This is a genomic window from Aquamicrobium zhengzhouense (assembly GCF_016124105.1).
Classification (GTDB): domain Bacteria; phylum Pseudomonadota; class Alphaproteobacteria; order Rhizobiales; family Rhizobiaceae; genus Aerobium; species Aerobium zhengzhouense.
Genome location: NZ_JADGMQ010000013.1, coordinates 1 through 55,482 on the forward strand (window position 1 = coordinate 1; position 55,482 = coordinate 55,482).

Below are 55,482 nucleotides of genomic sequence, written 5' to 3' on the forward strand. Positions count from 1 at the left end.
GCTCCCCCACGGGCTTGGTGTCCCCAGGTGGCTGCGGCCTCGCATCCGCCACCGCACCAACAATGATAGCAGATGCGGCGGGATTTAACTTACAAGGTGTCGCGGAGCGACGGAGGGGGCTACCAGGCCCCCACGCTCCTAGTGGCGGAAGTGGCGGGTGCCCGTGAAGACCATGGCGATGCCGTGTTCGTCGGCAGCGGCGATGACGTCATCGTCGCGCATCGAGCCGCCCGGCTGGATGACGGCGGTTGCGCCAGCTTCAACGGCAGCCAGAAGACCATCCGCAAACGGGAAGAAGGCGTCGGAGGCGACGACCGAACCCTTCGCGAGCGATTCGCTCAGGCCGGCAGCCTCGGTCGCGTCGAGCGCCTTGCGGGCAGCAATGCGCGAGGAGTCGACGCGGCTCATCTGGCCTGCACCGATGCCGACGGTGGCAAGGTTCTTGGCATAGACGATGGCGTTCGACTTGACGTGCTTGGCAACCCGGAAGGCAAAGCGAAGGTCTGCCATTTCGGTTTCGGTCGGTGCGCGCTTGGTGACGACCTTGAGATCGAGATCATCGACAACCGCGTTGTCGCGCGACTGGACCAGCATGCCGCCGGCAACAGACTTCGCGATAAGGCCGGCCGCGCGCGGGTCTGGCAGACCGTCGGTAACGAGCAGGCGCAGGTTCTTCTTGGCTGCTACGATCTCGACAGCCTCTAGTGATGCTTCAGGCGCGATGATCACTTCCGTGAAGGTCTTGACGATCTCTTCGGCAGCTTCCGCGTCAAGCAGGCGGTTGAGCGCGACGATCCCGCCGAAGGCAGACGTCGGATCGCAGGCGAGCGCCGAGAGATACGCTTCCTTCAGCGTTGCCCCTTCAGCGACACCGCATGGATTGGCGTGCTTGATGATGGCTACGGCTGCCGTACGCTTGGGATCGAACTCGGCAACCAGCTCGAAGGCTGCATCGGTGTCGTTGACATTGTTGTAGGAGAGCTGCTTGCCCTGCAGCTGACGAGCTGTCGCAACGCCCGGGCGCTTGTCGCCATTGACGTAGAAGCCAGCCTGCTGGTGCGGGTTCTCGCCATAGCGCATGACGTTATCGAGCTTGCCACCAAAGGCCCGCCAGGTCGGCGCTTCGATGGCGAGCGCGTCGGCGAACCAGCCGGAGATGGCGGCATCATAGGCTGCGGTGCGCGAATAGGCCTTTGCCGCAAGTTCCTGGCGGAAACGGTATGGCGTTGCACCGTCATTTTCGCCAAGGGTCTCAAGCAGCCGCGTATAATCGGCGGGGTCGGTGGCGATGGCGACATAGGCATGGTTCTTGGCCGAAGCGCGCACCATGGCCGGGCCACCAATGTCGATATTCTCGACGACCGAAGCGTAGTCGCCGCCAGCGGCGCGGACCTCTTCGAATGGGTAGAGATTGATGACCGCGAGGTCGATCGCGCCGATATTGTGCGCTTCCATCGCTTCGCGGTGCTCGGCATCGTCACGGATGGCGAGGAGGCCGCCATGCACCGACGGATGCAGCGTCTTGACCCGGCCGTCCATGATTTCCGGGAAGCCGGTAATGTCGGAAACGTCCTTGACCGGGATGCCTGCCGCGGCAATCGCCTTCGACGTTCCGCCGGTCGAGACCAGTTCGACACCGCGCTCATGCAGCGCCTTGGCGAGGTCGATCAGACCCGTCTTGTCGGACACCGACAAAAGCGCGCGGCGCAGCGGGACAAGATCGGGAGCGGGAATTTTCTTCGAGACGACGGCCATGGCTGTGGCTCCGGCTGGTTGCAGGCAGAAGGGTTTGCGCGGGCCTACCACAGCCGGTTGAGTTTTTAAACGCCGTCGGCCCGCCAGGGGACGAGCCGCAACGGAAGCATCCTGTGCACCACGGCTGCTCGCGCAAGGTCAGAGGCGGCGCAGGCGCCAGTGGATTTCCGGATGATCCGAAGCTGCGTAGGTAAGAACGATCTGGTGGCTGCGGCGCGGGCCTCCCAGTCCGGCAAAAAACAGGGTTTCTTCCGCCTGTGGCGCAAGCTCCTCGCAGGAAAATTCCCAGCGCTCATCGTCTGCGCCCTGCAGCACCAGATGCCCTCGACCGTTTTCGAACAGCGCAACATCCGGATAGAGGTGGAAGCGCACACTTACCCGGTCGCGTCCGTTGGACCTGGCCACTTCGCCATCCTTACGCACCACCCGATCAATCCCCTCCAGAAGTTCCCCATTGGCTGAAAGCGCAAGTTCGCGTTCATGGTAGAGGCCGAACCGGGGCGCATAACCATCATGACGCGCGACAAAGCTTTGGATGCCTTCGGAATCCAGACGACGGCAGGGCACGTTTTTCGGCCCGTCGACCAGCGGCGCTCCCACAATGCGCGCAAGTTCCTTGCCAAGGATAAACCGCGCCGACGAGGTGTCATTCAGCGTTGCGGTTGAATGAGCAGCAGTCGAGCGGGCGAGTGGGCGGAAATCTTCGGCGCCGTAAGTATCGACACCGCAATTGACGATGAAGTGACTGCGGCCGGAAGAAAGTTCGAACGACAGGCAACCTGCCTGAGCGGTCTGTGAAAGCTCTGGCGGTGGGGCAACGCCCGTATCGGCAATGACGGTCGTGTTTCCCATCGCAAGCCGCTCATAGCCGGAATGCGGGGCGTGCAGCAGAGGCGCTCCTGCCGTGTCATCATGATGGAGAATGGACGCGATGCGATCATGGCTCGTTGCGCCCATCCCGTTGAAACGCGCCAGGGTACCGTCTCTGTGGCGGAAGAAGCGCAGAGCGGGCAGCATGCGCTCGACAGCTCCGATCAAGGCATCCGGCGGTGCTTCTGCCTGATTGAAATAGGTCTGGCGAAGTGGCAGCAGATCCGCCAGCAATTCCAAGATGGCCTCAGGATTGCGCGACACATGGCCACCATCAGGCAGGATTTGCGCGTCGAGCTCCAGTGCAAGCTGCTTCGATGCAGCCCGCATTGCCGAGGGCGGCGTCGGTAAAGAAAGGGCGGCAAACGCCAGCGCAATGCGCGCCCTCAGCTTCTCCTCGCCCGGCGACATCTCCTGCACCATCGCCCGCAAGTAGCGCATCTGGATCGCCAGGGATTTCAGGAAGAGGCGATAGAACTGATAATCCGCGCCCTGGAGTACCACGGCGGAGTGCTGCAGCCAGGCAATGATGCGGCGCGCGGTGATCGCAGGGTTCCAGGCGAGGCCGTCAATCTTGCGCCCGTTGATGGAAATCCAGTCGCGTACAAGGGCACGTGCATTTGCGGCCGCAAGCTCGGTCTCTGCCGCGCGCATGTGACGGAGCCACCGAAAACCATGCAGCGCAGAAAGCCAGGCGCTGTCAGTCACCCTCATCGAAAATGGCGATTGGCCATGTGTGTCGACCAGCCTGCCGGCAAACGGGAAGCGGCCATGGTAGATCTCCATGGCGATCTGGGCATCGGCGAGCCGCAGATCTGGCGGTGCGATAAGGACGCGCTCGGGGGTGCGCCCGGTGAAGCGCCAGCGGTACACCGGTCCCACGCGCAGACGACCACGCAGTCTTCGCCATAGAGTCGAGGCCAGGAATCCCCAGATCTGCGGGGAACTGCCCCTGATGAGCGTCAAGGTGGACATCCTCCGAATCGCCGCGCTCCGCCAAGGATCGACGAGCACAGCTTAGATGAGCGATTGGTCCCTGCGAAGGCGAAAATGCCGTGCTTCGGCCTATCTCAGCCGCATCCGGGCAGCGTAAAAGCCATCGAGACCGGATCGCGCAGGGGCCCCGAGATCGAGGCCTGCCGGAGTGGTACGAAGCGCGCCGTCCGGCGTCAAGAATGACGCTACGAAACTCAGCTCATCCACGCTGACCGGGTCGTTCTCCACCTGGGGATTGGCGGCAAGAAACGCCTGGTAGAGCGTCTCGCCCTCCAAAGGATCAAGCGAACAGTTGGAAAAAACGATTCGCCCGCCGGGTTTGACCAGCGTCACCGCCTTTTCCAGCATGCGGGCCTGCAGCGTCGCCAGCTTTTCGATATCCTCCACCCCCTTCGCCCAAAGGACATCGGGGTGACGTCTGACAGTGCCCGTCGAAGAACACGGCGCATCCAGCAGCACCGCATCGAACTTTTCCGTCGGCTCGTAAGCAAAGAGATCCGTGACGATCACCTCCGCCTCGAGCTTGAGGCGTTCCAGGTTGGCCTTGAGACGCTTGGCGCGGTTGGGTGACAGCTCAAGCGCAGTCACCTGCGCGCCCGCTGCCGCAAGCTGAGCAGTCTTCCCGCCGGGAGCCGCACACAGGTCCGCTACGCGCAAGCCCGAAATATCGCCGAGCAACTGGGCAGGTATTGAGGCCGCAGCATCCTGAACCCACCATTCCCCGTCTGAAAAGCCGGGAAGCTGGGTGACCGGCCCCTCCAGAGCCTCAAGACGGACGCCCCCGGTTGGCAAGGCAATTCCGCCGAGCCGCTCTGCCCATCCTTCCGCGTCGGATTTCACCGTCAGGTCGATAGGCGCCTCGGTTCGATACGCGTCCGCAATCGCGCGGGCGGCTTCATCTCCATAGGCGGCAACGAGGCGCTCGTAAAACCAGGCTGGCGTATCGATGGTCTGGGCCAAAGCTGCGGGCAGAGCCCGCTCCTTGCGACGCGCAATCTCGCGCAGCACACCGTTGACGAGCGCCGCAAATCGCGCCGTCCTTGGATCCGCTTTCGCATGTGTCACCGCAAGATCGACAGCCGCAGAATCCGGAACATCGAGAAACAGCATCTGTGCTGCCGCCACATGCAATATGTGCGACAACGATCGGGCATTTGTCGGCAAAGGCCGCTCAAGACGCGCCGAGATGAGCGCTTCGATCGTGTTTCGATAGCGCAGCGCTGTCGTCAGGATCGCCCGCACAAGTGCACGATCGCGCATGTCAAGCGCGAGGAATTGCGGGTGGCCATGATCATGGTCCGTCAGGCCATCCAGAGAGGTCTTTGCGTCGACGACCGCAGCAAGAAGACGGGCAGCAGCACGCCGGGCGGCAAGGCCCGGCGCATCGGCTGCAGGTTTTTGCAGGGACTTCTTCGCGCCGCCGCGCGCGCGGCGAACGCCGTCATTCATTGTCATTATCTCCGGGGACCCGTGGGATTACGTCCCCATGGATTGGTCTGAGGTTGGCTTGGCCGGGGCTGAGGCTGCTCCGGACGGGGAGCAGTTCCCCATGGTCCGGTTTGCGGCGATCTTGGCGGGGCACTTGGTGCGGGACGAGGATCTACCGGGCGCGCAGGCGCGCCGCCACCCCCACCGAACTCCTGCGCCATCCTTTGCAGTGCTGCGATGCGGTTCGCCGTATCCGGATGGGTGGAAAACAGATTGTCCATCTTCTCGCCCGAGAGCGGGTTGATGATGAACATGTGCGCGGTGGCAGGGCTGCGCTCTGCATTATCATTGCGGATCGCCTGCGCGCCGCGTGCAATCTTGTCGAGGGCTGAGGCAAGCCACATCGGCTGACCGCAAATCTCGGCGCCACGACGATCAGCGGCATATTCGCGGGTACGGCTGATTGCCATCTGCACGATCATCGCCGCGAGCGGTGCAACGATGATCGCAACTAGCACGCCGATGGCGCCAAGCGGATTGTTGTTTTCACGGTTCGAGCCCCCCATGAAGAAGGCGAAATTGCCGAGCATGGAAATCGCGCCAGCAATTGACGCCGTAATCGTCATGGTGAGCGTGTCGCGGTTCTGCACATGGGCCAGTTCATGCGCCATCACACCGGCGACTTCTTCGCGCGACAGGCGCTGCAGCAGCCCGGTCGTCGCCGCAACCGCCGCGTTTTGCGGGTTGCGACCTGTGGCGAACGCGTTGGGCTGTGGGTTGTCGATGAGATAGACCCGCGGCATCGGCAGGTTGGCACGCTCTGCCAGCGCCTTGACGATCCCGTAATATTCGGGTGCGTTGCGCTCGTCGACCTCGACCGCGTTGTGCATGCGCAGGACCATCTTGTCAGAGTTCCAGTAGCTGAAGAGGTTCATGCCCGCTGCGATCAGGAATGCGATCATCATGCCGCCCTCGCCACCAATCAGGTAGCCAACGCCCATGAACAGAGCGGTCATCAGGGCCAACAGCATTGCCGTACGGATGACGTTCATCCAGACAGTCTCCGAAAATCTAGCACTCTAAGCGGTCGCCGGGGTCGATCCCGTCACGCTGACTGCCTATATGATGGGAGGATCACACGACAAGTTCAATGTTTGGCCATGCAGACTGAAGAAGAAAACCAGCCCCCTGTTCCCGCGCGGGAACTCCCACCAGCTGCCTTGCGAGCGCTTGCAGAAGCAGAAGAGCGACGCAGGCTTGCCAGGGACCAGGAAGCCAATCTCCCGAAAGAACTGGGCGGACGTGGCGGCAAGGATCCGGCGCGTTTCGGCGACTGGGAGATCAAGGGCGTCGCTTGCGACTTCTGACCCCTCAATGACTGAGAAGAAGAGAGTATTGATTGCCTCTGTTCTTTCCGCATCTTCACAATCCTTAAACCAGTTCTGGCAATCGGACTCCCCCATTAACAGTTGCTTCATCAGCTGCTCGGCACATTTGCTGCGCGGCGGGTAGTATTTCTACGCGCCAGCCGAATGACGTACAGCTTCGTCATTCTCGCTGGAGGCACACATGCTGGGACTAGCGCGAGTTTTTTCTGCTGCGTCGAGACTATGGCGCGACAGGCGTGGGAATTTTGCAATGATGACGGGCATCGTGATGCCCGTTCTGCTGGTTGGCACCGGTTTCGGCGTCAATATTGGTCAGGTAACGCTGACGCGGGCCAATCTCCTCGCGGCACTCGATGCCGCCGTCACTTCCACAGCAAGAGATCTGACAACAGGGGCCATTCAGGAAAAGGATGCGCGCCCCCTCGTCGAGGCGTTTTTGATCGCCAACGGCCTGCGGGCTTATGCCGAGGATGGAAGGCTAAAACTGGACTCCCTCACGATAGACCGCCAGGCGAGAACCGTTAGCGCTCAGGCGAGCGTCCTTCTCGACGTTGCGTTTCCCTTCTTCGCCAGTCAGAATCAGCAACTGATCACGACCAGGTCTGCCGCCCTTTACTCCGACAAGAGAGTAGAGGTCGCCATGATGCTCGACGTCACGGGCTCGATGAGTGGTAGCAAGATACGCGACCTGAAAGCAGCGGCCACCAACGCGATCGACGCGTTGATCGGCGCTCAGAACCCGCAAAACCCACGGGTTCGCATCGCGCTTATTCCCTACTCCGACGGCGTCAATGTTGGCAGCGCCCTCGCAAATGAGACCGTCTTCGTAGAGCGTGAGGGACGATGGGATCTGCCCCCGCCAATCGGCGCATCCCAGGCACAAATCACCGCCAATACGGGGGCACGAACCAACAATTGCGCAACCGAGCGGAGGACTGAGAACCTTGGCGTCGACTACTCTGATGACGGACCCGATGCCAGGCGCACCTGGTACTATGACAAATCGAAGAAATACTATGCCAAGGTCAATCGCGATGATCGCCTGAAAACCTGCGTCCGGGCGGTGCTTCGCCCGCTGACCGCGGATGCCGCACTTTTGAAACAGCAGATACAGGGCTTCTCCATCGACGGGTATACCGGTGGCGCGATCGGGATCCAATGGACCTACTACATGTTGTCGCCGAACTGGCGTGCCGCGATCAGGCGTGCAGATCTCGGTGACGGACCCGAAGATCACGATCCGCGCGAAGTCGCCAAGATCGCCATTCTCATGACCGATGGTGATTTCAACACCGCACATGCCGACGCGGTCGGCGATGTGCAAAACCAGAAATCCAAGTCGCGTGCCAACGCCGAAGCTCTCTGCAGACGCATGAAAGATGACGGGATCGAGATCTTCACCATCGGTTTTGGCTTGGGGAACAATCAGAACGCGCGGCGGATCATGCAGAACTGCGCCAGCAGCGACACAAACGCGCTCAAGCATTATTTCGAAACGTCCACAGGCTCGGAACTGAACGAAGCCTTCATGACCATCGCGCGCAATATTGAGGCGCTGGCACTGACGCAATAAGGCCTGCCCTCCGGAAATGGAAAGGGGCCGGTACAGCTACCGGCCCCTCGCGTTTTCTTCCGTGGTGCGGCCCGTGGGATGGAGACCCATCAAACCGCGCTTCACGCGCCTGTCAGGAAGACTGCTTCCCGAAAGGACGATCCGCCGGGGCCACGCTACGGTTGAAACCACTCGACATTGGATCACCTCCTTTCAGCTCGTTGAACATGCGGTAATTGTGGGGTCGCAAATCTGTCCTTACAAGGGCAATGCATTGAAGTATTTTTCAATGATCTGCTAAGCTCCTCCTCGGGAGCTTGGCGATGACTGTGAAGAGACGGAAATACCTTGAGGCGACGCTTGCGTCCTGGGTAGCGATACTCTCTCCATCCTACGCAGCGGCGCCGATATCCTTTGCCAATGATGAGATTTCATTGCCCAGGCTCGCAGCTGCAAGGTCGTACGCAGCTGCGAGGAAGCGGTCATATTGTGGCGCAGCGGCTACCGCCGAGCCGACGGCGACAATGACGGCATCCCCTGCGAAAACGTCTGTCGCAGCAAACGCGAAGTGGACGAAATCCGCAGGAGGATCGGATGCTGACGGAAAAGCGCCCTGCTTAAAGCCGCCCTTGCCAGCACCGGTCCATCGTCAGGCTAGATCAAAGGTAGCGACCGCCACGCTGGAGGACTTCGATCTCGTAGCCATCGGGATCAGCGATGAAGAAGAACCGAGCGATAACCTCACCCGCGGGCGCGAAATCGACCAGCTTTCGCGGCTCCAATCCTTCCGCGGTCATACGGGCATGCTCAGCGTTCACATCGTCGACCGACACAGCAAGGTGGCCATAGCCATCTCCGCGATCATACGGTTCTTCACGGCCCTTGTTGATCGTCAGTTCAAGCTCGAAACCGGTTTCCTTGTTGGACAGATAGACGAGCGTGAACTTCTCGAAATCAAGGCGCTCGGCAATCTCGAGGCCGAAGGCCTTGTTGTAGAACTCTACCGAACGCTGCTCATCGAGCACGCGGATCATCGAGTGGATCATCTTGGCCATGAAAAACTCCTGTCTTGAGATCGAAACGAAAACGGCGACCTCTCGGCCGCCGCTTCGATAACGGGTTCAGCGGTATCAGCCCGCGACCGCTGGCCGCCAGTCGTCTGGCGCCCTCGCGGAGGGCCAGCCGCCTAAGCGGCGTACGGCCCGCGAGCGGGTTTTAAGCCGCGCTCGCCTTCTGCTTTTCGAAGCGCTTGCGATCATTCGGATCGAGGTGCAGCTTGCGCAGGCGGATCGACTTTGGCGTCACTTCCACCAGCTCGTCGTCCTGGATCCAGGAGAGCGCCCGCTCCAGCGTCATGCGGATCGGTGGCGTCAGCTTCACCGCCTCGTCCTTGCCAGAAGCACGGATGTTGGTCAGCTTCTTGCCCTTCAGGACGTTCACCTCGAGATCATTGTCGCGAGAGTGAATGCCAATGATCATGCCCTGATAGACCTTGACGCCTGGCTCGATAACCATCGGCCCACGATCTTCAAGGTTGAACAGCGCATAGGCGACGGCCTCGCCCTGATCATTGGAGATCAGAACGCCATTCGTGCGGCCTGGCAGTTCGCCCTTGTACGGCTCATAGGCATGGAACAGCCGGTTCATCACCGCCGTGCCGCGCGTGTCGGTCAAAAGCTCCGACTGGTAGCCGATGAGGCCGCGGGTCGGCGCGTGGAAGACCAGGCGCTGACGATTGCCGCCTGACGGGCGCAATTCGATCATGTCAGCTTTGCGCTCGCTCAGCTTCTGAACGACGATACCGGCGTGCTCTTCATCAACGTCGATCACGACCTCTTCGACCGGCTCGAGCGTCTCGCCGTTCTCGCCCTTCTGCATCACGACGCGCGGACGCGACACGGCAAGCTCAAAGCCTTCGCGGCGCATCGTCTCGATCAGAACCGAGAGCTGCAATTCACCACGACCCGACACGTAGAACGAGTCCTTGTCCGGCGATTCCTCGATCTGCAGCGCGACGCTGCCTTCGGCTTCCTTCAGAAGACGATCGCGGATCACGCGGCTGGTAACCTTGTCGCCTTCAGTACCTGCCAGCGGCGAGTCGTTGACGATGAACGACATCGTGACCGTTGGTGGATCGATCGGCTGCGCCTGCATCGGCACATTGATAGAAGGGTCACAGAAGGTATCGGCGACAGTGCCTTTCGAAAGGCCGGCAATCGCGACGATATCACCAGCCTGCGCTTCTTCGATCGGCTGGCGCTCGATACCGCGGAATGCAAGGATCTTGGAAATGCGACCGTTCTCCAGAACCGTGCCGTCGTGGTGGAGAACTTTCACAGCCTGGTTCGGCTTCACTGAACCGGACTCGATACGCCCGGTGATGATGCGACCCAGAAACGGGTTGGCTTCGAGGATCGTTCCAATCATCCGGAACGGTCCCTCGTGGACCGTAGGCTCCGGAACATGGTTCAGAACCACCTCGAACAACGGCGCAAGGCCTTCGTCCTTTGGACCTTCGGGCGATGCAGCCATCCAGCCATCTCGGCCTGAACCGTAAAGGATCGGGAAGTCGAGCTGTTCGTCGGTGGCATCCAACGCTGCGAACAGGTCAAACACTTCGTTGATGACCTCGACGTGGCGTGCGTCCGGGCGGTCGATCTTGTTGATCGCCACGATCGGCTTGAGGCCGACTTTCAGCGCCTTGCCGACAACGAACTTGGTCTGAGGCATCGGGCCTTCAGCTGCGTCCACCAGCACGATGACGCCGTCAACCATGTTGAGGATACGCTCGACTTCACCGCCGAAGTCGGCGTGGCCAGGCGTGTCAACGATGTTGATGCGGGTGCCTTTCCACTCCACCGAAGTGGCCTTGGCAAGAATGGTAATTCCGCGTTCTTTTTCGATGTCGCCTGAATCCATAACGCGTTCGGCAACACGCTGGTTTTCACGGACGGTACCGGAGTGTTTCAGGAGCGCGTCGACAAGTGTGGTCTTTCCATGGTCGACATGCGCGATGATCGCGATGTTTCGAAGCTTCATATATCCTCGGAGGCATTGGTCGGCGCGATGGGGCACGCCAGCGTGTTCGATGCGTGCTCTTAGCGTTTTTCTCGCAATTGCGAAAGGGGGCGATATAGGTGGCCGAAAACGTCTTTGCCAGATTAACGGTCTGTCTTTTCGATCGAGGCTGTCACAATTGCGCGAGCGTATTACAATGGCGTGATGATCTACACTACAAATAGACGGTATCCCGCCCACGGATTCCGCCGCAAGACAGGAGACCATGATGCGGAAACTTCAATCCCAGGGCGTTCATCACATCACGTTGATGGGGGCCGACAGGCAGACATCGATCGATTTTTGGGAAGGCGTGCTGGGCATGCCCTTCGTCTTCGAACAGCCCAATCTCGATAATCCAGATGAAAGCCATCTTTATTTCGATCCAGGCGATGGACGCCTGATCACCATTTTCACCAATGAGAGCCGTGCGGCAGAACGTATGCGCGGCACGACGCCGACCGGTGGGGTGCATCACATCGCGTTTTCCGTCTCGCGCGTTACCTTCCTGCAGGCGGTCGAACGTCTGGACGAACGACGGATTGTCCATAGCGGCGTCAAGGATCGGGGGTTCATGGACTCGATCTATTTCAAGGATCCGCTCGGCCTGCTTATTGAACTGGCCTCATACAGGTTCGAGCCACCGCATGGCCTCACCCATGCCGACGTTCTGATGGAAGCGCATAAGCTTCGCGTCGCAGCTGACGATTACAACATTGCCGAAAAGCATCTCAGTGACGCCATCGAGAACCTCGTCACCCGCAACAGGCCGTCCCTGTCAAAGGATCGTTCACCACGCGACCCCTATCGACGGGGATAAATCGAACGCGGCGCAAGACGTTAAGCCTCTTGAAACTTTTTTAACGGTTGCAGGTTAGGTTTCCCGGAGGATCACGGGAAACTCACAATGCATAGCTGGCTCGTTAAGATCGCCGCGGTCACCACCATTCCCGCCCTCATCGGGATCGGCGCAGCTTTTTCTGCGCCAACTTTCAAGGAAGACACGCTGGTTTCACTCGACAGCTTCAAGCCCGGCGATCATGGCGTCGATTACACGATGATCACCGGCCCGCGCATGCAAGGCCAGGGCCTACCGGTTTGCGCGGACGCATCCCGCAGGGGCTCCCTGCGCCCCTGCCTCTAATTCCAGCAATCTTTGCGCGTCCTCAGACGAGGCCGCGTTTTTCCATCATGGCTTCCGGCGTTGGCATACGACCGCGGAACGCCGTGTAGAGAGCCTCCGGGTCCTTTGAACCACCGGCGGCGTAGATGTATGTCTTCAGCTTGTCCGCTACGTCCGCATTGAACGGATCGCCGGTTTCCTCAAACGCTGCGAAAGCGTCGGCATCAAGAACTTCCGACCACATGTAGGAATAATAGCCCGCCGAATAGCCGTCGCCTGAGAAGACGTGCAGGAAATGCGGCGTGCGGTGGCGCATCACGATCTCGGCAGGCATTTCGAGCTCCCGCAGCACCTTTTCTTCAAAGGCGAGCGGATCGACCGGTGCCTCCGGCTGGCTGTGATATTCCATGTCGACCAGCGCCGAGGAAGTAAACTCCACCGTCGCAAATCCGGCATTGAAAGTCTGCGCGGCGAGCATCTTGTCCAGCAGAGCCTTTGGCATCGGCTCGCCGCTTTCGTAATGGCGCGCGTGCTTTTCCAAAATCTGCGGCACCGTCAGCCAGTGCTCGTAAAGCTGCGATGGCAGTTCGACAAAGTCGCGTGACACCGCAGTGCCGGCAACGGAGGGCCAGGTCACTTCGGTCAGCATACCGTGCAAGGCGTGGCCGAATTCATGAAACAGCGTACGCGCATCATCCATCGACAAAAGCGCGGGCTCGCCCTTAGGCGGCTTCGCGAAGTTCATCACATTGTAGATGATAGGCGAGGCGCCCTCGCCCAGCGAATAACCGCTTTCAAGCGAACTCATCCACGCGCCGGAGCGCTTGGAAGGACGGTTGAAATAGTCGGCAAGGAATGTTGCCCGGTGGGTTCCGTCCGCGTTCTTGACCTCAAAGACGCGAACATCTTCATGCCAGGTCGCAACGCCGGTCTTTTCTTCAAAGCTGATGCCGAACAGGCGAGTTGCTACGTCGAAACAGGCATCGATGATGCGATCGAGCTGAAGATACGGCTTAAGCTCCGCTTCGTCGAAGTCGTATTTCTGAGCCCGCAGCTTTTCCTGCCAGTAGCGCCAGTCAGCAGCGGTGAGCTTCTCGTTGCTGCCGGCCTCTGCAGCCATCTTCTGCAACTCGTCACGGTCCGCCAGTGCCTTGGTCCGCGCCTTGTTCCAGACAGGCTGGAGAAGCTTCATCACCGCATCCGGCGTTTTTGCCATCGTGTCATCGAGCTTGAACGCAGCAAAGCTCTCATAGCCGAGAAGCTTTGCCTTTTCTGCGCGAAGGGCCAGCGTCTCGCGAACGATCTCACCATTGTCGGTATCGCCGCCGTTTTCTCCACGCTTGGTGAAGGCTTCAAACGCCTTGGCGCGCAGATCTGCGCGGGCAGAGAACGTGAGGAACGGTTCGATGATCGAGCGGGAGAGCGTGACTGCATAGCGCCCGTCCTGCCCGCGGGACGTTGCGGCCTCGGCCATCGCCGAATCGAGGAATGGCGGGAGCCCTGCCAGATCGTCACCGCCGTCGAGAAACAACGCCCACCCTGCTTCGTCCGCGAGAACGTTCTGCCCGAACTGCGCACCAAGCGAAGCGAGGCGCTCATTGATCGCGGCAAGTCGCTGCTTCTCCTCGGCACCGAGCTTTGCCCCCGCCTTGACGAAGCGCTTCCACGTCTTTTCGAGAACCCGATCCGTCTCGCTGTCGAGATCGAGACTTTCACGCCGCGCGTAAAGATCGTCGATGCGGGCAAACAGCGCTTCATTCATGAAGAGCGCCGAGAAATGCCGCGACATCTTCGGTGCGATGTCCCGCTCCAGCTTCTGGATGTCCGGATTGGTGTGCGCCCCGGCACGCAGCCAGAAGATCGCCGACACCTTGCCGAATGCATCGCCAGCCAGTTCCAGAGCAGCCAGCGTGTTCTCGATGCTCGGCTGATCCGGATTTCCGGCTATCGCTGCAATCTCCGCCTCGTGCGCCGCGAAAGCCGCCGCAAAGACAGCGGCGAACTGGTCGTCGGAAATCTGGTCGAAGGCGGGCAGGCCAAGCGGCCCTGTCCAATAGGTCAGGGGATGATCGGCAAGATCGAGCATGAATGTCTCCGGAAAATTACAGCAGGCAGGTTGAACCTGATGTAGGCGCGGACGCTCGCCCGCGCAACGCTCCAGAGAGATGCGTCAGTCGAACTCGGGTCGCTCGAAATCGCCGGTAGCGGGGTTCATAGCCCACAATTCGCCGGTCGAAATGTCAAACCAGGCCCCGTGCAGCGTCAGACGTCCCTTGCCTTCGAGGATCGAGACGCAGGGGAAGCTGCGCAGATTGGCGATCGAGTAGCGGATAGAAATACGCTCGAGAGCTGTCTGACGCTCAGTCACCGTCATCATCGTGTTCGTGGCAACGGCCTCTGCCGCCGGAGCGACAAGCCCCATCCACTTTCCGATGAAATCGCCGGGAGACAGGGGAGCGGAAGCTGGATCAAGGGCGGTCTTGATGCCGCCGCACCGTCCGTGCCCGAGAACCACAATGTGCTTCACCTTCAGGCTTTGAACGGCAAATTCGAGAGCCGCCGAGGTCGAATGGTGCTTTCCGTCCGGCTCATAGGGCGGAACGAGATTTGCGACATTGCGAACGACAAACAATTCGCCAGGGCCGCAATCGAAGATGGTTTCCGGTGCCGCGCGAGAATCGCAGCAGGCAATGACCATTGTTTCCGGCGTTTGTCCGTCTTTCGCGAGAGTGCGATAGCGGTTGCTTTCGGAGGCATACCGACCCTGCATGAACTCGCGATAGCCGGTGAGGAGTCTTGGGGGGAGGGCGTCCATGTGCTGCCGATAAACCTAAAAATTCCTCGGCGCAATAATTCGGTTGCGCAAGGAGAAGGATTTTAACGTCAGGTTGCCGCTCTTGTCTTCCTGGCAACCCGTTCATCAAGCCAGCTGATCAGGCTGAAGCACCGCCGCGCGGCTCAACGATGCGCCGTGTCTGCACCATCGCCATCGGATGGACGAGGCTTTGCGCATCGGTTGCCAGCATCAGATCGACCGAGCCGCGTTTGACTGCCCTTGCGACCACCTCGAACACCGCCGCTGTCGCTGATCGCAGCGCCTTTTCAGGCGAAAGCCCTTCAATCAGGCGCGCAATAAAAATGGCAGCGAAGAGATCACCGGTCCCGTTCGGGGCATTCTCGATGACCCGGTGCTCCGCCAGAACCGCGTCCAGCCGGGTCACAAGCAGATTGCCGATCGAGCCAGCCAGCATTGCGTGGGCGGACGTCACCAGCATTGTCGATGGCCCGAGTTTGCGCGCGGCCCGAATGATCGAGGAATTGTCGTCCAGCCTCTCGCCCACGATCCACTCGAGTTCGGATCGATTGGGCGTGGCGATATCGGCGAGCGGCAGCAATTCCTGACGGATCGCCTCCGCCACCGCCTGCGGCACGTAGAGACCGTCCTCATCGGCGCAAACAGGGTCGCACAGAAAGATTGCCTTCCGGTTGCGGGCCTTCAGCTGCTTTACCAGCCCGGCAACCGCCTTGGCCTGACGCGGATCGCCAAAATACCCGCTGATGATTGCACAAGCTTCCCCAAGCCGCGGCGAGGCGGCAAGATCCTCTATCAAAGCCGAGAACTGACCATCCTCGGGAACAATACGCGTCGAGCGCCCCTGCCCCGGATGCCAGGCAAGCAAAATGGTTGGCACGGCCCATACGGGAAATCCAAGCTGCTCCAGTGCGAAGACAACGCTCCGGTTTCCGACTGACCCACGCACAACGTGGCTCGATATGACGATAATTGGCGAATGGCGTTCGGAATGTGCGTTGTTCATCGCTTCAGCCGGCATAAATTGCGAAATCGATCAACCACCAGATCAGATAGATGAGCAATATCACTCCCGCCCAGCGGCCGATACGGGTGCCCCACAATTCGGCCCAGTCGCTCTGGTCGGCATCATCCCCTGCCATGTGATGGCGCGCGCGCCCCAGCATGGTCGGCTCGCTCTCCAGATCAACGCGATTGATGATGCGCCGCGCTTCGTCTCTGGCCTCGTCGTCCCGGTTCATTTCGACCTTCCCAACAAGACTTCAGATTAGTCGTCAGCGGACCACGGGCACAAGCGATGATTGCCTTGTCACCGTTTGACGCTAAATTCTCCCAACCTCAATGACGCCGGACGGTCCGCAATGTCGCGCAATCTCCTCCCCGCACTCTTTCTCACCCTCTTGCTGCCGCTGCTCACCGCTTGCGGGTTCAATACGATCCCGACCGAAGAAGAACGCGCCAAGGCGGCATGGTCAGAGGTTCTGAATCAATATCAGAGGCGGGCAGACCTCATCCCGAACCTCGTCGAGACGGTAAAGGGATATGCAGCCCACGAACGTGAAGTGCTGGAATCCGTCGTTGAGGCGCGCGCCAAGGCAACTCAGGTTCAGCTATCGCCCGAGATGCTGCAGGATCCCGCCGCTTTCCAGGCGTTTCAGGAAAACCAGTCCGCACTGACCAGCGCGCTGTCCCGCCTTCTGGCGGTCGTCGAAAACTATCCTGACCTGAAGGCGAACCAGAACTTCCTCGCCCTGCAATCGCAGCTCGAAGGAACCGAAAATCGCATCGCGGTGGCAAGGCGTGACTATATCGAGGCGGTGCGCGTCTATAACACCTCGCTTCGCACCCTCCCGACGATGCTCTGGGCAAAGTTCTGGTTTACCGACGCCGTACCGTTTCCAAATTTCACCGTCTCTGACGACACGATGCAGGTGCCGCAGATCAATTTCGGCACCAACTAGCGAGCGAACCCTCCGGCGATGCGGTTCAAACATTCCTCAAGCGGCACCTTGCGCGCCATGCTGCTTGCGCTGGCGTTCGTCATCGCGATCCCGGTCTTCGCCCAGCCATTGCTCAGCGGCCGCGTCGTTGACGATGCTGGCATCCTCGATGCGGCGACAGAAGCCAGCATTACCGAGAAGCTCGCCGCATTCGAGCAAAAAGCCTCAGACCAGATCGTTGTAGCGACGGTACGAAATCTTGGCGGCGAGGCGATCGAGCCTTTCGCCAATCGCCTGTTCCGCTCCTGGGAGCTCGGGCAGGCGGGAGAAAACAACGGCGTTCTTCTCCTTGTCGCCTACGATGATCGCAAGATGCGCATCGAGGTGGGATATGGTCTCGAAGGCACGCTCACGGATGTTTACTCCAGGCTGATCATCGAGAATTCGCTCGTACCTGCCTTTCGCGCGGGAGATTATTCCGCTGGCATATCGCGCGCCGTTGATGACATCATCCTGGTGCTCGAGGGCGATGGCGCCGAGCTTCAGGCGCGCGCCGAACGCAACCGGAAGAGCGAGGTCGACGTCGATCAATGGATCGCAATCATCTTCCTCGTGATCTGGGCCTCGATCTTCTTCGGCTCGATCCTGACCAGCCTCCTTGCGCCGATCTTCGGGCGCAAGATCGGCCCGCGCCGCTACCGGTGGCTTGGAATGGACATCGATCTCAACCGCAAGAAGCGGCACAGTGGCTCATCAGGTTGGGTCATGACATCCGGAGGCGGGTCGAGTGGCGGCTGGTCATCCGGCGGTGGCGGCTTTTCCGGAGGCGGGGGATCTTCGGGTGGCGGCGGCGCTTCGGGAAGTTGGTAGGTTCTCAAGAATGATCAGTCCCTCGCTCACCGACGAAGAACACCAGAGACTGGCCGATCAGATCCGCCGTGCGGAAATGTCGACGCGTGGTGAAATCTATTGCGTGATTGCGCGAAGCAGCGACACTTATTTCTTCCCGGCGGCGTTCACGCTTACCCTCGGAATGCTGCTGGCAAGCCTCGTCGTCACCTTCTGGCTCGACCGCAGCTGGCTGGCCATATCGCATCTGTCATTCGTCCTCATCCAGATCGCGGCAATCGCTGCCGCGCTGCTGCTGGCTCATTTCGTCCCTGCCCTGCGCATTCGCATGGTGCCGCGTCGCCTTGCCTATCGGCGCGCACACGACAATGCCCTCAAGCAATTCCTCGCCCATAATGTGCACACCACCGAGCGGCGCACTGGTATCCTGATCTTTGTTTCGCTCGCGGAGCGCTATGCCGCGGTAATTGCTGATTCGGGAATCAACGCGATTGTCGAGCAGGAGCAATGGAACGAGATCGTCGCCAGACTGACAAAGGCGGCGAAGGCGGGACATTTAGTCGACGGTCTTGCGGAGGCAGTCGATCGCGCGGGCGGGCTTTTGACCGCGCATTTCCCCGGCGGTTCCAACAATCCAAACGAGTTAGACGATCACGTCGTCGAAATCTGAGCCACCTTGGCGTCACGAAGAAAATTTTCGTGACGGCGTCGCAACCGCTTGCCGCGCGGAATCGCAGTGGTTAACCTTAACAAATCATGAATACGCTCTCGATCGACATCAGGAAGGCTGAACCGCGCGATGCGGAAGCAGTCGCTTGCGTGCATCACCAAGCATGGCAGGGCGCCTATGCGGGGATCATCCCGCACCGCGCTCTCAACACCATGATCGGCCGCCGTGGCCAGGCATGGTGGGATAACGCCATTCGCCGTGCCGCCAGTGTCCTGGTGATCGAGATGGGCGGTGACATTGTTGGCTATGCAACGCTGGGCCGCAACCGCGCCCGCGAGCTGCCGCAGGAAGGCGAGATCTACGAGCTTTACCTGCGTCCTGAATATCAGGGCATCGGCCTTGGCAAGCGCCTTTTCAATGCCGCTCGCGATCGGCTGGAAGCGCATGGGCTGTCCGGTCTCGTGGTCTGGGCGCTCGAAGACAACGACAACGCACTGCGCTTCTACGAGGGCGCAGGCGGACGTGACGTCGCCGAGGGCGTCGAAGTGTTCGACGCCAAGGCACTGCGCAAGATCGCGTACGTCTGGAACTAGAATATTTCGGGGCCAAAGCGCCCCGTCTCCATCCCTATCTGCTGACTTTTGCAGGGCGTCGAAACGTCCTGCTTTGCGGTGCTGCATTGCAATAGCGCGCCTGTCGGTATATCCGCACGGGCGAGTACGCTCTGCTCCTTGAGCGATTTTTCAAGCCTTAGCAGGAAGAAGCAAATGCTTATCGACGCCATCTCCATCGGCAAGAATCCGCCAGAAGACGTGAACGTCATCATCGAGGTGCCGGTCGGCGGCCACCCGATCAAGTACGAGATGGACAAGGATTCCGGCACGCTCGTCGTCGACCGCTTCCTTTACACGCCGATGACCTATCCGGGGAACTACGGTTTCGTTCCGCACACCCTGTCCGACGACGGCGACCCGATCGACGTTCTCGTCTGCAACACCCGTCCGCTCATCCCCGGCTGCGTTATCAATGTGCGCCCGATCGGCGTTCTCGTCATGGAAGACGATGGCGGCCAGGATGAGAAGGTCATCGCTGTTCCGGTCCCGAAGCTGACCCGCCGTTACGAGAACGTCTTCGAGCACACCGACCTGCCGGAGATCACCCTCAAGCAGATCGAGCACTTCTTCGCGCACTACAAGGATCTGGAGCCGGGCAAGTGGGTCAAGATCGACGGCTGGCACGGTTCGGAATATGCCAAGAAGCTGATCGTCGAGGCGATCGAGCGCGCCAAGGCCAAGGGCTGATCTCGTCTCGCCCCTTCTAAAACAAGAACGCCCGACGGCCTTGCCGCCGGGCGTTTCTTTTTATGGTTCATTGATATTGTTCATCCGGCCAGTGACCTGATCCGTTCCTCAATGTCATCGGCATTTGAGGTGATCCGCACGGTTTTCAGCCGCGCCGTATCACCCGACACGATTTCGACATCGCGCGCAGGAACCCCGAGCGTCGCGGCGATCAGCTTGACCAGGGCCTGATTGGCCTTGCCTTTTTCAGGTACAGCGCGCACGCGCGCCTTCAGATGCGCGCGCCCGTCGGATGCGATCTCGACACCCTCCACCGCCTCGCGCGACGATTTCGGCGTCAGCCTGATGAACAGATCGAACCCGTCCTTGACGGGCCGGTAATACGTCTCGCTCACACCAGGGCAGGCGCGATCGTCGTCCAGAGAAGCTGGCGAATGAAGAAGATGATGAGCAGCAGGATGATCGGCGAAATATCGATGCCGCCAAGATCCGGCAAAATGCGCCGGATCGGCCGCAGCGCCGGCTCGGTCACCCGGTGCAGAAAGTAGCCAATATTCGCGACAAACTGGTTGCGCGGATTAACGACATTGAACGCGTAGAGCCAGGAGAACACGGCGGAGCCAATGATGAACCACCAATAGATGCTGAGAGCGAGATCAATCGTCTGGATAAGCGCAAGCATGCCGTTTTCCCTATGAAGCCCAGAACATGTAAACAAGGCCGGCGTGAGCGGCAAGGGCGGATGGTGGGGAAGGGGTGATAGGTTTTGCCAGTCAGCTATCGGCCCAAAGGGGCATCGCGGACCAGGCGGTAGGGAAACCTGAATCACCCAGCTTAATATTTGGCGCGATTGGAAAAGTGGAAATATGGCGTTGGAGGCGAAGATGCCATTCCGTTCGAGGGTTTATCCGCCTCAAGAGGAACCGCATTATCGATAGGGCGGCATAGAGCCTTTTATTCCCTCCATCCATCGCCACTAGATGATCGAGGTCAGGCAATGCACCCAAATAGGGCAAGGCGGGCGATCAATAAGCGGGCGGTTCCACACTCGCGTGTGGTGCGCACAAGCGTTACGCAGTGCGCTAATTGATCTGATCCATGACTTTATTAAATGAGGGCCGTCTCTGCTCGGAATGCCGTAGCTGGCGGCGATCTTCTTCAGATCTGCATAGCGCATCCCCGAAAGGAATATGGATAAGGGGCCGAAATCCAGAAGTTCTACCGCCATGGTTGCAGGCCTTCCGCTCAGAGCGGCATTAGCTTCGCATCGTTGATCGCTATTCAGGACCTGACGCGATTTCAGCGCAGCCTCTTGCCGCAGCCACTCTCCCTCGTCCGCACCGTAACTTCCCGTCGTTTCCGCCATCTACCGCCCATGAGTGCGCACGCTTCTTTTGCCAGGATGAACGGCATCGGCAACAATATCATTGAGGCTTGGTCGCCGGGGCCGCATTTCTGCTGAATCGCGCCACCCATCGGGCCACCGGCTCTGCGCAGGCTCCGATCCGAAACTGGTCCGAACTATCGGGCGGCTTCCCGAACCAGTTTCCCTCTCCTCCCCGAACCCGCCCCCGTCATATTTTAGCGCCGGTTGATTTGCTAAAGGCGCGGCGCGTTTGCTTGGCTTGCGATTCGCCCTTCGGCGGCGCTGGTCGCGAATGCGCAAGCGCTATGCTCGGCCGAATGCCGGGCTTTCAAATTTCGGATCTTGCATGCACATCATCATCATCAGCCGCCAGGAGGAAGAGACGCGCCGTGCGTTTCAGACCGGACAGATGGCGCGGCTTGGGCTTTCCTTCGAATTCCTTGACGCCTTTGAGGCGCGCGATCTGACTGACGCCGAATGTCAGGCGGCGGCCAATATGTGGCCAAGCCCCTCGCTGCCGCAGGACATCGCCTGCTTCCGCTCGCACCGTCTTGCCTGGACAAGGGTCGTGAAGACCGGCCAGCCGACCCTCATCCTTGAGGACGATGCCGTGCTGGCAGAAACGCTGCCGCAGGTGCTGACGGCGATCGAAGCCGCACAAATTCCGGCAAACGCCGCCTTCGACCTCGAATTCACGCCAGAACCGCACATTCTGGATGATCGCGAGAAGCTGGCGTTTCTTGGCGGCAAGGTGGTGGCGCGACGTGTGTTCAAGAACCGCGTCGGCCTGGCCGCCTATGTGATCGGACCGCAGGTTGCGGGGCGGATGCTGAAGGATACCGAGCGCTACGGCCTCATCGATTCCTATTTCTGGCACCGCCCTTGGCTGATGGGGCTGCAGATTGAACCTGCCCAGGCAGTGCAGATGCGGTTCCTCCAGGACAACGAGGATGCCCAGCCGTACCATCGCCCGCAGGAAAAACGACTTTTTCGTCCCTCCAGTAAGTTGCGCAAGGCGCTGCTGCGTCTGGAGTTGGAGCTGAATCGCGGTCGCTGCCTGCTCCAGGCGGCCTTCCACTCGCAGCGGCGCCAGCCGCTGATAGATCGCGCCCAGTTCAGAACCTGATGTTGCCGGTACGGGCGTGAGCGGCATTGCTTCACACCTCGCCTGCACTGGTAATTTCGCGTCGTTTCCGCCATATACCGCCCATGAGTGCGCCCGCTTCCTTTGCCAAGATGAACGGCATCGGCAACAAGATCATTGTTGCCGATATGCGTGGTCGCATGGACCGCATTTCGGCGGACGCCGCGATTGCGCTTGCCGCCGATCCGGCCACGCATTTCGATCAGATCATGGCGATCCACGATCCGCGTCTCGCAGGCACAGATTTTTATATCGAGATCATAAATTCTGACGGCTCGCTGGCGCAGGCCTGCGGCAACGGCACCCGCTGCGTCGTCTCGGCGCTGGCCGCCGAGACCGACAAGAAGGTTTTTACCTTCCAGACGCTCGCCGGCATCGTCAACGCGGTCGAGCACGAGGATGGCCTCATCTCCGTCGATATGGGCAAGCCGCGCTTTGACTGGCAGGACATTCCGCTCGCCGAGGAGTTTCGCGACACCCGCGCCATCGAGCTCCAGGTCGGCCCGATTGACGCGCCGGTGCTGCATTCGCCATCGGTCGCCTCGATGGGCAATCCGCACGCGATCTTCTGGGTCGATGAAGACGTCTGGTCCTACGACCTCGAAAAGTTCGGGCCGCTGCTGGAAAACCATCCGATCTTCCCGGAACGCGCCAACATCACGATTGCGCAGGTCAGTTCGCGCGAGACATTGAACATTCGCACCTGGGAGCGTGGTGCTGGCCTGACGCTTGCCTGCGGCTCGGCTGCGTGCGCGGCTGCGGTTTCGGGCGCCCGCACCGGGCGCACCTTGCGCACCGTGACAATTACCGCCCCAAGCGGCGGCAAGCTCATCATTGAATGGCGCGCCGACGACCACGTCATCATGACCGGCCCGGCCGAATGGGAATTTGCCGGCGAGTTCGATCCGAAGACCGGCTCATGGCAACACGCCAGCGAGGACGCGGTATGATGGCTGACGTTTGCGTGGGGAACACCCCCACCCCTAACCCCTCCCCACAAGGGGGAGGGGAATTGGTGCATTTCGCTTCGGCAGCAGCATTCGTTGCCATGCTCCACGTCCCAGAATCCCCCTCCCCCTTGTGGGGAGGGGTACGGGGTGGGGGTAGCCTTGAGGAGATCCAGCCGTGAGCGATCCGAAGGGTATCGACATCCTCACCTTCGGTTGTCGGCTGAATGCCTATGAATCGGAAGTGATGCGGCGTGAGGCGCATGCGGCGGGGCTGGATACGCTCGCCGGCGGTGCTGTCATCGTCAACACCTGCGCTGTCACGGCTGAGGCTGTGCGTCAGGCCAAGCAGGCGATCCGCAAGGCGCGCCGCGACAATCCCGACGCGCGCATCATCGTCACCGGCTGTGCCGCCCAGACAGAGCCGGCGAGCTTTGGCGAAATGGACGAGGTCGACCTTGTCCTTGGCAATGAGGAAAAGCTGAAGGCTCATTCCTATCGCGCCCTGCCGGACTTTGGCGTCAACGATTTCGAGAAGGTGCGCGTCAACGACATCATGTCGGTGACCGAAACCGCCTCGCATATGGTGGATTCCCTTGATGGCCGCGCCCGCGCCTTCGTGCAGGTGCAGAACGGCTGCGATCATCGCTGCACCTTCTGCATCATCCCATATGGTCGCGGAAATTCGCGTTCGGTGCCGATGGGCGGGGTAATCGAGCAGGTCAAGCGCCTCGTCGACAACGGCTTTCGCGAGGTGGTGCTCACCGGGGTTGATCTCACCTCTTACGGCGGCGATCTGCCGGGCTCTCCAAAGCTTGGCAAGCTGGTTACGACCATCCTGCGTCAGGTGCCGGACCTGCCGCGCCTTCGCCTGTCGTCGATCGATTCCATCGAGGCCGACGAAAGCCTGATGGACGCAATCGCATCGGAAACGCGCCTAATGCCACATCTGCATCTGTCGCTGCAGGCGGGTGATGACATGGTGCTGAAACGCATGAAGCGCCGGCACCTCCGCGACGACACCATCCGCTTTTGCGAGGATGTGCGCCGTCTGCGTCCAGACATTGCCTTTGGTGCCGACATCATTGCCGGCTTCCCGACCGAGACCGATGCGATGTTCGAAAACTCGCTGAAGATCATCGAGGAATGCGGCCTGACGCATCTGCACATCTTCCCCTATTCGCCGCGTCAGGGAACGCCAGCCGCGCGCATGCCGCAGGTCGACCGTCGGATCGTCAAGGAACGCGCCGCACTGCTGCGCCAGGCGGGCGATGCCGCCTACCGTCGTCACCTGGACCGTCTGGTTGGCACAAGCCAGCGTATCCTGATCGAGAAGGACGGCATCGGCCGCACTGAAAACTTCTTCGTCACCTCGATTGCAGCTGGCCAGCCCGGCGATATCATCGAGGCACTCATTTCCGGCCATGACGGCGAGCGGCTGATCGCCAGCCGCGCCTCCGTGTGCGCGGCTTGAACTAACTGGCAGGATCCATGGCGCTCGGTTTTATCAAGAAAATGTTCTCGTTCGGCAAGAACGAGGAAGATGAAGCAAAGCCGTTAGAGGCCGAACTGGAAACAGTTCAGACGGCAGAGCCGGAAGTCCCGGTCACGCCGCCAGCGGAAGTTCCGGCAGAGCCTGCAGCTGAACCCGAGCTACCGCAGCCGCAAGAGCCGGCCGTCGAGCCTGATATCCCGGCTGAAGTGCCTCCTGCGCCAGAGCCGGTGGAAGTGCCGGCCGAACCGGTCGTGCCACCTGCACCGGAACCGGCACCTACCGAGGTTCCGGCAGAAGAACCTGCGCCAGCCGAAATTCCGGTGATCGAACCTGAACCGCTTGCCGTGCCGCCGGCTCCTGTTGAGCCAGAGCCCGCACCATCGGAAATTCCCGCGCCTCCTCCGGTCGAGCCTGCCAAGGTCACGGTCTCCAAGGCGGTCGAAAAGAAGGTCGAGGAAGAACCTGTTGAAGCTGCACCGGAGCCGCGCCTTTCCTGGTACCAGCGCCTGTCGCTCGGCCTGTCGCGCTCGTCGCGGGAGTTGCGCGATTCCATCTCCGGCGTCTTCACCAAGCGCAAGCTCGACGAAGACACGCTGCAGGATCTGGAAGACGTGCTGCTCCGCGCCGATCTTGGCATGGAGACGGCAATCCGCGTCACGGATTCGCTTGCATCCGGCCGCTATGGCAAGGACATTTCGGACGATGAAGTTCGCAAGGTCATGGCCGAGGAAATCGAGAAAGTTCTGACGCCGGTCGCCAAACCGCTCGAACTGGATCTGTCGCACAAACCGCATGTCGTGCTCGTCGTTGGCGTGAACGGCACCGGCAAGACCACCACGATCGGCAAGCTTGCGGCGAAACTCACCGCTGGCGGCCTCAAGGTCACGCTCGCAGCCGGCGACACGTTCCGCGCGGCCGCGATCGAACAGCTGAAGATCTGGGGTGAGCGCACCAATTCCGAGGTTGTCTCGTCAAAGCTCGGTGCCGATGCTGCCGGCCTGGCCTTTGACGCGTTCGAGAAGGCCAAGGCCAATGGCTCCGATGTCCTCATCATCGACACCGCGGGCCGCCTGCAAAACAGCGCTGAACTGATGGCAGAGCTCGAAAAGATCGTCCGCGTCCTCGGCAAGCTCGATCCCGAAGCGCCGCATACGGTTTTGCAAACGGTCGACGCCACGACGGGCCAGAATGCTCTCAACCAGGTCGAGATCTTCCGTAATGTGGCCGGCGTCAACGGTCTTGTCATGACCAAGCTCGACGGCACGGCGCGCGGCGGCATCCTTGTGGCGATTGCCGCCAAGCATAAGCTGCCGGTCTATTTCATCGGCGTTGGCGAACAGGTCGACGATCTAGAACCGTTTTCCGCCGGCGACTTCGCCAAGGCGATTGCTGGAGTGAATTGATGGGCCAACCGGACTTTGAGCGTGAGCCTTCCGACCCGAAGAAGCCCGAGCTGAATCCGTTGCTCAAGCTTGGGCTCGAACTTGGCCCGTTGCTGGTCTTCTTCTTTGCAAACTCGCGCAGCGAATGGCTGATTGAAAAATGGCCGGTGCTGGGCTCGTTCGGCGGCCCGATTTTCATGGCCACCGGCCTCTTCATGGTTGCGACGGCAATCGCACTGATCGTCTCCTGGATGCTGACCCGCACCTTGCCGATCATGCCGCTCGTCTCAGGCGCCGTCGTCTTCGTCTTCGGCGCGCTGACGCTCTATCTGCAGGACGATGTCTTCATCAAGATGAAGCCGACAATCGTCAATTCCCTGTTTGGAGCGGTGCTCCTGGGCGGCCTGTTCTTTGGCAAGTCGCTCCTCGGCTATGTCTTTGAGTCTGCCTTCAAGCTGGATGCTGAGGGATGGCGCAAACTCACGCTTCGCTGGGGCATCTTCTTCTTTGTGCTGGCCGCGCTCAACGAAATCATCTGGCGTAATTTCTCGACCGATTTCTGGGTCGCGTTCAAGGTCTGGGGCACGATGCCTTTGACGATCCTCTTCACATTTACTCAGATGCCGCTCATCATGCGCCATTCCGTGGAGCAGAAGCCAGCCGAGTAGGGGGGACAGGATGGAGTTCATCACGACACGAGACGAACTCCGGACCCACTACAAGCAAGCGAGCGGACGCGCGGTCGCAAAGGAAATGCGGGCGCTGGATCGCCATGCCCGCACCTTCCTCGCCCACAGCCCCTTCGTGCTGATCGGCTCGCAAGACGCGGCCGGCAATGCAGACGTCACACCCAAGGGGGACAGGCCGGGCTTCGTCGCGGTCCTCGACGACGCCACCATCGCGATCCCCGATCGTCCCGGCAACAACCGGCTCGACACGTTCGAGAACCTGATAGAAAACCCGGCGATCGGCCTGATCTTCCTCATTCCCGGCATGAACGAGACGCTGCGCATCAATGGCAAGGCGCGGCTAACGGCCGATCTCGCCTTGCGCGAGCGTTTTGCCATCGACGGCAAATTGCCGATCAGCGTCTTGGTCGTCTCCGTCGATGCCTGCTACATGCACTGCGCCAAGGCGTTCATGCGCTCCTCGCTCTGGAAGCCCGAAACCTGGCCCGACCGCGCGTCGCTGCCCACCCTCGGCCAAATCCTCGCCGAACAGATCGCCACCAACCAGAGCGGCGAAGAGGTGGATGAAGCGTTGAGAACGTCTTACGCGCAGACGATGTGGTGAGCCCCACCTCAAGCCGTCCGGCGTGGATCCCCCGGTCAAGCCGGGGATGACGAGGGAAAAACGTTCCAGGTACATCGTCATCCTCGGGCCTGACCCGAGGATCCATGCCTGAGCGCTTCTCCAAAACAAAAAGGCGGACCAAAGCCCGCCTTTTCCGATCTCACAAATCGAAGCTGACGCTTAGACGCGGCGCTCGACCATCATCTTTTTGATTTCGGCAATTGCCTTGGCCGGGTTCAAACCCTTAGGGCAAGCCTGCGTGCAGTTCATGATGGTGTGGCAGCGATAGAGGCGGAACGGGTCCTCGAGGTTGTCGAGACGCTCGCCGGTCGCTTCGTCACGGCTGTCGATAAGCCAGCGATATGCCTGCAGCAGAACGGCCGGGCCGAGATAGCGTTCGCCATTCCACCAATAGCTCGGGCACGAGGTCTGGCAGCAGAAGCACAGGATGCACTCATAAAGACCGTCGAGCTTCGCACGGTCCTCATGGCTCTGACGCCACTCCTTTGCCGGCTCAGGCGACACCGTCTGCAGCCAGGGCTGGATCGAGGACAGCTGTGCGTAAGGAACGGTCAGGTCAGGAACCAGGTCCTTGACCACCGGCATATGCGGCAGCGGATAAACGCGGATGGCGCCGTCCACCTCATCGCAGCCCTTGGTGCAGGCGAGCGTGTTGGTGCCGTCAATGTTCATCGCGCACGAGCCGCAAATGCCCTCACGGCACGAGCGGCGCAGCGTCAGCGTCGGGTCGATCTTGTTCTTGATGTAAAGCAGGCCATCAAGAACCATCGGGCCGCAATCGTCCGTATCGACATAATAGGTGTCGAGACGTGGATTTTCGTCGTCGTCGGGCGACCAGCGATAGATCTTGTATTCACGCAGGTTGGTCGCGCCTTCCGGCTTCGGCCACACCTTGCCTTCTTGAACCCGCGAGTTCTTGGGTAGGGTGATTTCAACCATTGTCTTTCCCCGCGATCAGTAGACGCGCGCCTTAGGCGCAATCTTGGCCGGGTCAATGCCGCCCTGTTCAACAGGCAGCATGGTCTCGGTGTGAACCGGACGATAGTCGAGCTTGACGTTGCCCTTCTCGTCCACCCAAGCCAGCGTGTGCTTGCGCCAGTTGACGTCGTCACGAGCAGAGAAATCCTCGCGGGCATGGGCACCGCGGCTTTCCTTGCGCGCTTCCGCGCCATAGACGGTAGTAATAGCCGACGCCATCAGGTTTTCCAGCTCAAGCGTCTCGACAAGATCCGAGTTCCAGATCATCGAGCGGTCATAGACCTTGAGATCGGGAAGTTCCTTCCAGAGCGCAGAAATGCGGCGGCAGCCTTCTTCCAGCGTCTCCTGGGTGCGGAACACCGCGGCATCTTCCTGCATGGCGCGCTGCATCTTCTCACGCAGCACCGCCGTCGGGGTCGAGCCATTGGCGTGGCGCAGACGGTCGAAGCGCTCCATGATCTTTTCGCAGGCGGCTTCGTTGATGTCCGGCACGGCGGTTTCACGATCGATGACCTCACCGGCACGAATTGCGGCCGCGCGGCCAAAGACCACCAGGTCGATCAGTGAGTTGGAGCCTAGACGGTTGGCACCGTGCACCGAAGCACAGCCCGCCTCACCCACGGCCATCAGGCCCGGCTGGATGCGTCCCGGATTGTCGGCGTCGGCGTTGAGAACCTCACCCCAATAATTGGTCGGCACGCCGCCCATATTGTAGTGGACGGTCGGCAGAACCGGGATCGGCTCGCGCGTGACATCAACGCCTGCGAAGATCTTCGCGCTCTCGGAGATGCCCGGCAGGCGCTCATGCAGCACCGCCGGATCAAGGTGATCGAGGTGCAGGTAGATGTGGTCCTTGTTGCGACCAACGCCGCGACCTTCGCGGATCTCCATGGTCATGCAGCGCGAGACAACGTCACGCGAGGCAAGGTCCTTGGCCGACGGTGCGTAACGCTCCATGAAGCGCTCGCCCTCGGAGTTGACGAGATAGCCGCCCTCGCCGCGTGCACCTTCAGTGATGAGGCAGCCTGCGCCGTAAATGCCGGTCGGGTGGAACTGGACGAACTCCATGTCCTGCAGCGGCAGGCCAGCGCGCGCCGCCATGCCATTGCCGTCGCCGGTGCAGGTGTGTGCGGAGGTTGCCGAGAAGTACGAGCGGCCATAGCCACCGGTCGCCAGAACGACCATCTTCGCCGAGAAGCGGTGGATCGTGCCGTCATCGAGGTTCCAGGCCACGACGCCGGTGCAGACACCGTCGGTCATGATCAGGTCGAGGGCAAAGTACTCGATGAAGAACTGCGCGTTGTTCTTGACCGACTGGCCATAGAGCGTGTGCAGGATCGCGTGGCCGGTACGGTCAGCCGCGGCGCAGGTGCGCTGTACGGGAGGACCGTCGCCGAAGTTCTGCATGTGACCGCCAAACGGGCGCTGATAGATGCGGCCATCTTCGGTACGCGAGAACGGAACGCCGTAGTGCTCCAGCTCGTAGACCGCTGCCGGAGCCTCACGTGCAAGGTATTCCATTGCGTCAACGTCGCCGAGCCAGTCGGAACCCTTGACGGTATCATAGAGGTGCCACTGCCAATGGTCCGGGCCCATATTGCGCAGCGATGCAGCGATGCCGCCCTGAGCGGCAACCGTGTGCGAGCGGGTCGGGAACACCTTGGTGATGCAAGCGGTCTTCAGTCCCTGCTCGGCCATGCCGAGGGTAGCACGCAGGCCCGCGCCACCGGCGCCCACCACGACCACGTCGAACTTGTGGTCGACGAAGGTGTAGGCTTTTCCGTTAACGGCAGGACGTTCGACGGTCTTTCTGGTCTCGGCCACGTCTTTAGCCTCCGAATGCGATCTTGAGCAGCGCGAACAGGGATGCCGCACCGAGAATGATTGTGAAGAAGATGTTCAGCATCAGCAGCGCCAGCTTGCACACCCCGCCGTGGACATAGTCCTCGATGATCATCTGCATGCCGAGCTTCATGTGATAGAGCACCGACAGAAGCGCGAGGACGAGGACGATGGCAACCAGCGGGTTGCCGAGCGTTGCCCGAACTTCGGCGTAGGATGCGTCGCTCAATGCGATTACCAGGCCGATGAAGAACAGCATCAGCGGCAGATTGGCGACGCCGGTCAGGCGCTGGTACCAGAAATGGCCGGTGCCTTCACGAGCGGCACCGAGGCCACGAACTCGGGAAAGTGGAGTGCGGAAATCGGACATCTTATGCTCCCCGCGCCATGTAACCGATGATCCAGATGACGACTGTCAGGGCGACCGACACGAACGGCATGGCAACTGCCATCTTCGTTGAGGCGCGCTTTTCCAGCCAACGACCGGTGTCCATGACGAAGTGGCGAATCCCGCCCAGTGCGTGATGGATCAATGCCCAGGCGAAACCGAACAGGATGAGACGGCCCAGCAGGGATCCGTAAATCGCGCTCAGCGAATTGAACCAGTTCTCCGATGTTGCGGCAGCGAGAAGCCACGCGACAAAAAGGACGATTCCGAAATAGAGGGCGGCACCCGTGATGCGATGCACAATGGACATCATCATCGTTGGGATCGGCTTGTAAATTTGCAGATGCGGCGAAAGTGGTCTTGCGCGGGTGGCTGTGGTTTTGCTCATGGCTCCCCCAAAAGATGTGGGCCTCGCTCCGAGCTCGTTTGGCGGCTGTGCCGTGTACGGATCGCGACCTTTTGGCGTGCCGGTCTTCTAATGCGGATTTTGCAGCGCGTCAAAGACTGAAAGCGGCAATAATGGGGCCTGGGCTCAATCAATCGATTGAACCGGCATTGTGCCGTAGCGGCATCGTCAAAGACGCCGCTACGGCACCCAATAATATTAGCGGCGGCAGGTAAGCGGCTGCTTGCCGGCGTGCATCCAGAGCGCCTCGCCGCCCTCAACCACCAGCGCCATTCCGTCCTGGCCAAACCGCGAGGTCTGATTCGGGGGCGCGGCAGGAAGTTCGTAGACCTCGCCGGATGGGTCCGTCAGCCTGACGGCGCCGCGCGTGGATTCAACCCTCAAGCTGCCGCCAGCTTCGCAGGCATAGGTCGCATTGCGCGGCTGGGGCCTTGAGCCATCGCTCACCCCGCCTCCTTGCTGCGGAGACGCAACGCACCCCCCGACGGCAATCGCGACGCTCATCATGATACCGACGCGCACGACGGCTCGGCCCGAATACGGATTCGTCAACATGTGCGGCAGAGTACCCTTTGAATGTGGATATAAATGAGATGCCCCGAGCCCGTCGGGGCAGGAATCAGGTCACGTCGTAGCGGATGACGTGCGAGGTCCAGTCGGCTGGCGCCGCGACCTGCTCGTAAAGCCGGCGCCCATCTTCAGGCTGACGCGGTGCGTTGAGGACGAGACGCGACCAGCCGCGCTCTTCCGCCTGATCGCTTAGTACATCGATAAGCGCCTTGCCGATTCCCTTCTTGCGGTGATCGTGATGGACATAAAGATGATCGACCTGGCCGCACCGCAGCCCCGAGAGCGGGTCCGGCATGTCGGTGAAGACAACGAAGCCGACAAGCTCGTGGTCAATCCGCGCTCCGAGCACCTCTGCCGTGCGATCCTGCAGGAGCGTTTCGGCGTAAAACTCGTCGGGCCTGCGAGGGGCACCGCGCTTCAGCGCCTGCACGTATGCGGCGAGCAGTGGGGCGAACGCCCGAGCATCCTTCAGCCGCAGAAGGCTGATGTCGATTTGATGAGCCTGATTCATGCATCGCTCCTTCATGGTGCTGTATCGACCCCTGCCCGCCCGGCTGTCAATCGCCGCTATTAACCATGTTTGCAGCCCCAGACCGAAGTCCCGGCAAATGCTCTTAACAATGGTTAATAAAAGGTTAATATTTAAACAGAGAGATCATCCCATCAGCAGGAGAGTCTGATGCGCAGTGCAGTCCTCGCAACCTGGGTAACCGCCCTGACCCTTGCCTGCGCGTCGTCCGCGATCGCCGGCGGCACCTTGCGGGATCGGGTTCATGCCGACTCTTATGGAAATCTGGTGATACACAGCCCGGCCGGATACAAGCGCATCATTGTCGGCATGGGTCATACAGCGCAAGCGTATGAGCGCACCGGATCCTATCACGAGCCGGAAGTCGTCTACCTGAACGACAAGCGCCCCACCGCTCCCGATTACCGATATTGCACCCGTCAGCCCCATGTCTGGGTAGGGCGTAGCCACATGTACGGGCTCGAGGCCGGAATGGTGCCCCAGGCGCCCTTGGTCTGCAGGTAGCATCATGAAGATCTGCGGGCTGAAGTGATGCTGGCAGTCCTGCAGGATCGTGCAGCATTATTCTCCGCGGTCTGCGGTCTTGCTGGTGGACTGCTTGTCGCGGCCCTCGCTGACCCGAAAGCTCTCAACGACCATTTGTCGAACACGACATCGCCTCTTGCGACCGTCGAGCCAATGCCTTCAGCTTCCAAAAGCGCAATCGCTGATCCTTACGCCGAAGCACCGCTTCGCCTTCAACTGAGGGCGGATGGTGTCCTTGAACTGTCCGGCCTGATCGATCCCGGATCGGCGAACCGTTTTATAGCTGAGGTGTCGGGATTAGACGTCCGACCGACGGCTGTTGCGCTGCAATCTCCGGGTGGCTCGATCAATGATGCAATCCGCATTGCAAGGCACTTGCGCCAGATGAAGGTTGAAACGCGTATCGAAAATGGTGCGATTTGTGCCTCATCCTGTCCGCTTGTCTTTGCGGGCGGCGTAACCCGTACGGTCGAACCGAATGCATTTCTTGGCGTGCATCAGTTTTATGCAGACCACCCAATGCTCGACCCGGCGCATGCTATGGCTGACGCGCAGCTGACAGCCGCGCGCATTTCCCGATACCTTATGGAGATGGGCGTCGACCCCGCGCTATGGCTGCACGCTCTCGATACCCCGCCCGACCAACTCTATTATCTGTCGACGGAGGAGCTGAAGACCTATTCCATGGTGACGGAAGCGACCAGGTAAACGGCGAAGTCAGTAACTGCTCGCCTGTTCGAACGGTCGTCCGCTGAATAGGCTGTATCGCACGCAATTGCGCCCTGACCTTTTGGCCTCATAAAGGGCTGCGTCGGCGCGATCTACCAGCGATTGCGATGCTTCCCCCTCGCCAAGCTCCGCCACACCGAAGCTTGCGCTGATCGCATGCCCGGCGGGAAGGTCTGCTGATGCGCTGTTCCCGAAAGCAGTTCGAACGCGTTCTGCAAACAGGCGCGCGACGTGAAGATTGGCCCGCGGCAGAAGGATAGAGAACTCTTCGCCACCGGTGCGGGCAATGACATAGGAGACCTCCGCCTCGTCGCGTAACACCGCGCCGAACTGCGATATCAAGCGGTCTCCTGCAGCGTGGCCCAAACTGTCGTTGATCGATTTGAAATGATCGAGGTCGCAGGCGATCAGCGAGATCGGCAATCCTTGTCTCGTGCAAGCATGGCTCAACTCGGAAAAGCGCGCATCAAAGCCGCGCCTGTTCAACAGACCGGAAAGCACATCCGTCTCGGCACGCAGAGCGATGGTCCCGACAATGTCTTTGCCAAGGATCAGAAGCAGCAGGAGGCCGGTGGCAACCACCAGCACGATCGCCCCGGACTGCGAGACCATCGCGTAGGTGGTGGAGAGATAGTCTGAGGGATTAGCACCCGGTCCGCCCACGGCGATGGCAACCAGCGGCTTTGCCAGATAATGCAGCGCGGTGATCACCATCAGGCCTGCCAGCGCAAGATCCAGTGTCGAGCGCCTTAGCGAGCGCAGGACGATACCGGCGCCGATCATCTGCATCACGAAATACGGAGCCTGATAGATGAACATCCGGGTCAGGGAGTCGCGCATCATGCCCTGAGTCAACAGATTGACCGCCACCGAGACCACGAACACCGCGACAAGAAGCCGGATCGGCGGCGCGACCGCGTAATGCCGGGCGAGCCCAAAATTCAGCAGTGTCACCGCCAGAAGGAATATGGCGTGACCGAGCACGTAGATTTCGAGCTGCACATTGACCGTGTAGGGAAGCAGAAATTCGGTGAGCGCATAGGCGAAGCCGCCTATGTAAGTGCCCGCAAACCACCAGGCTGCAACGTAGCGGCGATCATACATTGCAATCGCAACAAAGGCGGTGATGAACAGCCCTGTTATCGACAGCCCGATGATGAGGATGAAATACGCGCCGCTCATACGTAATCCGAGTTTCCAGTCTTATAGAGCGCCACCACCGAAAAGAGCGTTAAATTTACAAAATTCCGCGATCTTACCCAGCGGAATTTTCGCAAAGGAGCTTCTGGCAAAAACAGCATCCCGAAAATCGGGATGCTGCCTGTGTCGGACCCGTAAGAAAGTGCGAACTCCCCACGCACCGCTTGTTCTTACCGGCCTGCGGCCAGGCCAAGGATCAGTCCCGTCGCAGCGCTGATCAGCAGATAATCATTGTCGATCTTGACCCACTGCTGCCCACGCGCCGGACGCTTCAGGCCGTGACGGTGGTAGTCGCGGACGTGCTGCTTGCGCTGCCATTCGGGAACTCGCTGGCCACGTGCCCAATGATGGCGCTTCGGCGCAGGACGATGTGCCTGGGGCCTTGGCGCGGGGCGAGACAAATGCGGCTTCGGAGCGGGACGATGCGCCTGGGGCTTGGCCGGCCCATGCGGCTTGTACGGCTGATACTTGTGATGCGGCGCGGGACGCTGCGGCTCGTGGCGGCTTTGGGCCTGCGCCATCGGCGCAGCCAGGATTGAGAAGGCGATTGCGGCGAGGATGGTACGCTTGAACATCTTGGGGCCTCGTTGTTGATGACGTGACCCTAGCGATCCCAAACTGAACGGAAAATGAACGGCAGGATTAACGTTTTGTAACGAAAACAAGCCTTTACAAAACCTTAACGACCCACCGCATCAAGACTATACCCGTGGCCCAATCGTCGTGCTGACGGAACCAAGGCCCGCAATATTGACGACGCAGACATCGCCCGGAACGAGCGCGCCAACCCCGGCGGGGGTTCCGGTATAGATCAGATCACCCGCTTCGATCCGCACGGCCCGCGACAATATCGAGATCACTTCGGCGATCGACCAGATCATGTCGGAAAGGTCGCCCCGCTGACGAAGCTCGCCATTGACCGCAACGCTGATTTCCCCGGCCGCGAGGTGTCCGACTTCACTGACCGGCGCGATCGCTCCACACACCGCGGACTGGTCGAACCCCTTGGCGAAATCCCACGGCCGGCCGAGATCCTTTGCCTGTGCCTGCAGATCCCGCCGTGTCAGGTCATTGCCGATCGCGTAGCCCCAGACATGCGAAAGGGCATCGCCCTCGGCAATGTCGATGCCTCCCTTTCCGATGGCAACCACCAGTTCGCCCTCATGGTGCAAGTCGTTGGTTAGTGAGGGATAGGCTATCGTCGCACCATCCTCCACCACTGCATCTGCGGGTTTCGTGAAGAAAAACGGCGGCTCGCGATCAGGGTCCTTGCCCATCTCGCGTGCATGCGCCGCATAATTTCGACCGACACAAAAGACACGACGAACCGGGAACCGCGCCGCTTCTCCACGAACGGGAACGCTTGCCTGTGGCGAGGGAGGAAAGACGAAACTCACGATTTGGCTCCGATGAGGTGACGGGAAAAGGTCTTGCTTAAAGTTCGGCTTCAATAACGCCGCGAATACGCTTCGAGGCAAGGCCGTCACCGTATGGATTTATGGCCTGAGCCATACTTTGATAGTAGCTTTCATCGGTGAGGAGCCGTGTCGCTTCCTGAACGATGCGGTTGCGATCGGTCCCGACCAGGATCACCGTGCCGGCATCGACAGCCTCCGGGCGTTCCGTCGTGTCACGCATGACCAATATCGGCTTGCCAAGAGACGGCGCTTCCTCCTGAACCCCGCCCGAATCCGTGATGATCAGATTGGCGCGATCCATCAGATGCACGAAAGGCTCGTAATCGAGAGGATCGATGAGATGAATCGCAGGGTTGTTGCCCAAGAGGCGCTCGACAGGCTCGCGGACACTCGGATTGGGATGCACCGGATAGACGATCTGAACGTCATGGGCGACGGTCAGGTCGTTCAGCGCATTACAGATGTTCTCAAACCCCGCCCCGAAGTTCTCACGCCGATGGCCTGTGACAAGGACGAGCCGCTTGTCAGCGTCGATGAACCGGAACATCTCCGCAAATTCTCGATGACGCTCAGGCTCCCTCGTCTTGCGAACAGTGGCAAGCAACGCGTCGATCACCGTGTTTCCTGTAATATGTATCTGGTCTTCGGCAATTCCCTCGCGCAGCAGATTGGCCTTCGAGGTCTGTGTCGGTGCAAAGTGAAACCGGGTGGCGAGCGTCGTAACGCGACGGTTCAGTTCCTCCGGCCACGGCGCATGCAGATTGCCCGAGCGCAGTCCAGCCTCGACATGGCCGAGCGGCAGGCGCCTGTAGAACGTCGCTAGAGACGCAGCGAGCGTGGTCGTCGTATCGCCATGAACCAGCACCAGATCCGGCTTTTCCAGATCAAGAACCTTGCCGATGCCAGTCAGGACGCCCGCAGTTATGCCATCGAGCGTCTGATTGGGCTTCATCAGGTCAAGGTCATGGTCCGGAACGAGTTCGAACAGCGCAAGCACCTGATCGAGCATCTGCCGGTGCTGGGCCGTGACGCAGACGCGCACCCGCAACTTGTCCGAGCGCTGCAGCTCCTTGACGACGGGCGCCATCTTGATGGCTTCAGGTCGCGTGCCGAATACGGCAAGCACGGTCTTCCTCGGTCGGTCGTCCTGCGCCATTGCGCCCCTCCACCTCTCCACTCGCTCTCCTCATAGCGCATAAGTCGTTTGCTCGCAGTAAAAGGGGCATCAGCAATTGGGTTGAACTTCCCCAAAATGCAACCGGACTTGACCCCGCGCGCGGAAAACACGAAAAGACCTAAATCACGAAAGACGCATCATGGACTTCGAAGCCTTTTTTGCCACGAAGCTGGACGCCCTGCGGGACGAAGGGCGCTATCGCGTCTTTGCCGAACTGGAGCGCACGGCTGGCGCGTTTCCGGCAGCACGCCGCCACGCCAACGGTTCCATTCGCGACGTCACCGTCTGGTGCTCGAACGATTATCTCGGCATGGGTCAGCACCCCAAGGTGATCGCAGCCATGCACGAGGCGATCGACCGCTATGGAGCAGGCGCGGGCGGAACACGCAATATTTCCGGCACCAACCACTATCACGTGCTTCTCGAGCAAGAGCTTGCCGATCTTCATGGCAAGGAAGCAGCGCTGCTGTTTACTTCGGGCTACGTGTCCAACTGGACCAGCCTGTCGACGCTGGGGTCGCATATCCCCGGATGCGTGATCTTCTCCGATGCCTCCAACCATGCTTCGATGATCGAGGGCATCCGCCACTCGAAGGCTGAGCGCCGGATCTGGAAGCACAATGATGTGGCCGACCTCGACCGGCAGCTCGCAGAATACGGACCTGATCGGCCCAAGATCGTTGCCTTCGAGAGCGTCTACTCGATGGATGGCGACATCGCCCCGATCGCAGATATCGTCGCCGTTGCGGAAAAGCACGGAGCGATGACTTACCTCGACGAGGTTCACGCCGTTGGAATGTACGGCCCGCGCGGTGGCGGTATCGCCGAGCGCGAAGGGTTGATGGACCGCATCACCCTTATCGAAGGAACGCTTGGCAAGGCATTCGGTGTCGTCGGCGGCTATATCACCGGATCCGCTGCACTGGTCGACTTCATCCGCTCCTATGCGTCCGGCTTCATCTTTACGACTGCGCTTCCGCCTCATGTTGCCGCGGGCGCGGTGGCATCGATCCAGCATCTGAAAACGAGCCAGGTCGAGCGCGCCGCCCATCGCGACCGTGTGGCCAGGGTGCGCCAGCGTCTGGAAGGCTTCGGCATTCCCGTCATGCCGAATCCGAGCCACATCGTGCCGGTGATGGTGGGCGATGCTGCCAAGTGCAAATGGATCTCGGACCTGCTGCTCGACGAATACGGTGTCTACGTCCAGCCGATCAACTATCCGACCGTCCCGAAGAAGAGCGAACGTCTGCGCATCACGCCGACGCCGCTTCATACAGACGCGGATATCGAGGCTCTGGCGCAGGCTTTGTCGAAGCTCTGGTCCCGCTGTGCGCTCGCGCGGCAAGTTGCCTGAAGCGGCAGAGGTTTCCTCTCAATCTGAATTGCGTGTGAGGTGGGTTTCGCGTTGAACGCGACCACCTGACATCGAGTAACCGTGCATGTCCTCTCCCTCCACATCCGACGATCGCTTCGCCGCCTTCCGGCATTCCTCCTATGCAAGGTTCTTTGCAGCGCGGTTTGCGGCCACCTTTGCAATTCAGATCGTTTCGGTGGCTGTCGGCTGGCAGATTTATGATCTGACCCGAAATCCCTTCGATCTGGGACTCGTCGGTCTGGTTCAGTTCGCACCTGCCCTGTTGCTGGTGCTGGTGACCGGAGCGGCTTCAGATCGCTTCGGCCGGCGGCTGATCATGTGCATCTCGATCTGCGTTGAAGCTTTTTGCGCGCTTGCGCTCCTGCTTCTCACGCTACGTGGACTGACTTCGCCAGCGCAGATCTTCATCGTCTTGGCGGTCTTCGGCACCGCACGTGCGTTCTTCATGCCGGCATCGTCTTCGCTGGTCGCAAACCTTGTCCCGGCGAAGGATTTTGCAAATGCAGTCGCGTGGAATTCGTCTGCCTGGCAGATCGCAACCATTGTTGGCCCGGTCGCAGGCGGCTTGCTTTATGGCGTGTCCCCAATCGCGGCATACAGCGTCGCCACACTCATCATGCTGGTCGGCGCATTGCTGATCGCGTCGATCCCGACGCCGAAACAACATTTTGATAATGAGCCTCGCTCTCTCGACACCCTATTCGCGGGCTTCCGCTACATTCTCAGCCAGAAGATCGTCTTCGGCGCGATCTCGCTTGATCTATTCGCGGTCCTTCTCAGTGGTGCCGTGGCGCTTTTACCGGTCTACGCACGCGATATCCTTGAGCTCGGACCGTGGGGGCTTGGCCTTCTGCGTTCAGCACCGGGCGTCGGTGCGGTTTGCGTCGCGGTCTGGCTGGCAGGTCACCCGATCCGCGATCATGCCGGATTGGTCATGTTCTTCTTTGTCGGCCTCTTCGGCATTTTCACCGCGATCTTCGGCGTGTCGACGGTACCCTGGCTTTCAATCGTCGCGCTTGCCCTTCTCGGAGCCGCCGACATGGTCAGCGTCTATATCCGCAGCACATTGATCCAGCTCTGGACCCCGGACAGGGTGCGCGGTCGGGTCAGTGCAGTGAATGGCGTGTTCGTTGGAGCCTCGAACGAGCTCGGCGAATTTCGGGCGGGAACCATGGCCGCGCTGATCGGCACCGTCCCGGCCGTCACCATAGGCGGCATCGGTGCTGTGGGCGTAGCCGCGCTGTGGGCGTGGCTCTTTCCGGAGCTCAGGAAAGCACGTCGTCTCGACGGGCGTAGCTGATCGCATCTGGCTTGGCAGGGGCAATTACCCGCGCGTCCGCACCTTCTTCGAAGATATGATGAAGGAAGCCTTCGAGCCAGCTGCGCAGCTTGATGTCCCACAACAGCCGACCGGCAAGATGTTCGCGCCCCGGCTGGGCGCCAGGCAGATCAAAACGGCTGGCGCCGCGAACGACCCAGCTGTGCATCATCGCGCGCGTCAGCTCGGCATGAAACTGAATGCCGAAGGCCTTCCTGCCATACCGAAAAGCCTGATTGGGATAGACATCCCCACCGGCGAGAAGCGTCGATCCGGAGGGGAGCGAAAACCCTTCGCGATGGAATTGGTAGACCATCTCCGGCCACTCCACCATCTCCCTGCCATGTTTTGTAGGCGCAATCGGATACCAGCCGATCTCGACTGCCCCGTCCTCGCGTGGACCAACCCGGCCGCCGAGGTGGTTGACCAACATTTGCGCGCCAAGGCAGATACCAAGAAATGGCTTGTCTTCCTTTAACGGCACCGCCAGCCAATCGGTCTCCCGTTTGATGAAGTCGTCCGGATCGTTCGCGCTCATCGGCCCCCCGAAGACGACCGCACCGCGATGTCCATCAAGTGTGTCGGGGAGCGGATCACCAAGCGGCGGCCTCCTTATGTCGAGCTGGAAACCCGCCGCGCTGAGCAGCTGTCCGACGCGGCCCGGGCTGGACATTTCCTGATGCAGGACGATCAGGATCTTGCCCTTGGAAGGGCGATGAGGGTCATGCAGGTTCATCAATCCTGCTCGCCCCTTATTCCCGCGGCATCGCGAGCCTGCCTGCGCAACAGGATCCGCTCGCGCTGTTCGACGCCGATCAGTTCGGCGACACGCCAGACGACATTGTCTTCCAGTTCATGCAATTCGCCGTCTGCGTAGACGGTTTCCCAAAGCAGCCGAACAAGCTCGGTCTTTTGCGGCTGTTCCAGCGTCCGGTTCAGGACGCTGGTGAACTGGTAATAATCGATGGCCTCGCGGCTCGCCTTTTCACCTGCGGTCAGAAGCTGATCCAGCTGCCTGCCCGACAGGTCAAACGCCTCAGCCAAGGCGCTGCGCAATTGCACGCGCTCTTCTTCGACATGCGAACCATCGGCGTCCGCCACCAGGATCATCAAGGCCGCAGCAGCAACGCGGGGGTCATCCGAGCCTGGCTTCCGGTCACCGGCAGCAGGGTTCAGATTGGCGAGGAAGGTTTTGAAACGCTCGAGCATCGCCCTTACTAACCCGTACCGCCCAACTAGAACAGCCGGAAGCCTGCAGGTTTTCCGTCCTTGTCATCTGGATCGACGCCCGGATCATCCGGAAGACGTGTCATTCCGCGTACGTCCTCCTCGTCTTCGGCGGTCGTGGGCTCGACATCCAGAATAGGAGAGGACACGACGGATGCAGGCCCGACGGGTTCGACCGTCTTCTCCACGACAGGTGCGGGCGGTGTTTCAACCACCGGCTCCTCGACCGGTTCGGCCTTAACCTCTGCCGCCGCAGGCGGCGGGGCAATCGGAACCGGTGCGGGCGAAGCGGTTTTTGGTTCGTAGGGCTCGTATGGTTCGATCATCTGGCTGATCCGCTCAGCCGGGGTCTTCCACTCAAAGGCGTCCAGCTTACCGCTCACGGGTGAAAGCGGAGCCCATTTTTCAGAGACCACGCCCTCGGCTACCCAAGCTGGATCGCGCTGTGCACGCACAGCCTGCCCGAGGAAGTGCCGGATCTTGCCCTGATCACCGGTGTCAGCTTCCTCAATGTCGGCGAGCAGAAGAAAGACGCCTTCGCGCGGTCCCAGGCGCGCAGCCGTCTCGGCCTCGCTGCGGGCGAGGGCAAATTCTCCGGCATCCAGCGCAGCGCGAGCCACAACCAGAGAGGATTCCGCATTGTTGCGGCGAAGCGATTGCAGCTTTTTCGCCCGCTCCAGTCGATCATGGGTCGAGTCCCCGGCGCGGGCATGGACGTAGGCCTCGCCAATTTCCGGATGCGGTTGAAGCTTCCACGCTGCTTCCAAAAGCTTCGCGCCCTTGCGCAGATCATCCAGCCGGAAGGCAGCGCGAGCAGCCGTTACGGAGGCCGGAACCAGATCCGGAGCAAGTTTGGTCGCCTCAAGGGCTGCGGTCTTGGCACCGGCAGGATCAGCATCGAAAATTGCCATCGCCTTGGCCGTCAGAAGAACGGCGCGGCGTCGATTGGCGTCTGGCTTGTCGATTTGCTTCGTCGACTTCTGGGTTTCGACAAGCTTCAACGCGTCGTCCCATTCTTGAGCCTCGACTTTCTGTTCGAGGGTGGAATCCGTCGCCCATCCAAGCTGCGGTGCGGTCTCTGCGGCCTTGGCTGCATAGTGACGTGCGGCATTGCGGTCGCCCAGCCGCTCCGCCTCGAGATAAAGCCCTCGCAAACCAAGAAGGCGCGTCTCGGGATCAGCCAGCATCGCCTCGAATTTTGTGCGCGCGGCGGCGTGGTCGCCTTCAAGCAGGGACGCCTGCGCATCCAGAAGATGGATCAGCGGCTCCTGGTCGGCCGAGATCAGCTTCATCGCCTCCTTCTTCTTCTTGCGCGCAAGCGTTGCGTCTCCGGCCCCTGCCGCGATCATGCCGGTAGACAGCGCCTGATATCCGCGGTCGCGGCGGCGAACGCGAAAATATCGGCTGACCGTGTAGGGGCTGTACCAAATGCCCTTCAGGACCCACCAGCTCAGCATGGTCAGCGCCACAACAGCCACCATGATGACGGCGGCGACCATCAGGCTTACGTGATATTGATAGCCATTAACGGTCATCACCAGATCGCCCGGCCGGTCCGCCAGCCATGCAAAGCCAAGTCCGATAGCGAATACGAGGAGCAGGAAGAAAAGAACCCGAAACATCTTGGACTAGCTCCTCAACGCTGCGGCAAGCGCCTGCTCGACAAGCCGGTCCACCTCCTGGCGGGCCCGGACCTTCTCGATAAAGGGTCTGCCGGCTTCCTTCGCCGCATCGGGAAGGCTGTCATATTCCATCAGGGCGCGCTCGAAATCTCCCGCCTTCACCGCGGCATCGATCCGTGCTGCGATCTCGGGAACGCCATCGCCCTCGACCATCCCGACCGGACGAACTTGCACCAGACCCATCGCGCTCGACCAGAGACGGTCGGCGAAACCAGCCTGCGGGTCGACCGGACGGTCGGCAGCGATCATGGCATTCGCCGCTGCGTCTGCTTCGGCGGTCAGGGTCGCGAGCGTTGCAACTCCATTTTGCGCGTAGGGCTGAAGACCCGCCAATTCCGGCGCATCAGGCGCAAGCGCGGCGAGCGTATCAAGCTCCGCCTTGAAAGAGGACCCGCGATCAACCGTCGCCTTGAGAGCAGAAACCGCAATCAGCATCGCGGTCGACGGGGCCTCGGCCTGCTCATCCAGCCGCACGGTCAGTTCACTCATCCGGTTCTCAAGCCCTTCAAGGCGACCGGAAAGCTGTGCCTGTGCAGTCTGCCCTTCGGTAATCAGGTCCCGCAGGGACGAGACGTCCGCTGTAATCGGGCCCAGAGTCGCCTCGTCGGCAGCAGGGTTTGCCTGCAACTCGGCGATGGTGTTTTCGAGGCTGGCAATGCGTTCCTCAACGGGCGCAAGATCAACGGGTTCTGCCGTGCCAGCCTGCGGCGCATTGGCGAGTTCGTCACGCAGGGCGCCCATTTCCTCGGTCATGGAAGCCAGACGTTGCTCGGCCTCTTGCAGTCGGGCAGAGAGGTCTTCATCCCCGTTTCCGGATGGGGCCGCGGCAATCTGTTGGCGCAGCGAGGCAAGCTGTTCTTCGAGCGAAGCGATCGCCGGCGTATGATCTTCCAGGACGCTGCGGCTTCCAGGAAGCAGTCCGGCAAAATGCAGCCCTCCCGCGATCGCCAGGGCAATGACGCCGCCGGCTGCCCCAGCCAGAAGTTGGCCGCCTGAGCTACGCCTTGGCTCCGCCACGGGCTCAGGCGCGCGTCCAAAGGTGGACGGAGCGGGCTCGGCGACGTCTTCCTCGCGTGGTGCACCGCTGCTTTCTGTCGATAAGGATTCGGGTTCCGGCTCCGCGCTTTGAACCGTCGGCTCAGCTATATCCTCGATGACGGGTTCCGCCGGTGGCGTGTCGGACGTCACGACAGGCTCGGCTGGCGCCGCCGCTGCCTCCTCAGCCTTCTGCTCTTTTTCAAGGCGAAAGACTTCATCGGGTGAAAGATCGATCGTCACTGGTTCTCGAGTGGCTTTCGAGTGTCGGGTTCGGGGCGTTTTTACCATGCCGGCAATCCTTCAGCTCATATCGGTCTACGCGACCGCAAATTTTGATCTAGGCCGAGCGCTATGTCGTGAAAAGGGCAACGGCGTCGTCAGTTGCCTGCATGCCTTAAAAGAAGTTCAAGAACACTTTCCTCCGACGGCTCATGGCTGATGAACGTCGTTGCGTTCGTCAACGGAGCCAGTGCCCGCGCGACCTTTGCCGAGATGCAGAAAAACCGTGTCAGTTCAAACTGTTGCTGCATCCGGGTATCGATGATCAGCCGTGACAAAATCTGGCCAGCGCGCTCGGAAAGGACAGGCGCGCCCCAGATCGCCTCAGGCCCAACGGCGCCCTTTACAAAGTCAGTTGGATAACTGACTTCCTCTGCGGAGTAGACTTCCGCGATGTCCATACTCATATCGAGAGCACTTATCGCCTCGATAAATCCGCGGGTCCTTTGAACGGCGGCGAGATGCAGCAGCCGCGCACCGGCCGCCATATCGCGACCGATAAGTTCGGCGAGGAGTATCGCGGTTCCTCCCGCCGCACGCACATCAGTAAATCCAACCTGGGTGGCTGTCTCTCCCGTTGCTTCGCCGACCGCGAAAAGGGGCAAGGCGCGCGCTACCGCTATGACCGCCTGCGGGATGTGTCGTACCGCATTGGGACTGGTGACGACGAGCGCGTCATAAGTCTCCAGCGGTTGGGGGATGTCGGGTTCGAGGCTGACGATACGCGTAAGCGGCAGCAAGATGGGCGCGAATCCCTCTTTTTCGAGCTTCGCACCCGTGGCGCTCGCGCCAGGCTCAGGACGGGTTACGAGAACCCGTCTCTTCAAAACCAGCCTTCGAAGAACTGGGTGCCCGCCTTTTCGCGAATGCGTGCACCAGCCTTGGCACCGAGTGCAGCCGCCTCGTTAATTGCGCCTTCGGCTTCAATCTCGTGAACTTCGGTGCCATCCGGCGTCAGGATCATTCCATTGAAGACGATCCGATCACCTTCAATCTGCGCATATCCCGCAAGCGGCGTCCGGCACGAACCATCGAGCGAGCCAAGGAAAGCACGCTCGCATGTCAGTGCCGCAGCCGTAGTGGCGTGGCCGATCGGCGCAAGCATTGCCTTGACCCGCTCATCACCGATGCGGCTTTCAATGCAGATCGCGCCCTGCCCGGGTGCCGGCGGAAACCGTTCGACGGGCAGAAGCTCGGTAATGATATCGGCAAGACCCAGGCGGCGAAGCCCGGCAGTCGCAAGCAGCGTCCCGGCTACCTGGCCTTCGTCGAGCTTGCGCAGGCGCGTCTGCACGTTGCCACGAAACATCACCACATCGATATCCGGTCGGATGCGGCGGATCAGCGCCTGCCGGCGCAGCGAGGATGAGCCGACAACCGCACCGTGGGGAAGTTCTTCAAGGATCGCGCTCTGCCTGCCGATGAATGCGTCACGAACATCTTCGCGCTCCAAAAATGCAGACAGCTCCAAGCCCTCGGGCAATTGCGTCGGCATATCCTTGGAAGAATGGACCGCAATGTCGATGCGGTTGTTGAGGAGCGCCTCCTCGATTTCCTTAGTGAAAAGGCCTTTGCCACCCGCCTCGGCGAGTGGCCGGTCAAGGATGCGGTCGCCGCTTGTGGTGATGACGACGATCTCGAACGCCTCTTCTGGCAGATTGTGCGCGGCCATCAGGCGCGAGCGCGTTTCATGGGCCTGAGCCAGCGCAAGCGCGCTACCTCTTGTCCCGATCCTCAACTCATAAGTTTGCATGCTGGCTCGTCCATGGTAGGTGCGTGCCAGTCCTAACGGGGAATAACCGGCACAGCAATGTTACGCATGCTCGGCATCGAGACCAGTTGCGACGAGACGGCCGCTTCAGTGGTCGCGCTTGATGAATCCGGCACGCCAAAAATCCTGTCCAATGTAGTCCTTAGCCAGATCGAGGACCATGCGGCTTTTGGTGGCGTCGTTCCGGAGATCGCTGCGCGCGCGCATGTCGAGGCGCTGGACGGGATCGTGGCGAGCGCACTCGATGAAGCTGGCGTTTCTGTCGACGATCTCGACGGAATAGCGGCAACGGCAGGCCCCGGCCTGATCGGTGGGCTCATTGTCGGGCTGATGACCGCAAAGGCCATCGCCGCCGCATCGGGCAAGCCGCTCGTTGCGGTCAATCATCTCGAAGGCCATGCCCTCACGGCGCGCCTGACCGATGGCGTCGAGTTTCCCTACCTTCTGCTTCTGGTTTCCGGCGGCCACACCCAGGTGATCCTCGTTCGCGGCGTTGGTGATTACGAACGCTGGGCAACCACGATCGATGACGCGCTCGGCGAAGCCTTCGACAAGACGGCAAAGCTCGTTGGCCTGCCCTATCCGGGCGGCCCTAATGTGGAACGGGCCGCGCGTGAGGGTGACGCATCGCGCTTCAGCTTCCCACGCCCCTTACGCGGCGAGGCACGCCTCGACTTTTCATTTTCCGGCCTCAAGACCGCCGTCCGTCAGGCGGCGACGGCCATCGCTCCGCTGTCGGACCAGGATGTTGCCGACATATGCGCATCGTTCCAACGCGCGATCACCGAAACGCTGGAAGAGCGGGTTGGCAAAAGCCTGTCCCGTTTTCGCGAGATTTACCCGGACATTGATGACCCCGCTCTTGTGGTCGCTGGCGGCGTGGCTGCGAACAAGGCCATCCGCGAAACGTTGGACCGGCTTTGCGGCAAACATGCAATGCGACTGGTCGCGCCGCCGATCGCGCTTTGCACCGACAACGCCGCCATGATCGCCTGGGCGGGGCTTGAGCGCATGCGCGCTGGCATGGCGAGTAATGATGAGAGCATGTCATTTGCCCCGCGCTCGCGCTGGCCGCTCGATGAGCGGGCAAGCCCGATGATCGGCTCCGGCAAGCGAGGGGCAAAGGCATGAGCCAGCAACGACGAGCGCGCATTGCGGTCCTCGGAGGCGGCGCGTGGGGAACGGCTCTCGCGCTCACGGCATTGCGTGCCGGCCACGCAACAACAATCTGGGCGCGCGATCCGGCTACAGTCGAAGCTCTTAATCTTCGCCAGGAAAATCCGAGATATCTCCCCGGGATCCGCCTCGATAAGGGACTTGTCTCGACAGAGAATCTGGCGGAAGCGCTCGCGGGCGCAGACTGCATTCTCGCCGTCATACCCGCACAGACCATGCGCGATGTCTTGCAGGAAATCAGCGGACTGCTTCCTGTGGGCGCTCCGCTCGTCCTGTGCGCCAAGGGCATTGAGCGCAGCACGGGCCGTCTCCTGTCCGAAATAGCGCGCGAAATATTGCCCGAAACGCCGATCGCGGCGCTTTCAGGCCCAAGTTTTGCAACCGACGTGGCACGGGGATTACCAACGGCGGTCACTGTCGCGGCGCAAGACCCTGCCCTCGCGGCGAGGCTCGCCGGTTTGCTCTCATCGCCATCGTTCCGCTGCTATTCGAGCACCGACCTGACGGGTGTCGAGATTGGTGGTGCCTTGAAGAACGTGCTTGCCATTGCAGCGGGTGCAGTCGCTGGGGCTGGACTTGGTGCAAGTGCGCAGGCCGCCATGGTGACGCGCGGCTTTGTCGAACTGCGCCGCGTGGGTGCCAAATTCGGAGCCGACCCGGAAACCCTGATGGGCCTGTCGGGCCTCGGCGACCTGATCCTGACCTGCGGCTCTGACCAGTCGCGCAACTTTGCCTATGGCGTTGCGCTTGGGCGCGGAGACGATCTAAGCGGGCTCAAACTTGCAGAAGGCGCTGCGACTGCCGGGATCGCTGCAAGGATTGCCCGTGAAAACGAAATCGAAGCGCCAATCATTGAAGCGGTCGACGCAATCCTGGCGGGCAGGAGCACAATCCGAGAGGCTGTCGCCGCCCTGATGGCGCGACCGCTCAAGAGCGAAACTGACGAAGATATGGGACGAGCGACATGATCTTTACGTTCATCGGCCGGGACAAGCCTGGACATCTTGAAACACGGTTGTCGAACCGCCCCGAGCATGTGGACTATCTCAACGGCCTCAATGCCAACGGAAAGCTCAAATTCGCCGGGCCTTTCCTGAACGAAGAAGGCAAGCCGATCGGCAGCCTGGTCGCGATTGAAGCCGCCGACCGCGCGGAAGCTGAGGCTATCTTCGCCGCTGATCCCTACGCCAAAGCCGGTCTGTTCGAATCGACCGAGCTCTATCCCTGGAACTGGCTCTTCAACAAGCCGGAGGCGTGACGATGGCCTACTGGTTGTTCAAATCCGAGCCGAACGTCTTTTCCTTCGAAATGCTCAAGGCAAAAGGCGAAAAGGGCGAAGAATGGGACGGTGTGCGCAACTACCAGGCGCGCAACAACATGCGCGCGATGCAGATCGGCGATCTCGGCTTCTTCTACCATTCGAATATCGGACTGGAAGCGGTCGGCATCGTTGAGGTCTGCGCATTGGCGCACCCGGATTCGACCACGGACGATCCGCGCTGGGAATGCGTCGATATTCGCGCCGTACGTGACCTGCCCAAGCCGGTGACGCTGAAGGACGTGAAGGCAAACCCGCTGCTGGAAAAGATGGCGCTCGTCACCTCGATGCGCCTTTCCGTCCAGCCGGTTACGCGAGACGAATGGGTCGAGGTCTGCCGGATGGGCGGCCTGGTCCCAGCTCCGTAATTTTGCGACGGCGTGGGCTAGACCCCACGCCTCCCCTAAATCTCGCAAGCCCTTCGCATCGCTCGCGGGCTTACTTCCGCCCAGATTCGCCGACGAGAATGACCGATGGTCGATCAAAGCTTCATCCTCGCGAACACGGTGATCCTGTCCCCTCCGCATGTACCCGAGATCTCGCTTCATCTGGCTGACGAAGCTCATGATCTGTGGCATCGCACCGAAGAAGAGCTCGGCGAGATCGGCCTGCCTCCACCGTTCTGGGCATTTGCCTGGGCCGGAGGTCAGGGGCTTGCCCGCTACATTCTCGACCATCAACCGCTGGTGCGCGGCCTGCGGATTCTCGACTTTGCTTCGGGCTCCGGCCTCGTCGCGATTGCTGCAGCCAAGGCTGGCGCTCGCAAGGTCGTCGCCGCCGACATCGACCCGATTTCTGCTCATGCTGTTGCGCTGAATGCGCAAGTGAACTCCGTATCGATCAATTTTGCTGGCGATGACCTGATCGGCACCGACGGCGGCTGGGACGTCGTTCTGGCTGGCGACGTCTTCTACGACCAGCTGTTCGCGCAGCGCTTGATGCCCTGGTTCAGAAGTTTGAGCCAAAGAGGTGCCACGGTTCTCGTGGGTGATCCGGGCCGGTCCTACTTGCCAAAAGAGGGATTGGAGGCGGTCGCCACCTATCAGGTGCCGGTAACCCGCGTTCTGGAAGATTCCGAGGTCAAGCAGACCACCGTGTGGCGGCTAGCGTAGGACGCGCATCACCGTGTTGCGCGAAAGATAAGGCAAAAGCCGCTTCATCACCTGAGGGTCGACCGCCACACACCCCTCTGTCGGTCCAAACCCCTGCTTGGCGATATGAAAGAATATGGCGCTGCCCATGCCACGCCGGCGCGGCTTTATGTTGTAGTCGAGCACGATGCAGCAATCGTAGAGACGGTCATTGCGTATCATCTTTTCTGCACTTGACCGGTACGGCAGCACGACAGGCCGGTTGTAGTTGGGGTCTCCCGGCTGGTCGCACCAGCCATCGCTCTGGCGGATCGGCTTCAATGGCAGCCGGGTCCTCGTCGACTGGACACGCCCCTTCCTGAAATAGCCTGAAAGAAGCCGCATCTGTCCAATTGGCGTGCCACCATCGCCCTCGCGCTTGATCGTCTTGATGCCGCCGCGGCCGAGTGCGCAGGGAAAGACTTTCCCGTTGAAGTTGAGAAGACCTTGTGTCGGGTGGCCCGGACGTGCGCGCACGGTCAGAACAGAGCGGCCGCCAGGATGAGCTTTTTTCGCGGAATGTTTCACGGGGAACAAATCGTCGTGATAGGCTTTCTATGCCCGGAACATCCTCTTTAACCGCCAAGCGGTCAACTGGCCGTTGTTCGGCCATAATCTCTGGTCAAGGACACGACATGACGTCACGTACCATACTCATCGTCGACGATGATGCCGACCTGCGCGAAACTCTCGTCGAACAATTGTCGCTATACGAAGAATTCTCGGTCCTTCAGGAGGAATCCGCTTCCAAGGGGATCCAGACTGCTCGTTCCGGCAACGTCGATCTCCTGATCATGGATGTTGGTCTTCCGGACATGGACGGTCGAGAGGCCGTGAAGCTCCTGCGCAAGGGCGGTTTCAAGGCACCGATCATCATGCTGACCGGCCACGACACCGATTCGGACACCATCCTTGGGCTCGAAGCAGGCGCGAACGACTATGTCACCAAGCCGTTCCGGTTCGCGGTGCTTCTTGCCCGCATCCGTGCGCAGCTTCGCCAGCATGAACAGAGCGAAGACGCGACCTTCACGGTTGGACCCTATGTCTTCAAGCCCAGCCAGAAGCTGATGACCGATGTAAAAGGCAACAAGATCCGGCTGACGGAGAAGGAAGCGTCGATCATAAAGTACCTCTACCGGGCGGAGCAGAAGGTGGTCACGCGTGACATCCTGCTGGAAGAGGTCTGGGGCTACAATTCCGGCGTTACCACCCACACGCTCGAAACGCACGTCTACCGGCTCCGCCAAAAGATTGAGCGCGATCCGTCTAACGCCGAGATTCTTGTGACGGAGAGCGGCGGCTACAAGCTCGTCCCTTGACTGTCCGCGCCATGCGGTCGAAGAACTTGGAATATTGTTTGTCGCGGCCCTGACTGCTTGTCGCACTTCAAGGCCGGCGACAAACGAGTTCGGGGGACACCGGGGACTTCAATTTGGCCCTAGACGACGACATCCGTACCCTGTCCGGCGTCGGTCTTTTCAGTGACCTCACTCCGGAGCAGCTTCGATTGCTGGCATTCGGGGCCGAACAAGTTCGGCTTGCGTCGGGCCGCGAAATCTATCGCGAAAATGCACCTGCTGACTGCGCCTATGTGATCGTCGCCGGAAAGGTCGTGCTTTATCGCGAGCAGGACGGTGAGGCGGTCGCCCTGTCACGGGTCGGCCCGGGCACTCTTCTTGGTGAACTGGCATTGATCACCGACACGCGCCGGTTGACGTATGCGGCAGCAGAAACCGACGTCGAGCTGATCCGCCTCAATCGCTCCCTGTTTCGACGCATTCTCGAAGAATATCCGGAAACGGCAGCAGAGCTTCACCGGCGCATGCTGGAGGAGCTGCAGGCATTCCTCCAGAAGATCGAGCGCCTAGCTCCCAAATTCTCTGATTGATCGTACCGGCAGTCTTAAAGGCTGAACCGGGCAATGACCGGAACATGGTCCGAGGGACGCTCCCAGCCGCGCGCTTCGGAAATGATATCGATCCTGGACAGATGCGCCGACAGGTCAGCCGATGACCAGATGTGGTCGAGGCGACGTCCCCGATTGGAGGCGACCCAGTCCCGTGAGCGATAGCTCCACCACGTATAGAGCTTTTCTGAGGGCGGAACGACCTGACGCATCAGATCGACCCAACCGCCCGCCTTGCGCATGGCTTCGAAGCTCGTCGTCTCGATCGGCGTGTGACTGATCACATTCAGGAGCTGCTTGTGGGACCAGACATCGTTCTCGAGCGGCGCGATGTTGAGGTCGCCGACAAGCACCGAAGACAGGTTCTCGCCGGAAACTGCAGGCACATCGTGCATCTCGGCGACGAAATCGAGCTTGTGGCGAAATTTCGGGTTGATCTCGGGGTTCGGCTCGTCACCGCCTGCGGGCACATAGAAATTGTGCAGCAAGATCTTCCGCTCGCCGGCCTGAACATGCACCGACAGGTGGCGGCAATCATCAACGTCACAGAACCGGCGCTTGTCGACCACTTCGAGGGGATGCCGCGCGACAGTCGCTACACCGTGATATCCCTTCTGGCCGCTGAATGCGATGTGCTCATAGCCAGCCTTCCGGAACGCCTTCGAGGGAAAGAGATCATCCGGACACTTCGTTTCCTGCAAACACAGCACATCCGGCTGAAATTCTTCCAGGAACCGTTCAACCAGAGGCATGCGCAAGCGCACGGAATTGATGTTCCAGGTGGCAATCGAAAATGACATGGGACTTCCGGGTAGCAAGGCGGCGGGACGGCCGGAACCTGCCAGCCCCGGCGCGCGAACACAACCCCGGCGGCATCAGGCCCCCGTACTGGCGGCCTCTTCCACAGAAATGCGCAGTCTTTACTTGGCGTTTGCCGCATCCACTGCGGCGTAGTCGATCCGGAAGACCGAGGGGTCGAACTGCATTCCCTGCTCGACGTTGAAGATCATCACCGTCGTGTCCTTGCCCTGCGCGTCGGTGATCGTCCACTGACGCAGTTCGAAGCTGGCAGGATCGAACATCATTGTGATCGTTGAATTGCCGAAGGCGTTGCGATCAGCAAGCTGGATGGTCGTGAGATCGCTCTCTTCCTTGACGCTGCGCACCCTGCCGCCGGAAAGATCGATCCGATCATCAAGCAGCAGCTTGAGCGGGGTCTGGGACAAGGGGTAGGCGTCCATCGTCTTCAGCTTGGTGTTCTGCAAAAGGACGTTGCGGCCATCGGCCGTCACCCGGAACGTTGCCGGCGCTTCATAGTCGAAGCGCACTTTTCCCGGCCGTTCAATGTAGAACTTGCCGCCGGTCTGGTCGCCGCGCGGGCCAAACTGCACGAACTCGCCCATCATTGTCTTCACGCGGGAGAAGTGATCGGCGATGCGTTGCGCCGCCTGGGGCGTTCCTTGTGCCAGCGCTGGAGAAAAGAGCGGACCTGCAAACTGTCCCGCTGCAAGAACGCCCAGGCCCAGTGCTGCATTACCAAGGAAAGCGCGTCGCGAGATCAGCTTGTTCGCCATAGGGTCCGTTGCCTTCAGTCTTGTCTTGTTGCTCTTCGACTAGGCCGCCAGTTGGGCCGAAATGCGGCTTGCCGCCTGGTCCCAAACGATGGGCCGCTGCAAAGGTTTCAGCACCTAGAACCGGTCTTCCTCGGTTGGCACGAGGATTTCGCGCTTGCCTGCATGGTTGGCAGGTCCAACGACGCCCTCCTCCTCCATCCGCTCGATGATGGAAGCCGCGCGGTTGTACCCAATCCCGAGGCGGCGCTGGATGTAGCTGGTCGAGGCCTTGCCATCTCGCAGGACAATGGCGACCGCCTGATCGTAGGGATCGTCGGAATCCTCGAAGTTTCCGCCGCCGCCCTTGCCACCGGCGTCTTCGTCCTCATCATCCTCGGTGATCGCATCCAGATATTCCGGCACGCCCTGGAGCTTCAGATGCGCAACCACCTGTTCGACCTCGTCGTCAGACACAAAAGGTCCGTGGACGCGCTGGATGCGGCCGCCGCCGGCCATGTACAGCATGTCGCCCATGCCCAACAGTTGCTCCGCGCCCATCTCGCCAAGGATGGTACGGCTGTCGATCTTCGACGTCACCTGGAAGGAGATACGGGTCGGGAAGTTCGCCTTGATCGTACCGGTGATGACGTCGACGGACGGGCGCTGCGTTGCCATGATCACATGGATGCCGGCAGCACGCGCCATCTGGGCAAGACGCTGCACCGCGCCTTCAATGTCCTTGCCCGCCACCATCATCAGGTCGGCCATTTCGTCGATGATGACAACGATATAGGGCATTGGCTCGAGATCGAGGTGCTCGGTCTCGTAGATCGCCTCGCCAGTCTGGCGGTCAAAGCCGGTCTGAACCGTTCGGGTGATCTGTTCCCCGTTCCGGCGCGCCTGACCGACACGCTGGTTGAAGCCGTCAATATTGCGGACGCCAACCTTGGACATCTTGCGATAGCGGTCTTCCATCTCGCGGACGGTCCATTTCAGGGCGACCACTGCCTTTTTCGGATCGGTGACGACCGGCGTCAGCAAATGCGGAATTCCGTCATAGACCGAAAGCTCGAGCATCTTCGGGTCGATCATGATCAGGCGGCACTCTTCCGGACGCATCCGATAGACGAGCGACAGGATCATCGTGTTGATCGCGACCGACTTACCCGACCCGGTGGTGCCCGCGACCAGAACGTGAGGCATCTTGGTGATGTCGGCGATCACGGCTTCGCCATTGATCGACTTGCCAAGGGCAAGGGCGAGCTTTGCCTTGGTCTGCTCGAAATCGCGGCTGGCGAGAATTTCTCGCAGATAGACAGTCTCGCGGCGCGTGTTGGGCAGTTCGATGCCAATGGCATTGCGTCCCGGCACAACCGCAACGCGGCAGGCGATCGCGCTCATCGAGCGGGCGATGTCATCAGCGAGGCCAATCACCCGGGAAGATTTGATGCCGGGCGCAGGCTCCAGTTCGTACATCGTGACCACTGGGCCCGGACGTACGTGAATGATCTCGCCCTTAACGCCGAAATCTTCCAGCACGCCCTCAAGCAGGCGCGCATTCTGCTCCAGCGCATCCTGGCTTAGCGATGGGTCACGCCCCACATTTCGGGGCTCGGACAAAAATTCCAGAGCTGGCAGTATGAACGAATGTGAACCGGCCGCGCTCGCCTGGGCCTGACGCGAAGCGCGTGACGCGGGCTTGGGCCGCGCTGCAGGCATATCGACGCGCGTGGCGGCATCTGAACGATAGTGCCGGACCTGGGCCGACCCGCCAGCCGGCGTCGGCTTGATTACGACGTCATCGTCGAAATCATCGTCCTCATCATACTGGGCATAGGCATCGCCCTGATAATCTCCCTCATCAACATCAAAGGGAGGTTCATCGACGTCACGCGAACGAGGCGATGTAAACCCAGGCTCGATCCTTTCGCCACGCGAACTGCCTCGCGAAGGTGCGAAGTCGAAATCGTCTTCGTCGTCATACTCTCGGCGCTTGAGCGGAAGGGCGCCGAGATTCAGCTTGCGACGCAGGAAGGCCTTGCCGGACAGCCACCAATGGGTAACGGCACCGAACGCAGCGAGGATCCGACTACCCTGATCTTCCTCGTCGTCATAGACCTCCATCTCCTCCTCTTCGTGGCGAACAACCTTTCGGGTCTTCGCCTTCTCCGAGGCAGGAGCTTCCTCCACATTTCTGCGGCCAAGCACGGCGCAAGCGAAGGCGAACAGCCAGAGTGTAGGCAGGGAAAGCACACCGGCCGTCACAATTGCAGAGAAGCCGGTCGGATAGCCGCCGGCAAAACGCGCTGGAAGTGCAAGAACCAGGTCGCCGATCACTCCGCCGAGACCAGATGGCAGCGGCCATGTCGCGGGAGCTTCAAGGCAACCGACCATTCCGGCAGCAAGAGCCGTTGCCGCAAGCCAGGCAAAGCAGCGCGAAGGAACACGGCTCACATTGCGTGCAGAAGCCAGCCAGACGCCCCAGGCAACACCCGGCAGCAAACCGGCGACGCTCGCAAGACCAAAGAACTGCATGAGCAGGTCCGAGACCACCGCTC

At 60.6% G+C, this 55,482-nt stretch carries 60 protein-coding genes (1 of these 60 only partly in view); 27 read left to right on the forward strand and 33 right to left on the reverse strand.

What is annotated here, in order from left to right; genetic code table 11:
• Nucleotides 1–138: 138 nt before the first annotated feature.
• From purH to htpX, 4 genes are all read right to left on the reverse strand, one after another.
• On the reverse strand, nt 139–1,755 hold the full coding sequence (gene purH / locus IOD40_RS15430) for a bifunctional phosphoribosylaminoimidazolecarboxamide formyltransferase/IMP cyclohydrolase (protein ID WP_198477591.1): 1,617 nt from the start codon (nt 1,753–1,755) through the stop codon (nt 139–141).
• A 138-nt stretch (nt 1,756–1,893) separates the two neighbouring features.
• Complete coding sequence (locus IOD40_RS15435) at nt 1,894–3,591, reverse strand: heparinase II/III family protein (protein WP_233714019.1); 1,698 nt, start codon at nt 3,589–3,591, stop codon at nt 1,894–1,896.
• A gap of 99 nt (nt 3,592–3,690) precedes the next feature.
• On the reverse strand, nt 3,691–5,076 hold the full coding sequence (locus tag IOD40_RS15440; protein ID WP_407649212.1) for an RsmB/NOP family class I SAM-dependent RNA methyltransferase: 1,386 nt from the start codon (nt 5,074–5,076) through the stop codon (nt 3,691–3,693).
• Nucleotides 5,076–6,101, reverse strand: coding sequence for a zinc metalloprotease HtpX (htpX, locus tag IOD40_RS15445; RefSeq protein WP_198477593.1), 1,026 nt, complete (start codon nt 6,099–6,101; stop codon nt 5,076–5,078). The genes IOD40_RS15440 and htpX overlap by 1 nt, the downstream gene beginning before the upstream one ends.
• A gap of 108 nt (nt 6,102–6,209) precedes the next feature.
• Here htpX and IOD40_RS15450 point away from each other — a divergent pair, with 108 nt between their 5' ends.
• From IOD40_RS15450 to IOD40_RS15460, 3 genes are all read left to right on the forward strand, one after another.
• Nucleotides 6,210–6,416, forward strand: a complete 207-nt coding sequence (locus IOD40_RS15450; protein ID WP_198477594.1) for a DUF1674 domain-containing protein — start codon at nt 6,210–6,212, stop codon at nt 6,414–6,416.
• A gap of 271 nt (nt 6,417–6,687) precedes the next feature.
• Nucleotides 6,688–8,010, forward strand: coding sequence for a VWA domain-containing protein (locus IOD40_RS15455; protein WP_233714020.1), 1,323 nt, complete (start codon nt 6,688–6,690; stop codon nt 8,008–8,010).
• Between the two features lie 412 nt (nt 8,011–8,422).
• Complete coding sequence (locus IOD40_RS15460; protein WP_198477719.1) at nt 8,423–8,590, forward strand: excalibur calcium-binding domain-containing protein; 168 nt, start codon at nt 8,423–8,425, stop codon at nt 8,588–8,590.
• A gap of 58 nt (nt 8,591–8,648) precedes the next feature.
• Here IOD40_RS15460 and IOD40_RS15465 read toward each other — a convergent pair whose 3' ends face one another.
• The gene (locus tag IOD40_RS15465; RefSeq protein ID WP_198477596.1) at nt 8,649–9,044 is read right to left on the reverse strand and encodes a VOC family protein; all 396 of its coding nucleotides are present in this window, start codon (nt 9,042–9,044) and stop codon (nt 8,649–8,651) included.
• A 160-nt stretch (nt 9,045–9,204) separates the two neighbouring features.
• The gene (gene typA, locus IOD40_RS15470) at nt 9,205–11,028 is read right to left on the reverse strand and encodes a translational GTPase TypA (RefSeq protein WP_198477597.1); all 1,824 of its coding nucleotides are present in this window, start codon (nt 11,026–11,028) and stop codon (nt 9,205–9,207) included.
• Nucleotides 11,029–11,275: 247 nt separating this feature from the next.
• On the opposite strand from typA, the gene IOD40_RS15475 reads away from it, so the two are divergent.
• Complete coding sequence (locus IOD40_RS15475; protein ID WP_198477720.1) at nt 11,276–11,866, forward strand: VOC family protein; 591 nt, start codon at nt 11,276–11,278, stop codon at nt 11,864–11,866.
• A gap of 87 nt (nt 11,867–11,953) precedes the next feature.
• Nucleotides 11,954–12,190: a hypothetical protein gene (locus IOD40_RS15480; RefSeq protein WP_198477598.1), complete on the forward strand. Its 237-nt coding sequence runs from the start codon at nt 11,954–11,956 to the stop codon at nt 12,188–12,190.
• Nucleotides 12,191–12,212: 22 nt separating this feature from the next.
• On the opposite strand, the gene IOD40_RS15485 is transcribed toward IOD40_RS15480, so the two are convergent.
• From IOD40_RS15485 to IOD40_RS15500, 4 genes are all read right to left on the reverse strand, one after another.
• Nucleotides 12,213–14,255: a M3 family metallopeptidase gene (locus IOD40_RS15485; RefSeq protein WP_198477599.1), complete on the reverse strand. Its 2,043-nt coding sequence runs from the start codon at nt 14,253–14,255 to the stop codon at nt 12,213–12,215.
• A gap of 84 nt (nt 14,256–14,339) precedes the next feature.
• Nucleotides 14,340–14,984: a carbonic anhydrase gene (locus tag IOD40_RS15490; RefSeq protein WP_198477600.1), complete on the reverse strand. Its 645-nt coding sequence runs from the start codon at nt 14,982–14,984 to the stop codon at nt 14,340–14,342.
• A gap of 118 nt (nt 14,985–15,102) precedes the next feature.
• Entirely contained in the window at nt 15,103–15,987 is an 885-nt protein-coding gene (pdxY, locus tag IOD40_RS15495; RefSeq protein ID WP_198477601.1) for a pyridoxal kinase PdxY, read from the reverse strand.
• A 4-nt stretch (nt 15,988–15,991) separates the two neighbouring features.
• Nucleotides 15,992–16,222 (reverse strand): hypothetical protein, encoded by a 231-nt coding sequence (locus IOD40_RS15500; RefSeq protein WP_198477602.1) that lies wholly within the window; start codon nt 16,220–16,222, stop codon nt 15,992–15,994.
• A 120-nt stretch (nt 16,223–16,342) separates the two neighbouring features.
• Between IOD40_RS15500 and IOD40_RS15505 the strand changes: the two genes are divergently transcribed.
• The 5 genes from IOD40_RS15505 (at nt 16,343) to ppa (ending at nt 19,741) form a co-directional block, all read left to right on the forward strand.
• On the forward strand, nt 16,343–16,942 hold the full coding sequence (locus tag IOD40_RS15505) for a LemA family protein (RefSeq protein ID WP_198477603.1): 600 nt from the start codon (nt 16,343–16,345) through the stop codon (nt 16,940–16,942).
• A gap of 18 nt (nt 16,943–16,960) precedes the next feature.
• Nucleotides 16,961–17,791 (forward strand): TPM domain-containing protein, encoded by an 831-nt coding sequence (locus tag IOD40_RS15510; protein WP_198477604.1) that lies wholly within the window; start codon nt 16,961–16,963, stop codon nt 17,789–17,791.
• A 10-nt stretch (nt 17,792–17,801) separates the two neighbouring features.
• Nucleotides 17,802–18,440, forward strand: a complete 639-nt coding sequence (locus tag IOD40_RS15515) for a TPM domain-containing protein (protein ID WP_198477605.1) — start codon at nt 17,802–17,804, stop codon at nt 18,438–18,440.
• A gap of 86 nt (nt 18,441–18,526) precedes the next feature.
• Nucleotides 18,527–19,033, forward strand: a complete 507-nt coding sequence (locus tag IOD40_RS15520; RefSeq protein WP_198477606.1) for a GNAT family N-acetyltransferase — start codon at nt 18,527–18,529, stop codon at nt 19,031–19,033.
• 174 nt (nt 19,034–19,207) lie between these two features.
• The gene (ppa, locus tag IOD40_RS15525; protein ID WP_198477607.1) at nt 19,208–19,741 is read left to right on the forward strand and encodes an inorganic diphosphatase; all 534 of its coding nucleotides are present in this window, start codon (nt 19,208–19,210) and stop codon (nt 19,739–19,741) included.
• A gap of 80 nt (nt 19,742–19,821) precedes the next feature.
• On the opposite strand, the gene IOD40_RS15530 is transcribed toward ppa, so the two are convergent.
• The 3 genes from IOD40_RS15530 to IOD40_RS20370 form a co-directional block, all read right to left on the reverse strand.
• Nucleotides 19,822–20,136 carry a DUF167 family protein gene (locus IOD40_RS15530; protein ID WP_198477608.1) on the reverse strand — a complete coding sequence of 105 codons (315 nt, stop codon included), beginning with the start codon at nt 20,134–20,136 and terminating at the stop codon, nt 19,822–19,824.
• On the reverse strand, nt 20,133–20,423 hold the full coding sequence (locus IOD40_RS15535) for a YggT family protein (RefSeq protein ID WP_198477609.1): 291 nt from the start codon (nt 20,421–20,423) through the stop codon (nt 20,133–20,135). Before IOD40_RS15535 ends, IOD40_RS15530 begins: the two co-directional genes overlap by 4 nt.
• A 294-nt stretch (nt 20,424–20,717) precedes the next feature.
• Nucleotides 20,718–21,107 carry an Abi family protein gene (locus tag IOD40_RS20370; RefSeq protein ID WP_198477610.1) on the reverse strand — a complete coding sequence of 130 codons (390 nt, stop codon included), beginning with the start codon at nt 21,105–21,107 and terminating at the stop codon, nt 20,718–20,720.
• Between the two features lie 346 nt (nt 21,108–21,453).
• Between IOD40_RS20370 and IOD40_RS15545 the strand changes: the two genes are divergently transcribed.
• The 6 genes from IOD40_RS15545 (at nt 21,454) to IOD40_RS15570 (ending at nt 27,368) form a co-directional block, all read left to right on the forward strand.
• Entirely contained in the window at nt 21,454–22,233 is a 780-nt protein-coding gene (locus IOD40_RS15545) for a glycosyltransferase family 25 protein (RefSeq protein WP_198477611.1), read from the forward strand.
• Between the two features lie 83 nt (nt 22,234–22,316).
• Entirely contained in the window at nt 22,317–23,201 is an 885-nt protein-coding gene (gene dapF / locus IOD40_RS15550; protein WP_198477612.1) for a diaminopimelate epimerase, read from the forward strand.
• Between the two features lie 175 nt (nt 23,202–23,376).
• Nucleotides 23,377–24,672 carry a tRNA (N(6)-L-threonylcarbamoyladenosine(37)-C(2))-methylthiotransferase MtaB gene (mtaB, locus tag IOD40_RS15555; RefSeq protein ID WP_198477613.1) on the forward strand — a complete coding sequence of 432 codons (1,296 nt, stop codon included), beginning with the start codon at nt 23,377–23,379 and terminating at the stop codon, nt 24,670–24,672.
• A 17-nt stretch (nt 24,673–24,689) separates the two neighbouring features.
• Nucleotides 24,690–26,096: a signal recognition particle-docking protein FtsY gene (gene ftsY / locus IOD40_RS15560; protein ID WP_198477614.1), complete on the forward strand. Its 1,407-nt coding sequence runs from the start codon at nt 24,690–24,692 to the stop codon at nt 26,094–26,096.
• Entirely contained in the window at nt 26,096–26,743 is a 648-nt protein-coding gene (locus IOD40_RS15565) for a septation protein A (protein ID WP_198477615.1), read from the forward strand. The genes ftsY and IOD40_RS15565 overlap by 1 nt, the downstream gene beginning before the upstream one ends.
• Nucleotides 26,744–26,753: 10 nt before the next feature.
• The gene (locus IOD40_RS15570) at nt 26,754–27,368 is read left to right on the forward strand and encodes a pyridoxamine 5'-phosphate oxidase family protein (RefSeq protein WP_198477616.1); all 615 of its coding nucleotides are present in this window, start codon (nt 26,754–26,756) and stop codon (nt 27,366–27,368) included.
• Between the two features lie 180 nt (nt 27,369–27,548).
• Here the strand turns inward: IOD40_RS15570 and IOD40_RS15575 are convergent, their stop codons facing one another.
• The 6 genes from IOD40_RS15575 to IOD40_RS15600 all read right to left on the reverse strand — a co-directional run bounded on the left by IOD40_RS15575 (nt 27,549) and on the right by IOD40_RS15600 (nt 32,084).
• Entirely contained in the window at nt 27,549–28,328 is a 780-nt protein-coding gene (locus IOD40_RS15575) for a succinate dehydrogenase iron-sulfur subunit (protein ID WP_198477617.1), read from the reverse strand.
• A gap of 15 nt (nt 28,329–28,343) precedes the next feature.
• The gene (gene sdhA, locus IOD40_RS15580; protein ID WP_198477618.1) at nt 28,344–30,191 is read right to left on the reverse strand and encodes a succinate dehydrogenase flavoprotein subunit; all 1,848 of its coding nucleotides are present in this window, start codon (nt 30,189–30,191) and stop codon (nt 28,344–28,346) included.
• Nucleotides 30,192–30,195: 4 nt separating this feature from the next.
• Complete coding sequence (gene sdhD, locus IOD40_RS15585) at nt 30,196–30,579, reverse strand: succinate dehydrogenase, hydrophobic membrane anchor protein (protein WP_198477619.1); 384 nt, start codon at nt 30,577–30,579, stop codon at nt 30,196–30,198.
• 1 nt (nt 30,580) lies between these two features.
• Complete coding sequence (gene sdhC / locus IOD40_RS15590; RefSeq protein WP_198477620.1) at nt 30,581–30,985, reverse strand: succinate dehydrogenase, cytochrome b556 subunit; 405 nt, start codon at nt 30,983–30,985, stop codon at nt 30,581–30,583.
• Nucleotides 30,986–31,201: 216 nt separating this feature from the next.
• Nucleotides 31,202–31,558, reverse strand: a complete 357-nt coding sequence (locus tag IOD40_RS15595; protein ID WP_198477621.1) for a hypothetical protein — start codon at nt 31,556–31,558, stop codon at nt 31,202–31,204.
• Nucleotides 31,559–31,622: 64 nt separating this feature from the next.
• Nucleotides 31,623–32,084 (reverse strand): GNAT family N-acetyltransferase, encoded by a 462-nt coding sequence (locus IOD40_RS15600; protein WP_198477622.1) that lies wholly within the window; start codon nt 32,082–32,084, stop codon nt 31,623–31,625.
• Between the two features lie 168 nt (nt 32,085–32,252).
• Between IOD40_RS15600 and IOD40_RS15605 the strand changes: the two genes are divergently transcribed.
• Nucleotides 32,253–32,606 (forward strand): hypothetical protein, encoded by a 354-nt coding sequence (locus IOD40_RS15605; protein WP_198477623.1) that lies wholly within the window; start codon nt 32,253–32,255, stop codon nt 32,604–32,606.
• Nucleotides 32,607–32,633: 27 nt separating this feature from the next.
• Complete coding sequence (locus IOD40_RS15610; RefSeq protein WP_198477624.1) at nt 32,634–33,335, forward strand: COG3904 family protein; 702 nt, start codon at nt 32,634–32,636, stop codon at nt 33,333–33,335.
• Between the two features lie 9 nt (nt 33,336–33,344).
• Here the strand turns inward: IOD40_RS15610 and IOD40_RS15615 are convergent, their stop codons facing one another.
• The 4 genes from IOD40_RS15615 to wecB form a co-directional block, all read right to left on the reverse strand.
• Nucleotides 33,345–34,538, reverse strand: coding sequence for a GGDEF domain-containing protein (locus IOD40_RS15615; RefSeq protein WP_198477625.1), 1,194 nt, complete (start codon nt 34,536–34,538; stop codon nt 33,345–33,347).
• A gap of 188 nt (nt 34,539–34,726) precedes the next feature.
• Nucleotides 34,727–35,131 carry an RcnB family protein gene (locus IOD40_RS15620; RefSeq protein WP_198477626.1) on the reverse strand — a complete coding sequence of 135 codons (405 nt, stop codon included), beginning with the start codon at nt 35,129–35,131 and terminating at the stop codon, nt 34,727–34,729.
• Nucleotides 35,132–35,257: 126 nt separating this feature from the next.
• The gene (locus IOD40_RS15625; protein WP_407649214.1) at nt 35,258–35,956 is read right to left on the reverse strand and encodes a fumarylacetoacetate hydrolase family protein; all 699 of its coding nucleotides are present in this window, start codon (nt 35,954–35,956) and stop codon (nt 35,258–35,260) included.
• 34 nt (nt 35,957–35,990) lie between these two features.
• Nucleotides 35,991–37,130, reverse strand: coding sequence for a non-hydrolyzing UDP-N-acetylglucosamine 2-epimerase (gene wecB, locus IOD40_RS15630; protein ID WP_198477628.1), 1,140 nt, complete (start codon nt 37,128–37,130; stop codon nt 35,991–35,993).
• Nucleotides 37,131–37,290: 160 nt separating this feature from the next.
• Here wecB and hemA point away from each other — a divergent pair, with 160 nt between their 5' ends.
• Nucleotides 37,291–38,505: a 5-aminolevulinate synthase gene (gene hemA, locus IOD40_RS15635; protein WP_198477629.1), complete on the forward strand. Its 1,215-nt coding sequence runs from the start codon at nt 37,291–37,293 to the stop codon at nt 38,503–38,505.
• Nucleotides 38,506–38,590: 85 nt separating this feature from the next.
• Complete coding sequence (locus tag IOD40_RS15640) at nt 38,591–39,826, forward strand: MFS transporter (protein WP_198477630.1); 1,236 nt, start codon at nt 38,591–38,593, stop codon at nt 39,824–39,826.
• Here IOD40_RS15640 and IOD40_RS15645 read toward each other — a convergent pair.
• The 6 genes from IOD40_RS15645 to hemC all read right to left on the reverse strand — a co-directional run bounded on the left by IOD40_RS15645 (nt 39,792) and on the right by hemC (nt 45,823).
• Entirely contained in the window at nt 39,792–40,580 is a 789-nt protein-coding gene (locus IOD40_RS15645; RefSeq protein WP_198477631.1) for a glutamine amidotransferase, read from the reverse strand. The two genes, IOD40_RS15640 and IOD40_RS15645, sit on opposite strands and share 35 nt — an antisense overlap.
• The gene (locus IOD40_RS15650) at nt 40,580–41,053 is read right to left on the reverse strand and encodes a tellurite resistance TerB family protein (RefSeq protein WP_198477632.1); all 474 of its coding nucleotides are present in this window, start codon (nt 41,051–41,053) and stop codon (nt 40,580–40,582) included. The genes IOD40_RS15645 and IOD40_RS15650 overlap by 1 nt, the downstream gene beginning before the upstream one ends.
• Nucleotides 41,054–41,079: 26 nt before the next feature.
• A complete protein-coding gene (locus IOD40_RS15655; RefSeq protein ID WP_198477633.1) occupies nt 41,080–42,693 on the reverse strand; it encodes a heme biosynthesis protein HemY in 1,614 nt (537 codons plus the stop codon).
• Nucleotides 42,694–42,699: 6 nt separating this feature from the next.
• Nucleotides 42,700–44,031 carry a mitofilin family membrane protein gene (locus IOD40_RS20330; protein WP_198477634.1) on the reverse strand — a complete coding sequence of 444 codons (1,332 nt, stop codon included), beginning with the start codon at nt 44,029–44,031 and terminating at the stop codon, nt 42,700–42,702.
• Nucleotides 44,032–44,168: 137 nt separating this feature from the next.
• Nucleotides 44,169–44,897 carry a uroporphyrinogen-III synthase gene (locus IOD40_RS15665; protein ID WP_267905136.1) on the reverse strand — a complete coding sequence of 243 codons (729 nt, stop codon included), beginning with the start codon at nt 44,895–44,897 and terminating at the stop codon, nt 44,169–44,171.
• Nucleotides 44,894–45,823, reverse strand: a complete 930-nt coding sequence (gene hemC / locus IOD40_RS15670; RefSeq protein ID WP_198477636.1) for a hydroxymethylbilane synthase — start codon at nt 45,821–45,823, stop codon at nt 44,894–44,896. Before hemC ends, IOD40_RS15665 begins: the two co-directional genes overlap by 4 nt.
• 57 nt (nt 45,824–45,880) lie before the next feature.
• Between hemC and tsaD the strand changes: the two genes are divergently transcribed.
• The 5 genes from tsaD (at nt 45,881) to IOD40_RS15695 (ending at nt 49,447) form a co-directional block, all read left to right on the forward strand.
• Nucleotides 45,881–46,972, forward strand: coding sequence for a tRNA (adenosine(37)-N6)-threonylcarbamoyltransferase complex transferase subunit TsaD (gene tsaD / locus IOD40_RS15675; RefSeq protein WP_198477637.1), 1,092 nt, complete (start codon nt 45,881–45,883; stop codon nt 46,970–46,972).
• A complete protein-coding gene (locus tag IOD40_RS15680) occupies nt 46,969–47,985 on the forward strand; it encodes an NAD(P)H-dependent glycerol-3-phosphate dehydrogenase (RefSeq protein WP_198477638.1) in 1,017 nt (338 codons plus the stop codon). Before tsaD ends, IOD40_RS15680 begins: the two co-directional genes overlap by 4 nt.
• Nucleotides 47,982–48,275 (forward strand): YciI-like protein, encoded by a 294-nt coding sequence (locus IOD40_RS15685; protein WP_198477639.1) that lies wholly within the window; start codon nt 47,982–47,984, stop codon nt 48,273–48,275. The genes IOD40_RS15680 and IOD40_RS15685 overlap by 4 nt, the downstream gene beginning before the upstream one ends.
• Nucleotides 48,276–48,277: 2 nt before the next feature.
• Nucleotides 48,278–48,703, forward strand: a complete 426-nt coding sequence (locus IOD40_RS15690; RefSeq protein ID WP_198477640.1) for an EVE domain-containing protein — start codon at nt 48,278–48,280, stop codon at nt 48,701–48,703.
• Between the two features lie 105 nt (nt 48,704–48,808).
• Nucleotides 48,809–49,447 carry a class I SAM-dependent methyltransferase gene (locus IOD40_RS15695; RefSeq protein ID WP_198477641.1) on the forward strand — a complete coding sequence of 213 codons (639 nt, stop codon included), beginning with the start codon at nt 48,809–48,811 and terminating at the stop codon, nt 49,445–49,447.
• Here the strand turns inward: IOD40_RS15695 and IOD40_RS15700 are convergent.
• The gene (locus IOD40_RS15700) at nt 49,439–49,993 is read right to left on the reverse strand and encodes a L,D-transpeptidase family protein (RefSeq protein ID WP_325099753.1); all 555 of its coding nucleotides are present in this window, start codon (nt 49,991–49,993) and stop codon (nt 49,439–49,441) included. The two genes, IOD40_RS15695 and IOD40_RS15700, sit on opposite strands and share 9 nt — an antisense overlap.
• 107 nt (nt 49,994–50,100) lie before the next feature.
• Here IOD40_RS15700 and IOD40_RS15705 point away from each other — a divergent pair, with 107 nt between their 5' ends.
• Nucleotides 50,101–50,784, forward strand: a complete 684-nt coding sequence (locus IOD40_RS15705; RefSeq protein WP_198477642.1) for a response regulator transcription factor — start codon at nt 50,101–50,103, stop codon at nt 50,782–50,784.
• 113 nt (nt 50,785–50,897) lie between these two features.
• Nucleotides 50,898–51,353: a cyclic nucleotide-binding domain-containing protein gene (locus IOD40_RS15710; protein ID WP_198477643.1), complete on the forward strand. Its 456-nt coding sequence runs from the start codon at nt 50,898–50,900 to the stop codon at nt 51,351–51,353.
• Between the two features lie 14 nt (nt 51,354–51,367).
• Here the strand turns inward: IOD40_RS15710 and IOD40_RS15715 are convergent, their stop codons facing one another.
• From IOD40_RS15715 to IOD40_RS15725, 3 genes are all read right to left on the reverse strand, one after another.
• On the reverse strand, nt 51,368–52,171 hold the full coding sequence (locus IOD40_RS15715; protein WP_198477644.1) for an exodeoxyribonuclease III: 804 nt from the start codon (nt 52,169–52,171) through the stop codon (nt 51,368–51,370).
• Nucleotides 52,172–52,291: 120 nt separating this feature from the next.
• Complete coding sequence (locus IOD40_RS15720) at nt 52,292–52,945, reverse strand: outer membrane lipoprotein carrier protein LolA (RefSeq protein ID WP_198477645.1); 654 nt, start codon at nt 52,943–52,945, stop codon at nt 52,292–52,294.
• A gap of 114 nt (nt 52,946–53,059) precedes the next feature.
• A protein-coding gene (locus tag IOD40_RS15725) for an FtsK/SpoIIIE family DNA translocase (protein WP_198477646.1) crosses the window boundary here: on the reverse strand, nt 53,060–55,482 show its 3' portion. It continues 208 nt past the right edge of the window; 2,423 of the gene's 2,631 nt are visible here — the last part of the coding sequence; its start codon lies beyond the right edge, outside the window; it ends in the stop codon at nt 53,060–53,062.

Coding starts and splice junctions, on each gene's coding strand:
- purH (WP_198477591.1), bottom strand. CDS start 1,755: ATGGCCGTCGTCTCGAAGAAAATTCCCGCTCCCGATCTTGTCCCGCTG.
- IOD40_RS15440 (WP_407649212.1), bottom strand. CDS start 5,076: ATGACAATGAATGACGGCGTTCGCCGCGCGCGCGGCGGCGCGAAGAAG.
- htpX (WP_198477593.1), bottom strand. CDS start 6,101: ATGAACGTCATCCGTACGGCAATGCTGTTGGCCCTGATGACCGCTCTG.
- IOD40_RS15450 (WP_198477594.1), top strand. CDS start 6,210: ATGCAGACTGAAGAAGAAAACCAGCCCCCTGTTCCCGCGCGGGAACTC.
- IOD40_RS15455 (WP_233714020.1), top strand. CDS start 6,688: ATGATGACGGGCATCGTGATGCCCGTTCTGCTGGTTGGCACCGGTTTC.
- IOD40_RS15465 (WP_198477596.1), bottom strand. CDS start 9,044: ATGGCCAAGATGATCCACTCGATGATCCGCGTGCTCGATGAGCAGCGT.
- typA (WP_198477597.1), bottom strand. CDS start 11,028: ATGAAGCTTCGAAACATCGCGATCATCGCGCATGTCGACCATGGAAAG.
- IOD40_RS15475 (WP_198477720.1), top strand. CDS start 11,276: ATGCGGAAACTTCAATCCCAGGGCGTTCATCACATCACGTTGATGGGG.
- IOD40_RS15480 (WP_198477598.1), top strand. CDS start 11,954: ATGCATAGCTGGCTCGTTAAGATCGCCGCGGTCACCACCATTCCCGCC.
- IOD40_RS15485 (WP_198477599.1), bottom strand. CDS start 14,255: ATGCTCGATCTTGCCGATCATCCCCTGACCTATTGGACAGGGCCGCTT.
- IOD40_RS15490 (WP_198477600.1), bottom strand. CDS start 14,984: ATGGACGCCCTCCCCCCAAGACTCCTCACCGGCTATCGCGAGTTCATG.
- pdxY (WP_198477601.1), bottom strand. CDS start 15,987: ATGAACAACGCACATTCCGAACGCCATTCGCCAATTATCGTCATATCG.
- IOD40_RS15500 (WP_198477602.1), bottom strand. CDS start 16,222: ATGAACCGGGACGACGAGGCCAGAGACGAAGCGCGGCGCATCATCAAT.
- IOD40_RS15505 (WP_198477603.1), top strand. CDS start 16,343: ATGTCGCGCAATCTCCTCCCCGCACTCTTTCTCACCCTCTTGCTGCCG.
- IOD40_RS15510 (WP_198477604.1), top strand. CDS start 16,961: ATGCGGTTCAAACATTCCTCAAGCGGCACCTTGCGCGCCATGCTGCTT.
- IOD40_RS15515 (WP_198477605.1), top strand. CDS start 17,802: ATGATCAGTCCCTCGCTCACCGACGAAGAACACCAGAGACTGGCCGAT.
- IOD40_RS15520 (WP_198477606.1), top strand. CDS start 18,527: ATGAATACGCTCTCGATCGACATCAGGAAGGCTGAACCGCGCGATGCG.
- ppa (WP_198477607.1), top strand. CDS start 19,208: ATGCTTATCGACGCCATCTCCATCGGCAAGAATCCGCCAGAAGACGTG.
- IOD40_RS15535 (WP_198477609.1), bottom strand. CDS start 20,423: ATGCTTGCGCTTATCCAGACGATTGATCTCGCTCTCAGCATCTATTGG.
- IOD40_RS20370 (WP_198477610.1), bottom strand. CDS start 21,107: ATGGCGGAAACGACGGGAAGTTACGGTGCGGACGAGGGAGAGTGGCTG.
- IOD40_RS15545 (WP_198477611.1), top strand. CDS start 21,454: ATGCACATCATCATCATCAGCCGCCAGGAGGAAGAGACGCGCCGTGCG.
- dapF (WP_198477612.1), top strand. CDS start 22,317: ATGAGTGCGCCCGCTTCCTTTGCCAAGATGAACGGCATCGGCAACAAG.
- ftsY (WP_198477614.1), top strand. CDS start 24,690: ATGGCGCTCGGTTTTATCAAGAAAATGTTCTCGTTCGGCAAGAACGAG.
- IOD40_RS15565 (WP_198477615.1), top strand. CDS start 26,096: ATGGGCCAACCGGACTTTGAGCGTGAGCCTTCCGACCCGAAGAAGCCC.
- IOD40_RS15570 (WP_198477616.1), top strand. CDS start 26,754: ATGGAGTTCATCACGACACGAGACGAACTCCGGACCCACTACAAGCAA.
- IOD40_RS15575 (WP_198477617.1), bottom strand. CDS start 28,328: ATGGTTGAAATCACCCTACCCAAGAACTCGCGGGTTCAAGAAGGCAAG.
- sdhD (WP_198477619.1), bottom strand. CDS start 30,579: ATGTCCGATTTCCGCACTCCACTTTCCCGAGTTCGTGGCCTCGGTGCC.
- sdhC (WP_198477620.1), bottom strand. CDS start 30,985: ATGAGCAAAACCACAGCCACCCGCGCAAGACCACTTTCGCCGCATCTG.
- IOD40_RS15595 (WP_198477621.1), bottom strand. CDS start 31,558: ATGTTGACGAATCCGTATTCGGGCCGAGCCGTCGTGCGCGTCGGTATC.
- IOD40_RS15600 (WP_198477622.1), bottom strand. CDS start 32,084: ATGAATCAGGCTCATCAAATCGACATCAGCCTTCTGCGGCTGAAGGAT.
- IOD40_RS15605 (WP_198477623.1), top strand. CDS start 32,253: ATGCGCAGTGCAGTCCTCGCAACCTGGGTAACCGCCCTGACCCTTGCC.
- IOD40_RS15610 (WP_198477624.1), top strand. CDS start 32,634: ATGCTGGCAGTCCTGCAGGATCGTGCAGCATTATTCTCCGCGGTCTGC.
- IOD40_RS15615 (WP_198477625.1), bottom strand. CDS start 34,538: ATGAGCGGCGCGTATTTCATCCTCATCATCGGGCTGTCGATAACAGGG.
- IOD40_RS15620 (WP_198477626.1), bottom strand. CDS start 35,131: ATGTTCAAGCGTACCATCCTCGCCGCAATCGCCTTCTCAATCCTGGCT.
- wecB (WP_198477628.1), bottom strand. CDS start 37,130: ATGGCGCAGGACGACCGACCGAGGAAGACCGTGCTTGCCGTATTCGGC.
- hemA (WP_198477629.1), top strand. CDS start 37,291: ATGGACTTCGAAGCCTTTTTTGCCACGAAGCTGGACGCCCTGCGGGAC.
- IOD40_RS15640 (WP_198477630.1), top strand. CDS start 38,591: ATGTCCTCTCCCTCCACATCCGACGATCGCTTCGCCGCCTTCCGGCAT.
- IOD40_RS15645 (WP_198477631.1), bottom strand. CDS start 40,580: ATGAACCTGCATGACCCTCATCGCCCTTCCAAGGGCAAGATCCTGATC.
- IOD40_RS15650 (WP_198477632.1), bottom strand. CDS start 41,053: ATGCTCGAGCGTTTCAAAACCTTCCTCGCCAATCTGAACCCTGCTGCC.
- IOD40_RS15655 (WP_198477633.1), bottom strand. CDS start 42,693: ATGTTTCGGGTTCTTTTCTTCCTGCTCCTCGTATTCGCTATCGGACTT.
- hemC (WP_198477636.1), bottom strand. CDS start 45,823: ATGCAAACTTATGAGTTGAGGATCGGGACAAGAGGTAGCGCGCTTGCG.
- tsaD (WP_198477637.1), top strand. CDS start 45,881: ATGTTACGCATGCTCGGCATCGAGACCAGTTGCGACGAGACGGCCGCT.
- IOD40_RS15680 (WP_198477638.1), top strand. CDS start 46,969: ATGAGCCAGCAACGACGAGCGCGCATTGCGGTCCTCGGAGGCGGCGCG.
- IOD40_RS15685 (WP_198477639.1), top strand. CDS start 47,982: ATGATCTTTACGTTCATCGGCCGGGACAAGCCTGGACATCTTGAAACA.
- IOD40_RS15690 (WP_198477640.1), top strand. CDS start 48,278: ATGGCCTACTGGTTGTTCAAATCCGAGCCGAACGTCTTTTCCTTCGAA.
- IOD40_RS15695 (WP_198477641.1), top strand. CDS start 48,809: ATGGTCGATCAAAGCTTCATCCTCGCGAACACGGTGATCCTGTCCCCT.
- IOD40_RS15705 (WP_198477642.1), top strand. CDS start 50,101: ATGACGTCACGTACCATACTCATCGTCGACGATGATGCCGACCTGCGC.
- IOD40_RS15715 (WP_198477644.1), bottom strand. CDS start 52,171: ATGTCATTTTCGATTGCCACCTGGAACATCAATTCCGTGCGCTTGCGC.
- IOD40_RS15720 (WP_198477645.1), bottom strand. CDS start 52,945: ATGGCGAACAAGCTGATCTCGCGACGCGCTTTCCTTGGTAATGCAGCA.